The organism is Burkholderia sp. Ac-20353 (assembly GCF_017104785.1).
Lineage (GTDB): Bacteria > Pseudomonadota > Gammaproteobacteria > Burkholderiales > Burkholderiaceae > Burkholderia.
In genome coordinates, this window is the sequence record NZ_JAAGPL010000031.1 from 1 (window position 1) to 55,094 (window position 55,094).

Below are 55,094 nucleotides of genomic sequence, written 5' to 3' on the forward strand. Positions count from 1 at the left end.
GCCGCAGCCGAACTGATCGGCTACAACGGCGGCCTCGCGCGCGTTCGCCTCGTGCTCGAACCGTGGCTCGCGATCCTGCGGCAGCGTATCGACAGCTACCACTACCACGATGCGACCGTCATCGACACGACGAACCACCCCCTTCGGCACGACGCCAATCAATCGCCGAGCGACGATCAATCCCGGTCCTTGCCGAACGAATAAAATCGAAAGGATTGGTTAATTAAACGGAAAGGAATATTCTCTCTATGTAATTTATTAAATTAAATGAAAATATCGGCGCATAATAGATTCCGGATTTTCCGCCGTAAAGTAATAATTTGTTACAGACCCCGTCATCCAGCGAATACCGAAACCGGGACCGATTCGGGAAGGATCAACGCAATAAAAAAACCGGACGCTGGCGTCCGGTTTTTTTGGGGCATGCGCTGGTGCGCGTTCAGTGCGCTCCGGGCATTCAGAGCGGCACGTCGATCGCCCCCGCACCGGCCGTGATCGCGTTGCCGCCCGGCGCGGTCGAGATCGGCGGCAGGTTCGCGCCCGTCAGCGCCGGCGCCGCGCCCGGCGTGCCGCCGCGCGGCACCGTGCGGATCACCTGCGACGGCGGCAGCGGCACGCCGTTCTTCAGGTGCCGCCACATCAGGTTCAGCGCCTGCAGGTCGTAGTAGTGGACGGGCACGAACCGCGTATCGAACCCGGCGACCGGCAGGAACGCATCGAAGTGCTGACCGTTCGTCACCTCGTAGAACGCGAGCTGGCTGCGGCCGCCTTCGCTGATGCTGTTCTGCGCGACGTATGCGCGCGACGCGTGGTTCACGGGCACGAGCGCGTCGCTGCGGCCGTGCACGATGATCGCGGGCTTGCCCTGCAGGTTCGCGTTCACGCGCACCGCGTCGACGTTCGCGGGCAGGTTCAGCATCCCGTTCGTCCACAGCCGGCGCAGGCACAGCGCACCCGCGAAGCTCGCGTCCGGCGTCGCGAGGCGGTGATCGACGCCGGTCGCGGCGCCCGTGTTGAACACGAGGCTGATGCCGTTGGTCGGCGGCACGCCGTTGCCCGCACCGAACACGCCCGGCATCGGCGATGTGGCGGGCGGCGCGACCGCGCCGGTGGCTGGATTCGTCGTCGCGAAGCTGAAGTTGCACAGGTTGTCGACGACGCGCGAGCGCGTGTACGCATTCGCATAGGTCACCGCGATCGCCGGGATTGCCTGCGAATCCCACATCGGCGCCTGCAGCGGGTCCGAATCCGCGAGGTAGCCGGCAGCGTGCAGTTGCGCGAGCGCATCGGCGGCCTCGCTCTGCAGGTCCGCGCCCGCGACGAGCCCGGCCGTGGCAAGCGTTGCGCAGCGCTGTGCACGAATCGACTGCATGACGGCCTGCGGCAGCGCGCTCAGGTACGGCGCGCCCGCGAGCGCGGACGCCGCCGCCGCGCACGGCTGCAGCAGGTTGGCGAGCGTCGCGTAGTCGGCGAGCGGCCGCCCGAACGACGGCACCGGCGCGCCGCCCTGCCGCACGAGCGCGTTCGGCGCCATCCGCACGTTGACCTGCGGCTCGCCGACGACAACCGCGGTGATCCAGTTGCGCGTGTCCTGCTCGGCCGCTGCGAGCGCGGCGCCACCGCCGTTGCTGACCGACGCGGCGATCGTCGTGATGTCGCCGGGCCGGTAGCGCACGCCGTGACGCTTGCCGTCGATCAGCGGTCCGAACTGCTCGTTGAGCGCCCAGTACGCGAACTCGACCGCCTGCAGCGTCACGTGCCCCCAGTCCTGCTCGGGATTTTGCTGCGAATGCGCATGCTTGAACGCATAGCGGTTCGGGAACTGCGTGTTGAATGCGGTCAGCTCGCTGCTCGTCGCGTTCGCGGTGAAGAGGCTCGCGTTGCCGGCGAGCACCGCGTTCGCGAGCGTGCCGTCGATCAGCGTGACGGTGTCCGAGCCGAGCTCGTGCGCGCCGTTGCCGCCACCCTTGTCGTTGTACGCGACCGCGCAGCCGCGCTTCAAGCCCCATTCGCCGGCGGCCGAGATCGCGCCGTACACGCCGCGCGAGCCGGACGACGTCGCGGTGACGATGCACGGCTGCGCGGGATCGAAGCTGGCCGGCACCTGCACGAGCAGCGTGACGTTCTTGCGGCCGCTGCCGTCGTCCGAGTAAGCGAGATATTCGGTGCCGGCGATCCGGCCTTCGCCAAGCGTGTCGTTGCCGTCGAGATCGACGTTCGGCCCCCAGAAGCGGCCGTAGCCGCCGTTGGCGCTCATGTCGACGAGCGCGCGGTAGTTCGACCAGATCGCGAGGCGGCGCAGCTCGGCCGCCGTCGGACGGGCCGGGTTCGCGAAGCCGGGGGGCGTCGCGCTCGCAAGGCCCGTCTTGCCGAGGCCGGCCGTCAGCAGGTCGTCGCTCGCGCCGTCGTAGGCCGTCGTGCGCACGCTGCCCGCGATGAAATCCGGCTGGCGGTTGCTTTCCGCGGTGTCGTTGCCGTTGCACGCGCCAAGCATCGTCACCGCCGTGGCCAGCGCCGCGCCGAACCGGACCCGCCTGCCCCATCTGGATGTCGTCATCGCCGCCCTCTCTCTCGTTATGTGTATCGATGCATCACAGCGAACACGGGCCCCGGCATGCCGAGGCCCGCGGGAATGCGAGCGCGGGCGGCGCACGGGCGCCGCCCGGTGGTCATTGCTGCTGGATGGTCAGCTTGTTGCTGACGGACGTCACGCCCGGCACGCCCTTTGCGGCCGCTTCGGCCTTTTCGATCTGTGCCTGGTCAGGTACGGAGCCCTCGAGCGTGATGGCCCCGCCCTTCGAACGCACGACGATGTTCTTCACATCGACGCCGTTCTCCTTCGAAATCGCCTTGCGCACCGCATAGCCGAGCTTGCGGTTTGCCTTCTTCGCGGTCTTCGCGGCGGCCTTCGATGCGCTCTTCGCGGCGGCGGGCGCTTCGGACGCCGCCGGCTCGCTCGACTGCGCGTACACGCTGCCGGACAGACACACCGCCACCGCGGCCACGCCCAACGCTCTCAACACGATCGACTTCATGCTATCTCCTTGTGATTCGGAACGGCCGCGCACAGTGCGGCCGGGTACCCCCAAAGGCAGCCAGCCCGCGCGCGAGCGCGGCAGGACGGCCGGTGATTTCCACGGCGATGCGAGAGAGGCGAGACGGGCCGGCGGCCGGCGCACGCATGAAGCGGGCCGGCCGGGCCGGGCAGCCGCCGGCCGGACGCGCCCGGTCTGATGGCGGGCCGGGTCGCGCGAGTCGGGCGCGGCTGCGTCGCACAATGTAATCCAGCGCCCGCGGAAGCGCAAAGCTTTTGACGCGGCGCATCGCGCAGCCACCGCAGCGGATTCGCGCACGCGCCGCGAAACCGGTTACCATCGCCGCGAATGCGCATCGTTCGTGACCCGTGTCACCGATGCGTGATGCCTGCGTCACCCGCCGATCGCCGCTTATGAAGCCCATCCTGCGCCCCCGCCGGCCACCCCGCATCCTCGCCCGCTTCGTCGCGGTGTCGTGGCGCGACCTCGCGCTGTCGGTCGGACCGACCGCGCTGCTCGCGATCGCCGCCGTCTGGCTCGCGATCAGGATGATCCAGCCCGCGCCGCCGTCGACGCTCGTGATCTCGGCCGGCCCGCCCGGCAGCACCTACTGGAACGCCGCGGAAAAGTACAAGGCGATCCTCGCGAAGAACGGCGTCACGCTCGACGTCGAGTCGTCCGAGGGTTCCGCGCAGAACCTCGAGCGGCTGTCCAACCCGAACGCGCCGGTCGACGTCGGCTTCGTGCAGAGCGGGATCGGCCCGAAGACGCGCGACGAGCATCTGGTCGCGCTCGGCAGCATCGGCTACGTACCGCTCGCGATCATGTACCGCGGCCCGGTCGTCGCGCGCCTGTCGGACTTCAACGGCAAGCGGCTCGCGCTCGGCGCGGAAGGCAGCGGCGCGCGCGAGCTGAGCCTCGCGCTGCTGAAGATGAACGGCATCGAACCGGGCGGCACGACCGAACTGCTGCCGACGTCCGGCGAGGATGCCGCGGCGGCGCTGCTCGACGGCAAGATCGACGCGGCGTTCCTGTCCGGCGACTCGACGCAGATTCCGGTGATGTCGAAGCTGTTCCGTGCGCCGGGCGTGCACGTGTATTCGTTCACGCAGGCCGAGGCCTACGCGCGCCGCTTCCCTTACCTGACCGCGATCACGCTGCCCGAGGGCGTCTACGATCTCGGCCGGAACCTGCCGCCCGCGGATCTCCATACGGTCGCGCCGACGATCGAGCTGGTCGCGCGAGACACGCTGCATCCGGCGCTGTCGGACCTGCTGATCGAGGCCGCGCGCGAGGTGCACGGCCATGCGACGATCCTGCAGCGCGCGGGCGAATTCCCGTCGCCGATCACGCGCAGCTTCCCGCTGTCCGACGACGCGGCGCGCTACTACAAGTCGGGCAAGACGCTCCTGTACCGGCGGCTGCCGTTCTGGGTCGCGAGCCTCGTCGACCGGCTGCTGGTGATCGTCGTGCCGCTGATCGTCGTGCTGATTCCGGGGCTGCGGCTGGTGCCGGCGCTGTACGGCTGGCGCGTGCGCTCGCGGATCTACCGCTGGTACGGCGCGCTGATCGCGCTCGAGCGCAACGCGCTCGGCGAGCATACGGCCGACGAGCGCGTCGATCTGCTCGACCGGCTCGACAGCATCGAGGAATCGGTGAACCGGATGAAGATGCCGCTCGCGTATGCGGGGCAGTTCTACGTGCTGCGCGAGCACATCGGCTTCGTGCGCGAGCGGCTCACCGCGCACGATCACGACTTCCCGCACGGCACCGCGCACGAGCCGGCGCACGGCGGCGACGGCACCCCACCCCGGGCGACTCCCGGTTCCGCGTGAGCGGACGATCCGCGATCATTGCGGCATCGGCGCGCCGCCACGTAACATGGGAACTGGAGCCGCCGGCTGGCCGCCCCCCATTCTCAGGAGAACCCCATGACCACCGGCCTCGACCCCGCCCAGCCCGCCTGGTTCTTCGATTTCGTGTCGCCGTTCTCCTACCTGCTGCTCGAACAGTACGACCGCTGGCCGGACGTGCCGTTCGAGCCGGTCCCGGTCGCGCTCGCCGAGCTGCAGCGTCACTGGGGCCAGCGCCCGGGCTCGGACGTGCCCGGCAGGCGCATCTTCACGTACCGTCACGCGCTGTTTCGCGCGGAGCAGCTCGCGATCCGCTTCAAGATGCCACCCGCGCACCCGTTCGACTCCGACAAGGCGCTGCGTCTCGCGATCGCGCTGCGCGCCGACATCCCGACGGTGCGCGAGATGTTCCGCTTCATCTGGCGCGACGGCAACGATCCGTCGACGCCGGACGGCTTCGCGGCGCTGTGCGAGCGGCTCGGTGTCGGCCACGGCGACCAGCTGATCGAATTCGAGGAGACGGTCGCACAACTGCGCCGCAATGCGGCCGATGCGATCGCACTCGATGTGTTCGGCGTGCCGACGTTCTGGATGAACAAGCAACTGTTCTGGGGCGAGGACGCGCTGCCGATGGTGCTGTACTGCGCGCGCACGCCGAACTGGCTCGAATCGCGCGAGGTGAAGCGCATCAGCACGCTGCCGAAGGGCCGCGTCTGATACCGGCCATCACGCACGGGCACGCGCGGCTGCGGTAAGGTTACGCTTCGCCCGAATCACCCGCCGCAATGGAAGAAGACGACCGTACCGCCTCGCTCGACATCTGGCTCGTGCGCGTGCTGCGCACGCTGCTGCTCGAGCGCAGCGTCACGCAGGCCGCGCTGCGCCTGAACCAGACCCAGCCCGCGATCAGCACCGCGCTGCGCAAGCTGCGCGAAACGCTGAACGATCCGATCCTGGTACGCGGCAAGTCGGGGATGGTGCCGACCGAATACGGCGCGTCGCTGCTCGACGCCGCGCAGCGCGCGCTGCGCGAGGTCGACTTCATCGCGACGCCGCACGGCGAGTTCGCGCCCGAATCCGCGCGCCGCACGTTCCGCGTCGCCGCGCCCGACTACCTGAACGACTTCTTCATGCCGACGCTGATCGAGCGGTTTCGCGACGCGGCGCCGCAAGCGCACCTCGAGATCGATTCGCTGAATCCCGCGCTCGACCATGCGGACGCGCTCGAATCCGGCGCGCTCGATCTCGTGATCGGCAACTGGCCGAAGCCCGACCCGCGCTTCGCGCGCGACGACCTGTTCTCCGACACGATCGTCTGCCTGATGCGCGATTCACATCCGCTCGCGCACGCGCCGCTCACGCGCGACGCGTATGCGAACGCCGCGCATCTCGCGCCTACTCCATACACGGGCGACAAGCGCAACGCGATCGAGATCGGCCTCGCGCGCGCGGGCCTCACGCGGCGGATCGTGACGACGCTGCCGTATTTCGGAATCGTGCCGCAGGTGCTGCTGCAGTCGGACCTGATCTTCACGACGACGCGGCGCTTCGCGACGCACTATGCGCAGATGCTGCCGCTCGTCGTCGTCGCGCCGCCAGTGCCGTTTCCGCGCATCCAGAGCTACCTGCTCACGCATCCGCAACCCGATCGCCCGACCGACATCGCGTGGCTGCGCGCGCTGATGCAGAGCGTGTCGGGCGAGCTGACCGCAGCGCGCGGCAAGCGCAAGCGCTGACGCCCTGCGCGGCGGCGCGCGCCATGCAGTGGCGTTGATGCAGCGCCGTCGATGCCTCCGACGAATCAGGATTGCGCGCAGGCCACGCCGGCGCATGCGCGTGCTCGTGCGCCGCTCATGTGCATCTCACGCGCTGCAGAACGTTTCCTGAAGATGGATCCAGCGCACCGTGCCTGCCGCGTCGCGCTCGAACACGGCGGTCGAGCGCCGTGCGGGCAATTCGCCCGCCGCCGCATGCTGCGCTTCGCGATACGTGATCACCGCGTGCCGGTCGTTCGCCGCGAGCACGCGAAGCTCCGACAACGTGATGCGCAGCCCCGGCTTCGCGCCCGCGAGCGCCGCGAACAGCGCATGCGTGCCGTCGCGGTCGAACACGCGGCCGTCGGTCATGATCATCGTGAAACCGGGCGCGAACGCTGCGATCAGCGCGTCGAGCGCGGCAGGCGTGGTGTCCGCGCCGGACAGCCAGCGCTCGATCGACGCGAGGCTCGCGTCGAGCGCATCGAGAAAGACTTCGGAATCGGACATGGTCACCGGGCGGAAACGCGCGGCCCGCTGCCGCGCAATTCAGTCAGTGTAGGCAAAAGCGCGCGACGGCGGCGTGACGCGCGCTCACCGCGCGCAGCACAGGTCGTCCGGCAGGCGGCCCGACGCGGCCGCCTTCACGCCCGCCACCGGCACGCCCGCGCGCGCCTGCAGCAGCTCCGCGCAGACCGCGACCGCGATCGACCCGGGCGCCTTGTCGACGATGCCCGCGACGCCGATCGGGCACACCATCTCGCGCATCCGCACCGCGTCGACGCCGCGCGCAACGAGCCGGCGCTCGAACTTCACGCGCTTCGTGCGCGAGCCGATCATCCCGAAGTACGCGAAGTCGCGCCGCCGCATGATGCGCTCGGCGAGCGCGAAATCGAGCGCGTGGTTGTGCGTCATCACGAGGAAGTACGCGCCCGCAGGTGCTTCGTCGACGATCGCCTCCGGCGTGTCGGTCGGCTCGGGCTGCACGTTCGGCGGACATTCGTCCGGGAACAGCTCGTCGCGCGTGTCGACCCATTGCACGACGCACGGCAGCGCGCCGAGCAGCGTGACGAGCGCATGGCCGACGTGACCCGCGCCGAACAGCACGATGTGCATCGGCACGGACACGCCCGTCGCGCGGTTGCGCCGGCCGGTGCCGCGAGGCAGCGTGATGTCGCAACGCGTGCCGTCGGCGGGCAGCGGGCGAGCGGAGCGCGGTGCGCCGTTCATGTCAGGCTGCCTGTGCCGCGCGCACGGCCTGCACCGCGCGCAGGATCGACTCGCCGGTCGCGGGCGCGTCGAGCGGCGGATTCACGCGATAGTCGCCGACGGCCGCCACCGCATCGCGCACCGCGAAGAACACCGAGAACGGCAGCAGCAGCGGCGGTTCGCCGACCGCCTTCGAGCGGTGGATGCTGTCCTCGACGTTGCGGTTCTCAAAGAGGCGCACGTTGAACTCGGGCGGCGTATCGTTGACGGTCGGGATCTTGTAGGTCGACGGCGCATGCGTCATCAGCTTGCCGCCCGGGTTCCACCACAGCTCCTCGGTCGTGAGCCAGCCCATCCCCTGGATGAACGCGCCTTCGACCTGGCCGACGTCGAGCGCCGGGTTCAGCGACGCGCCGACGTCGTGCAGCGCATCGACGCGCAGCGTGCGCATCTCGCCCGTCAGCGTGTCGATCACGACTTCGGATACGGCCGCGCCGTACGCGTAGTAGAAGAACGGCCGGCCCTTCAGCTTCGACTGGTCCCAGTACAGCTTCGGCGTCGCATAGAAGCCATCGGACCACAGCTGCACGCGTGCGAGATACGCGTTCGCGATCACCTCGCCGAACGGCACGCCGTTCTCGCCGACCCACACGGTATCGTTGCCGAACCGCACGTCCGCCGCGTTGACCGTGCCGCCGCCATACTTGCTTGCGGCGAACGCGGCGAGCCGCTCGCGCAGCTGCCGCGCCGCATCCTGCGCGGCCTTGCCGTTCAGGTCCGAGCCGGTCGACGCGGCCGTCGCCGACGTGTTCGCAACCTTGCTCGTATCGGTCGCCGTCACGCGGATCCGCTCGAAGCGGATGCCGAGCTCGTGCGCGACGACCTGCGCGACCTTCGTGTTGAGCCCCTGCCCCATCTCCGTGCCGCCGTGGTTCACGAGCACCGAGCCGTCGGTGTAGATGTGGACGAGCGCGCCGGCCTGGTTGAAGTGCGTGACGTTGAACGCGATGCCGAACTTCACCGGCGTCAGCGCGATGCCCTTCTTCAGCACCGTGTTGCGCGCGTTGAATTCGCGCACGCCCGCGCGGCGCGCGCGATAGCCGCTCGTCGCCTCGAGTTCGGCGAGCAGCTCGGGCAGCACGTTGTCCTCGACCGTCTGGCCGTACGGCGTCACGTTGCGCTCGGTCTTGCCGTACAGGTTCGCGTAGCGGACATCGAGCGGATCGCGACCGAGCGAGCGCGCGATGTCGTCGATGATGTACTCGATCGCGAACGCGCCCTGCGGGCCGCCGAAGCCGCGGAACGCGGTGTTCGACTGCGTGTTGGTCTTGCCGCAGTAGCCGGCGATCGACACGTTCGGCAGCCAGTACGCGTTGTCGAAGTGGCACACCGCGCGCGTCATCACCGGGCCCGACAGGTCGGCCGAGAAGCCGCAGCGCGACGTCATGTCGAGTGACACGCCATCGATGCGGCCGGCGTCGTCGTAGCCGACGTCGAAGCGGTAATCGAAGTCGTGGCGCTTGCCGGTGATCATCATGTCGTCGTCGCGGTCAGGACGCAGCTTCACCGGGCACAGCAGCTTCCACGCGGCAAGCGCCGCGCAGCACGCGAACAGCCCCGACTGCGATTCCTTGCCGCCGAACCCGCCGCCCATCCGGCGGCATTCGACGAGCACGTTGTGCGATGCGACGCCGAGCACGTGCGCGACCAGATGCTGCATCTCGCTCGGGTGCTGCGTCGAGCAGTACACGTGCATCCCGTCGTCATCCTTCGGCACCGCATACGCGATCTGGCCTTCGAGATAGAACTGCTCCTGGCCGCCGAGACTCATCCCGGCGCCATGGCGATGCGGCGCGGCATCGAGATGCGCGGTCGCGTCGCCGCGCGCGAGCTTCAGCGGCGGGATCACATACGATTCGGCCTGGCGCGCGTCCTTCGCGGTCAGGATCGCGGGCAGCTCCTCGTAATCGACTTTCGCGCGGCGCGCGGCGAGGCGCGCGGTTTCGTGCGACGTCGCGACGACCATGAACATCGGCTGGCCGACGAACTGCACGACGCCGTCGGCGAGCACCGGGTCGTCGTGGATGATCGGGCCGCAGTCGTTGACGCCGGGAATGTCGTCGGCCGTGAACACGGCGACGACGCCGGGCGTCGCGCGCACCGCGTCGAAGTTCATCGACACGATTTTCGCGTGCGGCTTCGTCGACAGCCCGAGCGCCGCGTGCAGCGTGCCGGCGACGAGCGGGATGTCGTCGGTGTAGGTCGCGCGCCCGCTCACGTGCAGGTGCGCGGATTCGTGCGGACGCGAGATGTGGACCTGCGCGGCGTCGGCCTGCGCGTCGAGGGTATTCAGGAACGGTTCGGCTTGCTGGTTCATCGTGTGTTCTCCCCTCAGGCGCGTGCAGCTTCAGTTGCCACTTCGGCCGCCACTTCACGCACGCTCAGTGCTTGCGGCGGCAGCGGATCGTGCGCACGCGTCTCCAGCCAGAAACGGTACATCAGGTTCTTCGCGGTCTCGAGCCGATAGGTGCTCGTCGCGCGCATGTCGGTGAGCGGCTGGTAGTCGCGCTCGAGCGCCTGCATCGCGGCCTGCGCGGTCGCCTCGTGCCACGGCGCGCCGTCGAGCAGGCTTTCCGTGTGCGTCGCGCGCTTCGGCGTCGCGGCCATCCCGCCGAACGCGATCCGCGGTTCGCGGATCGTGTCACCGTCCGCGATGAACGCGAACGCCGCGCACACGGCCGAGATGTCCGAATCGAAGCGCTTCGACAGCTTGTACGTGCGGAACTGCAGGTTCGCGCGCGCGCCGCTGCGAGTCGGCACCTTCACGCCGACGACGAATTCGTGCGGCGCCATGTCCTTCTGCTGGTAGCCCGTGTAGAGCGCCTCGAGCGGCAGTTCGCGGACGACGTCGCCGCCGCGCAGCACCACGCGCGCGCCGAGCGCGATCAGGCCCGGCATCGAGTCGCCGATCGGCGAGCCGTTCGCGACGTTGCCGCCGAGCGTGCCCGCGTTGCGGATCGGCAGCGACGCGAAGCGCTTCCACATCTCGGTCAGCTCCGGATAGGTGTCGGCGAGCGCCGCATAGCCGGCCTCGACGGTGACGCCCGCGCCGATCTCGATCCAGTCGTCGCCGTGCACGATGCGCTGCAGTTCGGCGACCTGGCCGACGTAGATCAGGTCGTCGAGCCGACGCATCTGCTTCGTGACCCACAGGCCGATGTCCGTGCTGCCCGCGAGAATCCGCGCATCGGGGCGCTCGACCTTCAGCGCGGCGAGCGCGTCGAGCGTGCGCGGCGCGGCAAAGCGCGCGCCGTTGGCTTCATAGTCGAACGTTTCGTCGCGCTTCAGCGACGCGAGCGTGCGCGCGAGCGCGGCCGTGTCGACGGCGGGTGGCGGCGCGCCGTCGCCGGTCGTACCTTCGCCGGTCGTACCTTCGCCGGTCGCACCTTCGCCGGTCGCATCGAACATCCGCACCGCCGCGTCGACGATCGGCCGATAACCCGTGCAGCGGCACAGGTTGCCGGTCAGCGCGTCGGCGATCTCGGTGCGCGTCGGCACGTCCTTCGCGTTCGCGCACGCGCTGCCGCAGCCTTCATGGCCGTGCTTTTCGTACAGCGCCCACATCGACATCACGAAACCGGGCGTGCAGAAACCGCACTGCGAGCCGTGACAATCGACCATTGCCTGCTGCACGGGGTGCAGCGAGCCGTCCGGCCGGCGCAGGTCCTCGACGGTCAGCAGCGCCTTGCCGTCGAGCGTCGGCAGGAACTGGATGCATGCGTTGACGGCCTTGTACGCGACCGTGCCTGCGTCGGTCAGCTCGCCGACGACGACCGTGCATGCGCCGCAGTCGCCTTCCGCGCAGCCTTCCTTGGTGCCGGTGCAATGCGCGTCCTCGCGCAGGTATTGCAGCACGGTGCGGGTGACGTCCGCGCCGCCGACTTCGCGGATCGCATGACGATGATAGAAACGGATCGGCTCACTCATGTCTCGTAACGCTCTTCAAGTTGGGCAACACGGCCCGCGCCGATGCGGCGGACCGTCGTCTTCTCTGACAGTTTGAACGCTATCACCGTCAAATTCCGCAACCCATAGCCCATCGCGCATGCGGCCCATATAACTGCGGCGATATGTGGCCCGGCGCGGGTTTCCACCTGTCTCGCATGGTCGCCTGATTGCGTGAAATGCGCGCGTGGCGGCCTGAGCAGGCCGTCAGGGGCGGGCTATGAGGCAGGTTATGAGCGAGGATCGGGCCGATCAAGAGCGGAATCAGGTCCCGATTAACTAAATGGTACCTGCGGGAAAACCGGTTCCATGGGAAAATCCCGATTCCGTTTTCGGCCGCCTTCCGGCCCTTTTCGTCATCCCTTCCGACCCCATGTCAACCGACTCCGCCTCGACGCCGCGCAGCGGGTTTGCCGTCACGCTGCAAATCATCTCCGTCGTCTGCTTCACGTTCATCTGCTACCTTACCATCGGCCTGCCGCTCGCGGTGCTGCCGGGCTTCGTCCATGACGACCTCGGTTTTTCGGCGATCGTCGCGGGCGCGGCAATCAGCGTCCAGTATTTCGCGACGCTCGCGTCGCGGCCGCTCGCCGGGCGCCTCGCCGACTCGCTCGGCCCGAAGCAGACGGTGGCGCGCGGGCTGATCGGCTGCGGCGTGTCCGGCGTGCTGCTGCTCGTCGCGTTGCTGCTCGCGCACTGGCCCGCCGCGAGCCTCGTACTGATGGTCGCGAGCCGGCTCGTGCTGGGCGTCGGCGAAAGCCTGTGCGGCACCGGCGCGATTCTGTGGGGGATCGGCCGCGTCGGCATCACGCACAACGCGAAGGTGATCTCGTGGAACGGCATCGCGACCTACGGCGCGCTCGCGCTCGGCGCGCCGGTCGGCGTCGCGATCGCGCATGTGTTGAACCCGGCGCTGATCGGCGTGATCGTGGTCGCGCTCGCGGCGCTCGGCTACTACCTCGCACGCCTGATCGCCGCGGTGCCGGTCGTGCACGGCGAACGGATGTCGTATGCGAGCGTATTCACGCGCGTGCTGCCGCACGGCCTCGGCCTCGCGCTCGGCTCGGCCGGCTTCGGCTCGATCGCGACGTTCGTCACGCTGTACTACGCGGCGCGCCATTGGCCGAACGCCGCGCTGTCGCTGACCGTATTCGGCACGCTGTTCATCGGCGCGCGCCTGCTGTTCGCGAACATGATCAAGACCTACGGCGGCTTCCGCGTCGCGATCGTGTCGTTCGCGTTCGAAGCCTCGGGGCTGCTGCTGCTGTGGCTCGCGCCGGCGCCGCACGTCGCGCTGGCCGGCGCGGCGCTGACCGGCTTCGGCTTCGCGCTGATCTTCCCCGCGCTCGGCGTCGAGGCGGTCGCACTCGTGCCGCCCGCGAGCCGTGGCGCGGCGCTGTCCGCGTACTCGGTGTTCCTCGACCTGTCGCTCGGCATCACGGGGCCGCTCGCGGGCTATGTCGCCGGTGCGTTCGGCTATCCGCAGGTGTTCCTGTTCGCGGCGGTCGCGTCGGTAGGCGGCGTCGCGTTGTCGATGCTGCTGTACCAGCGGCAGGCGCGCGTCGCCGGGCGCGGCGCGGCAGCCTGAGCAGCGCGTGCCGGCCGGCGGATTTCACGCGGCCACAGAAAGGACAAAGGGACAAAAGGACAAGCCGCCCGCAGCGCGCGGGCGGCTCGAATGAACGACGAACCCCACGTTTTCCGGAACGTGGGGTTTTGTCTTTTCAGGCGTGGGTCAGACGAGTGACGGTCGCGGCAGCCGTCAGGCCGTCCGCAGAAACAGGCGCCGCGTCAGGTCGAACGCGACCAGGTTGCCGGCCAGCACCAGCAGCAGCCCCACCACCGCGAGCGGCGACCACTGGTAGCCCTCGAACACCGTCGACACGGCCAGCGCGACGATCGGGAACAGCACCGTGCAATAGGCAGCCCGTTCCGGCCCGATGCGGCCGACGAGGGTCAGGTACGCAGTGAACCCGATGACCGAGCCGGGCACCGCGAGGTACACGAGCGCGCCGAGATAACGCGGGCTCGGGTCGACCGCGAATGACAGCCCCGCCGCGGCGCTGCCGACGGTCAGGATCGTCGCACCGATCAGCATCGCCCAGCCGTTGGTTGCGAACGGATGGAGCCCCATCGACTGCATCCGGCTCGACAGCAGGTTGCCGACCGAGAAACACATCGTGCCGGCGAACGCGATCGCGAGGCCGATCCAGGTCGCGTGGTCGTCGAGGTGGCCCGCCATCTGCTGCCAGAACAGGCATGCGATGCCGGTCAGGCCAAGCAGCGCGCCCCCGACGGCCGACGGCCGCAGCGGACGGCCCATGAACAGCCGGCCGTTGATCGAGTTCAGCAGCGGTGCGGTCGAGAAGATCACCGCGACGAGCCCGCTCGGCACGACCCGTTCCGCGTAGTAGAAGCACAGGAAGTTCAGGCAGAACAGCGCGAAGCCCTGCGCGGCGAGGTAGCGCCACGCGGCGCGCGGCGGCAGGATCGGCCGGCGCATCGCGCGCAGCAGCATGAACATGACGGCCGCCGCGAGCCAGAAGCGCCACGCGATCGACACGGGTGGCGGCACGCTGCCGAGCTGCCATTTGATGGCGATCCAGGTGGTGCCCCAGATCAGGACGGTGACGAGGTAAAGCGACAGGTTCATGAGGTGAAAGCGGAACAAAGGCAGTTATCGGGCTATGCGGACTATGCCGCCGCCCGGCACGCGCCGATTGTCCGGAATTGCTGTCTTTTGAGGGTGGGCGAAGCGGGCCACGACCGGCGCGCGTATACTCGGTCACCATGCGCAACCTGCCTTCCGTCCTGCCCGCCGGCTCGTCAGCGGCCGCCGCTGCCGCCGTTGCTGCCGACGCGATCGCTGTCGCTGGCGGCGAGATGCCGTTCGGCCTGCAGTCCGTGTGCCGCACGCTCGCCGAGGCGAATGCGACGCTCGAGCGCTTCGCGTGGCTCGGCGACCATCTCGCGATCGCCGAATGGACGCGGATCACCGAAGAGGCCGAGACGATCTACGACCAGCCCGGCCATCACACGCTGTCGTGCTATCTCGACGGCGGCTACCGGACCGAGCGGCAGAAGGTGCCGGGCTACGGCGCGCCGAGCCTGCTGTGCGCGCTGCCGGGCGACCATGAATCGCGCTGGTGGGTGCGCGGCGAGATGCATTTCGTCCACCTGTACTTTCTGCCCGAGCACTTCACCGAGCGCGCGATCCGCGAGCTCGACCGCGAGCCTCGCGAGCTGAAGCTCGCCGACCGTACCTATTTCGAGGATGCGCAGGTCGCGTCGCTGGTCCGTTCGCTCGCGCTGGAACACTGGGACGACGTCGACGGCCGGCTGCGCACGAACGAAACCGCGCACGACGTGCTGAGCCTGCTGCTGCGCGGGCAGAGCACGATGCGCACCGATGCGTCGTTCAAGGGCGGCCTCGCGCCCGCGGTGCGCCGCCGCGTGCGCGACTACATCGACGCCCACCTGACGCAGCCGTTGACGCTCGGCGAACTGGCCGACGTCGCCGCGCTGTCCGAATACCACTTCTCGCGGATGTTTCGCCTGTCGTTCGGCCGCGCGCCGCATGCATGGATCGCCGAGCAGCGGCTTGCCCGCTCGCGCATGCTGCTGCGCACGACGTCGCTGCCGCTCGCGCAGGTAGCCGCCGCATGCGGCTACGCGAACGCCGGCCATTTCAGCCATCGCTTCCGCGATGCGCACGGCACGACGCCGAACACGTACCGGCAGGCGATGCGGGGCGGCCAGGGCCCCTTCAAGACGACAGCGGGCTGACGCCCGCCCCCGTTACTCGCCGCGCCGCGACAATTCCTGCTCGAGCGCCGCGACGCCGGCCGGCAGATCGACCGGCACCTTCAGGTCGACCATCGTGCGGCCGAACGCGTGCAGCGTGCGGAACAGGTTGTGCTCGCGGCACTGCTCGCCCATCTGGCCGATCCGCACGATCGGCAGGCCGAACGAGCCGGCGATCTCGACCTGGTACTGCTTCGAGATGTGTCCGCAGATCATGCCCGGCGTGAGGCCTTCGGGCGTCTCGATCCCGACCACCGAATTGAGCCGGCACGGCTTCGGCGCATAGAGCGAGAGCCCCAACGCCTCGACGCCCGCCTGCAGCGCGAGCGAACAGCGCAGGTGGCGCGCGAAGCGGCTTTCGAGCGTCTCCGTGCAGACGAGCCGCAGCGCCTCGTGCAGCGCGAGCACGCCCGACACGGGCGCCGTGTAGTGATAGCCGGCGTTGTGCCAGAAGTTCTCGGCGAGCGCCATGTCGAGGCACCAGTGCGTGTTCGGCTCGGGGCGGCTCTTCATCCGCTCCCACGCGGCATCGGAAAACGCGATCAACGACACGCCGGGGATCGACGACAAGCCCTTCTGCCCGCCGGTGATCACCGCGTCGATGCCCCACGCGTCCATCTCGAGCGGCATCGTCGACAGCGTGCACACCGCATCGACGACGACGAGCGCGCCCGCCGCCTTCGCGAGCGCCGCGATGTCGCGCAGGTCGCGGTTCCATACGGTATTGGACGTCTCGCCGTGCACGATCGTGACGATCTCGGGACGCTCGCGTGCGAGCGCGTCGGCGATCTCGTCGAGGCTCGCGACCGAGCGGTCGGGCACCTCGAGCACCGAGACGTCGGCGCCGACGCGCGTCGCCATCTCGGCCATCCGCGCGCTGAAGAAGCCGTTCCGGATCGACAGCACGCGGGTGCCGCGCCACGCCAGGTTCGACATCGCCATTTCCATCGCGGCCGAGCCGGGGCCCGCGACGCCGAGCACCCATTTCGTGCGGGTCTGGAACACGTAGCGCGCCATCTCCTTCACCTGCTCGATGATCTTCGCCATCGTCGCGCCGAGGTGGTTGATCACGATCGTGTTCGCCTTCGCGACCGCGGCCGGGATCGGAACCGGGCCGGCCCCCATCATCAGCAGCGGTTCTTCGGGCAGGATCGCGTCGAGCGGCACGACGACGGGACAGGGAATCGGCGAGTAATCGATGGACATGGCTGAAAACGGGTGATGGAAGAAAAACGCACGCTCGCCGCAACATTGCGGCGAATCCATTGATCATTCCGCGTTCCGCTGCAATGCGCAAGAGGGACGCGCGATTAAACTGGCATGCGGCGCGGCGCCACCGCCGGATATGCGCGGCTACCGGGCGGCCGCCGTCCGATTCGCCAGCACATTTGCGCGCCGCATCCGAATCCGTCGCGAAACGGTTCCATACGCGCGATTTTCTCCGTCGCTCAGTCACGATTTCCGCACTGCTCCCATTGAACGCCGGTTCCACGCCCGCAAAGAAAAGCAGGCGCAACACAAAATCGCACCGCACTATTTGACATCCAAATCCGCCAACCGCCTGTAAAAACCCGCTAAAGCAGCCAGCATTGCACCGGCATTCCGAATTGCACCGGCAATATCCGCCATCGAAATCATCAATTCCTTGATACATAAGCGTATTTTATTCATTCATCAGGCATTCCTCGAAAAATCACATGCGCTTTGAGCTGTCACCGCCGCCCCAACCGGCCGTCGTTTCGATACGCCGACGCCCGATTTTTCGCAACCCGCCCCTTTTCGCAGGTTGACGGATATCGCTGCCGTAATGAACAATCGTCAACGCAATCAAAAAACCCGTTTTCGACGCGAGGGCGAAATGGGTGTCGCGCATCGCTTAATGCGGCTTGCACGACGGGAAATCACAACCATAATCAATCAACCGGGCCAACAAAAAATACGAGAGCCATGAACCAGATTCAGACCATGCGTGTATTCGTCTGCGTCGCCGAGCAACAGAGCTTTCGGCGTGCAGCGCATCAACTCGGCGTGTCGAATGCGCTCGTCACGCGCTCGATCGCGATGCTCGAGGGGCATCTGAATACCCGACTGATCCACCGCACGACGCGCAACCTGTCGCTCACCGAGGCAGGCGTGCGCTATCTCGACGGATGCCGCGCGCTGCTCGAGGAATTCGACCACCTCGAAGCGTCGGTCACGCATGCGGTACGCGAACCGGTCGGCACGCTGCGCGTCGTCGCGTCCGGCCTGTTGTCGCCGCTTGCGCTGACGCCGCTCGTTACCGGCTTCCAGCGCCGCTTTCCGCAGGTGCGCGTGCAGCTCACGATCGCCGAAGGCCCGCTCGACGTGCTCGATACGGGCTACGACGTCGGCATCGTCACCGGCAACCGGCTCGACGGCAACCCCGCGCTGATCGGTCATGCGCTCGCGCCGAACACGCTCGTCGCGTGCGCGGCGCCCGCCTATCTCGAACGTCGCGGCGAACCCCGCGTGCCCGACGACCTGCCGCGCCACGACTGGATCGCGCTCGCGCCGCACCAGCATGCGAGCGCGTGGCGGCTGCTCGGGCCGGGCGACGCGATGCACGCGGTGACGGTGCGCCCCGTCTGCACGGTCAACCAGCTGTCGCTCGTGCAGGCGGCCGCAGTCGCGGGCTCGGGCATCGCGGTACTGCCGGAAGACCTCGCCGCCGACGCGCTCGACAGCGGCGCGCTCGTGCGGCTGCTGCCCGGCTACCGGATCGACGACCCGGACGCGCAGCTGTCGCTCGTCTACCCGAATCGCCAGTTCGTGCCCGCGCGCACCCGCAGCTTCGTCGAGCATGCGCTCGACCATTTCGGCACGCAGGCGGCTCGCGCGCAGGCCGGCTATGCATTCCTGCACGATGCGCGCGCGCCCGATTGCACCGACATCGTCACGGGGCTGCAGTAAACTGCGCACGTCAGCCTCCGGAGGTCCAGCGTGCGCGTGATCCTGTTCAGCAGCCGCCAGTACGACGACGATTCGTTCGTCGCCGCGAACCGGCAGTTCGGCTACCGGCTGCACTTCCAGCGGTCGCATCTCGACGCCGAGACCGCGATCCTCGCGCATGGCTATGACGTCGTCTGTCCGTTCGTCAACGACACCGTCGACGCGGCGGTGCTCGAACGGCTCGCGGACGGCGGCACGCGGCTCATCGCGCTGCGCTCGGCGGGCTTCAACCACGTCGACCTCGCCGCCGCCGAGCGGCTCGGCATCACGGTCGTGCGCGTCCCCGCGTATTCGCCGCACGCGGTCGCCGAACACGCGGTCGCGCTGATTCTCGCGCTCAACCGCCGGCTGCCGCGCGCCGTCGCGCGCACCCGCGAAGGTGACTTCTCGCTGAACGGCCTGCTCGGCTTCGACCTGCACGGCAAGACCGTCGGCGTGATCGGCACCGGCATCATCGGCAGCGTGTTCGCGAAGATCATGATGGGCTTCGGGATGCATGTGCTCGCGCACTCGGTGCCGCCGCACAACGAAGAGCTGATCGCGTACGGCGCCCGCTACGTCGGGCTCGACGAGCTGCTGCGCCACGCCGACATTGTCAGCCTGCATTGCCCGCTGCTGCCGTCGACGCATCACCTGATCAACGCGCAGACGCTCGCGCAGATGAAGCACGGCGCGATGCTGATCAACACCGGCCGCGGCGGGCTCGTCGACGCGCAGGCGCTGATCGATGCGCTGAAGAGCGGCCAGCTCGGCCACCTCGGGCTCGACGTGTACGAGGAGGAAAGCGGCCTGTTCTTCGAGGATCACTCGGACCAGCCGCTGCAGGACGACGTGCTCGCGCGGCTCCTGACGTTCCCGAACGTGATCGTCACGTCGCACCAGGCGTTCTTCACGCGCGAGGCGCTCGCCGAGATCGCGCACACGACCCTGCTGAACATCGAGGCCTGGCATGCGGGAGCGCCGCAGAACGTCGTGACGGCGAACCGCTGACGATCGGCGCGTTTCAATCAACGATCCCGCATTTTGTTTCGACTGAAGTAACGTCGCCTGCCTGTCGTCTGCTATCGTTGCGCCGACGTCCCCCCTGCCCCATCCCGCTCATGCGTTTCGACGATCCCGCCATCGCCGCCGTCTACCGCGCCATTTTCGAACGGCGCGACATGCGCCACTTCACGCCGGCGCCCGTCGATCCGGCCGTGCTGGCGCGGTTGTTGCGCGCGGCGCACCACGCACCGAGCGTCGGCTTCATGCAGCCGTGGCGTTTCATCCGCATCACCGATCCCGCGCTGCGCACGCGCATCCATGCGCTCGTCGAGGCCGAACGCCGCGCGACCGCCGACGCGCTCGGCGAGCGCCAGGACGAATTCATGCGGCTGAAGGTCGAGGGCGTGCGCGAATGTGGCGAACTGCTGGTCGTCGCGCTGACCGACGGCCGCGAGCGTCACGTGTTCGGCCGGCGCACGCTACCGGAGATGGATCTCGCGTCCGCCGCATGCGCGATCCAGAACATGTGGCTCGCGGCGCGCGCAGAGGGGCTCGGAATGGGCTGGGTGTCGCTGTTCGACGTCGACGCGCTGCGCACGCTGCTCGGGATGCCCGACGGCGCGAAGCCGATCGCGGTGCTCTGTCTCGGGCACGTCGACGCGTTCTATGCGAAGCCGATGCTCGAGGAAGAGCGCTGGGCCGCGCGAATGCCGGTCGAAGCGTGCCTGTTCGAGAACGGGTGGGATGGTGCGGTGGGCAAATCGGCGGAATCCGGCGCGTCAGGAGCGCCCGGCGAAACCGGCGAATCCAGCGAATCCAGCGAATCCGCCGCGCCGGCCGGCGGCGTCGCCTGAGCCGGCACCCGCCCGTCGCTTGCCGGCAACAACCGTTCAGGCCCCCAGCATAAGGGTTTTCACTGAAGTAGAATCGCGGCTGACACCGTCTCTTCCGCCTGCATTGCGCATCCCGCGCCCGGCGGCTTTTTCCGGGCTCACCGCGATGCCACTCCCTCTCCTTGCCCTTGCCGTCGCCGCATTTGGAATCGGTACCACCGAATTCGTGATCATGGGGCTCTTGCCCAACGTCGCGCGCGATCTCGGTGTGTCGATCCCGGCCGCGGGGATGCTCGTGTCCGGCTATGCGCTCGGCGTGACGATCGGCGCGCCGATCCTCGCCGTCGTCACCGCGAAGATGCCGCGCAAGCGCGCGCTGATGGGGCTGATCGGGCTGTTCATCGCCGGCAACCTGTTCTGCGCGATCGCACCCGACTATACGGTGCTGATGGCCGCGCGCGTCGTCACCGCGTTCTGCCACGGCGCGTTCTTCGGCATCGGCTCGGTCGTCGCGAGCAACCTCGTCGCGCCGAACCGCCGCGCGCAGGCGATCGCGCTGATGTTCACGGGCCTCACGCTCGCGAACGTGCTCGGCGTGCCGCTCGGCACCGCGCTCGGCCAGGCGTACGGCTGGCGCGCGACATTCTGGGCTGTAACGGGCATCGGCATCGCCGCGGCCGCCGCGCTCGCGGTCTGCCTGCCGAAGAACCTCGCGATGCCCGATACCAGCATCACGCGCGAATTCAGCGTGCTGAAGCACCCGCAGGTGCTGATGGTGCTCGGCATCAGCGTGCTCGCGTCCGCGAGCCTGTTCAGCGTGTTCACGTACATCACGCCGATCCTCGAGGACGTGACCGGCTTCTCGCCGCGTCAGGTCACCTATGTGCTGCTGCTGTTCGGCCTCGGCCTGACGGTCGGCGGCACGCTCGGCGGCAAGCTCGCCGACTGGCGCCGGATGCCGTCGCTGATCGCGTCGCTCGCGCTGATCGGCGTCGTGCTCGCACTGTTCGCGGCCACGATGCACATGCCGTTCGCTGCGCTCGCAACGATCTTCGTGTGGGGGATGCTCGCGTTCGCGATCGTGCCGCCGCTGCAGATCCTGATCGTCGATCGCGCGAGCGACGCGCCGAATCTCGCGTCGACGCTCAATCAGGGGGCGTTCAACCTCGGCAACGCGACCGGCGCATGGCTCGGCGGAATGGCGATCGGCGCGGGCATCCCGCTCGTGAACCTGCCGTGGGTCGGCGTCGCGATGGCCGTCGCGGCGCTTGCGCTGACGCTGTGGTCGGCGTCGCTCGAACGCCGCCCGGTCGCCGCGCCGACCGAATACGTGTGACGGCGGTGGCGCACCGCGCTGTCGCCAGCCCGCGCGGTGCGCCACCGACACTCGCGCCCCCCCTGCGCGCTTGATGGCCTTCATGGACCGCTTCTGGTCACCGGTGTAGCATCACGGCCGATGAAAGCCATTCTTAATCGAGATTTCCTCGCGCTGATCCTGAGCGTTGCGGTCGTCGGCCTCGGCACCGGCGCGACCCTTCCCCTCACCGCACTCGCACTGACCGAAGCCGGGCACGGCACCAACGTCGTCGGCATGCTGACGGCCGCGCAGGCCCTCGGCGGCCTCGCGGTCGTCCCGTTCGTCACCGCGCTCGCGCGCCGCATCGGTGCGCGCCGCGCGATCGTTGTGTCGGTCGTGTTGCTCGCCGCGGCCACGGCCCTGATGCAGTTCACGTCGAGCCTCGTCGTGTGGGGCGTGCTGCGCGTGCTGTGCGGCGCGGCGCTGATGCTGTTGTTTACGATCGGCGAGGCATGGGTCAACCAGCTCGCCGACGATTCGACGCGCGGCCGTGTCGTCGCAATTTACGCGACCAACTTCACACTGTTCCAGATGGCGGGCCCGGTGCTCGTCAGCCAGATCGCGGGCTTCACCGGCATCCGCTTCGCGCTGTGCGGTGCGCTGTTCCTGCTCGCGCTGCCGTCGCTCGCGTCGATCCGCCGCGCGCCGCTCGCCGGCGACGACGCGCATCACGAAGCGCACGATCACTGGCTCGCGGTGCTGCCACGCATGCCCGCGCTCATCATCGGCACGGGGTTCTTCGCGCTGTTCGATACGCTTGCGCTGTCGCTGCTGCCGCTCTATGCGATGGATCACGGCGTCGCGAGCGCAACCGCGGTGCTGCTCGCATCGATCATGCTGTTCGGCGACACCGCGATGCAATTCCCGATCGGCTGGCTCGCGGACAAGCTCGGCCGCGAACGCGTGCACCTCGGCGCCGGCTGGATCGTGCTCGCGGGCCTGCCGCTGCTGCCGTTCGTCATCGCGAATCCATGGCTGTGCTGGCCACTGCTGTTCGTGCTCGGCGCGGCGGCCGGCAGCATCTACACGCTGTCGCTCGTCGCGTGCGGCGAGCGCTTCCGCGGCGCCGCGCTCGTCACCGCGAGCTCGCTCGTGTCGGCGTCGTGGAGCGCCGCGAGCTTCGGTGGCCCGCTGGTCGCGGGTGCGTTGATGGAGCAGATCGGCAGCAACGCGCTGGTCGGCGTGCTGATCGTCTGTGTCGCGGCGTTCGTCGCGGCCGCGCTGTGGGAGCGCCGGGCCGCGTTGCAGCGCGCGGTCTGACGCCCAAACGACGACGGCCCGCACGATGCGGGCCGTCCGATGCATGTGCATCACGCGTTGCGCGTAACGCGCCAGGCGTTACGCCTTCAACGCCGGCAGGATCTTCCCGACGCAGGTGCCGAAGCCGACGCGATAGCCGTCGCCCTGGCACCAGCCGGCGAGCGTCAGCTCGTCGCCGTCCTCGATGAACGCACGGCTGCCGCCGCCGTTCAGCGCGACGGGCTCCTTGCCGTTCCACGTCAGTTCGAGCAGGCTGCCGAACGAATCCTTCGTCGGCCCGCTGATCGTGCCCGAACCCATCAGGTCGCCGACGCGCGTATTGCAGCCCGCGACCGTGTGATGCGCGAGCTGCTGCGCCATCGTCCAGTACATGTACTTGAAGTTGGTGCGGCAGATCGACGTCGCATCGGCCGCGCCTTCCTCGCGCAGCGTCACTTCGAGCGCGATATCGAACGCGTGGCGGCCCGCGTGCTGCAGATACGGCAGCGGCTGCGGCGACTGCTCGGGCTGCGCGGTGCGAAACGGCTCGAGCGCATCGAGCGTGACGATCCACGGCGAGATCGTCGTCGCGAACGTCTTCGCGTTGAACGGCCCGAGCGGCACGTATTCCCACTGCTGGATATCGCGCGCGCTCCAGTCGTTCAGCAGCACCATGCCGAAGATGTGCGCTTCGGCATCCTCGCAGGCGATCGGCTCGCCGAGCGCGTTGCCCTTGCCGACGATGAAGCCCGTCTCCAGCTCGATGTCGAGCTTGCGGCACGTGCCGAACACCGGACGCTCCTGGTCGGGCAGCTTCAGCTGGCCGTTCGGGCGCCGCACCGGCGTGCCGCTGACGATCACCGACGACGCGCGGCCGTTGTAGCCGATCGGCATCTCCGACCAGTTCGGCAGCAGCGCATTCTTCGGATCGCGGAACATCGAGCCGACGTTGGTCGCGTGCTCCTTCGACGAATAGAAGTCGGTGTAACCGGGCACGTCGACCGGCAGATGCAGCGTCGCGTCGCGCTGCGGCACGAGCGCCTGCGCACGCAGCGCCGCGTCGTCGCGCAGCAGCGCTGCATCGCGCGCGAACAGCTCGCTCAGTTGCACGCGCACGCTGCGCCACGCATCTCGGCCAAGCGCGATGAATACGTTCAGCGTCGGCTGCGCGAACACGTCGCCGACGCCGGCCGGCAGCGTCACGAGGCCCGCACGCGCGAGCGCGGCTAGATCGACGATCTGGTCGCCGAGCGCGACGCCTGCGCGCTGCGCCGTTTGCTTCGCATCGCTGAAGATGCCGAACGGCAGGTTCTGGATCGGGAAGTCGCACGCGGGATCGTTCGCCGCGTCGACCCAGCTCTTGCGCGCCGGGTCGAGCGTCGCGCGCAGTTCAGGGGACATGCTCATCGTTGCTCCGGATTGAAGTGTTTCTGGATGCCTTGCCAGCATTCGAAGTAGTTCGCCTGCAGCTGCGCGGTGTCGAGCGCGAAGCGCGTCGGCCGGATCAGCGTGCGGGTCTCGAACATGAACGCCATCGTGTCGTCGACCTTGTGCGGCTTCGTCGTGTCGCTCGCGGACGCCTTCTCGAACGTGTCCGCGTCCGGGCCGTGACCCGACATGCAGTTGTGCAGGCTCGCGCCGCCCGGCACGAAGCCTTCGGCCTTCGCGTCGTACGCGCCGTGCACGAGGCCCATGAATTCGCTCGCGACGTTGCGGTGGAACCAGGGCGGACGGAACGTATCCTCGGCCGCGAGCCAGCGCGGCGGGAAGATCACGAAGTCGATCGTGTCGACGCCCGGCGTGTCGCTCGGCGACTGCAGCACGAGGAAGATCGACGGATCGGGATGGTCGTAGCTGATCGAGCCGATCGTGTTGAACAGGCGCAGGTCGTATTTGACCGGCGCATAGTTGCCGTGCCACGCGACGACGTCGAGCGGCGAATGGCCGATGTCCGCGCGCCACAGGCGCCCGTTCAGCTTCGTGACCAGTTCGAATGCGCCTTCGCGATCCTCGTAGGCGGCTTGCGGCGTCAGGAAGTCCCGCGGGTTCGCGAGGCCGTTCGAGCCGATCGGGCCGAGGTCCGGCAGCCGCAGCTGCGCGCCGAAGTTCTCACAGATATAGCCGCGCGCGTCGCCGTCCGGCAACGCGACCGTGAAGCGCACGCCACGCGGAATCACCGCGATCTCGAACGGCTCGACGTCGAGCCGGCCGAATTCCGTCGCGATGAAGAGGCGCCCCTGCTGCGGGACGATCAGCAGTTCGCCGTCGGTGTTGTAGAAGAAGCGGTCCTGCATCGAGCGGTTCGCCGCATACAGGTGGATCGCGCAGCCGTTCATCGCGGCGGCCGAGCCGTTGCCGGCCATCGTCACCCAGCCTTCGACGAAATCCGTCGGTTCGACCGGCATCGGCAGCGGGTCCCAGCGCAGCTGGTTCGGCGGCGTCGGCGGCACGTCGGGCGAATCGCCGAACTCGGACACGAGCCGCTGCGGGCCCGCGAACGGCTCGAACGGCCGGTGCACGGCCGCCGGCCGGATCCGGTACAGCCACGAGCGGCGGTTGTGGCTGCGCGGCGCGGTGAACGCGGTGCCGGACAGCTGCTCCGCGTACAGCCCGTAGGGTGCGCGCTGCGGCGAGTTGCGGCCGTGCGGCAATGCGCCGGGCAATGCCTCGGTTGCGAATTCGTTCGCGAATCCGCTCAGGTAGCCGGCAGTCGCCGGTTTCGACAGGTCAAGCGTCATCGTTTCAGTTCTCCCTCATTCATTCAAACGGCGCGCGGCGCTTGCGCCCCGCGCTGCCGCGTCACACTTGCAAGACCGAGCACGAACAGCGCCGAGCACAGCACCGGCACTGCCGCAGCATGAAACAGCGCGCCGTTCGACCAGTTGAGCGCAATCAGGTGTCCGCCGACGAGCGGCCCGAGCACCGAGCCGATCCGGCCGATGCCGAGGCGCCAGCCGATGCCGGTCGAGCGCAGCGACGTCGGGTAATACTGGCCCGCGAGCGCGTTGACGGCCGGCTGCCCGCCGACCACGCAGAAGCCGCCCGCGAACACCACGACCAGCAGCCACGGCAGCGCATGCGCGACCGAGCCGATCAGCCCGACCGACACCGCCGCGCACGCGAAGCATGCGAACAGCACGCGCACGAAGCCGTAGCGCTCGATGAACCAGCCGAGCGACAGCGTGCCGACCACGCCGCCCGTCTGCAGCACGGTGCCGACGATCACCGCGGTGCCGGGCGTGTAGCCGGCGTCGCGCATCACGGTCGGCAACCAGTTCGACAGGAAATACAGGTCGATCAGGTTCATGAAGCTGATCGACCACAACAGCAGCGTGACCGGCCGCCGGCCGTCGCGGAACAGTTCGGCGACAGGCGCGCCGCTCGCCGCCTGCTCGCGCACGACGATGCGCGTGCCGGCGTCGATGCCGGCTTCGGGCGCGAAGCGCGCGAGCCAGTCGCGCGCCTGGGGTTCGCGCCCGTTCAGCACGAGGAACTGCAGCGACTCCGGCAACCGCGCGGCCATCGCGAACGCGAGCACGAACGGCACCGCGCCGCCGACGAAGAACACCGCGCGCCAGCCGAACGCCGGGATCAGCGCGGCGCTGACGAAGCCGCCGAGCGCGGCGCCCAGCGTGAAGCCACACGACACGATCATCATCCGCTTCACGCGATGCGCGGTCGGGCTGAACTCGCCGACGAGCGCCATCGCGTTCGGCATGATGCAGCCGAGGCCGAGACCCGTGACGAAGCGCAGCGCCATCAGCACCGGGATCGAACCCGCGAACGGCGTCGCGAGCATCGTCAGCGCGAAGAACAGCGTCGCGCCGATCAGCACCGGGCGCCGCCCGATCCGGTCGGCGAGCACCGACAGGCCGAGCGCGCCGAGCAGCATCCCGAACAGGCTCGCGCTGAACACGGGGCCGAGCGCCTGTTTCGGCACGCCCCACTCGGCAATCACGCTCGGCGCGACGTAGCCCATCGCCTGCGCATCGAAGCCGTCGATCACGAGACACAGCCCGCACAGCGCAAGCAGCAGCCAGTGAAACGCGGGGCGATGGGTATCGTCGATCACGCGCTCGACTTCTAGCGCACGGCCGGCGGACGGTGCGGCGCTCATTGCGCGGCCTCCGCGGCCGGATGCACGGGCGGCGTCACGCCCTGGCGCGCGAGCGCCATCGCTTCGCGCAGTACGCCGATGTCGCCGATCTGGTTCGCGAGCAGCAGGATCAGCTTCGCGTTGACGAGTTGGCTGTCGCTGTCGGTCAGGTCGCGATGCATGTCGATCAGCGCCTCGTAGAACGCGTCGGGATCGGGCAGGCGCAAGCGGGTGTCGAGGTGGTGCATGACGGGTGTCTCCGATGTCTGGTTGGCATTCAGGCCGCGCAGGTCGCGCGCGCCAGTGCGTCGCCGATGGCCTGCCGATCGAGCGCGCGCATCCGTGCGCACACGTGCTGGTCGGGCCGCAGCAGATAGAACGTGCCGGGCTTCGCGTCGTAGCGCGCGGCGGCGAGCCCGTCGACGTCCTCCACGACGTCGACGCCCGGCACCGCCTTCGCGTGCCCGCGCGGCACGACGAGCACCGGCTTCACCGGCAGCGCAAGGCCGGCCACCGCCTGCGCGAGCGCCGCCGCGTCGCCGGGCAGGCCGAACAGCACGCCCGCGAAACCGTCGCGCAGATGCTGGAGCAGCCAGCCGGCCGCGCCGTGCGTGTGCACCGGCGCGCTCACCGGTGCGTCGGCGGCCGCCGCGCCCGGACACATCGCGCCCGCGAACGCATCGCCTTTGCGGTCCGGCGTGTTCAGCGGCGAATCGGCGAGCACGGCCGGCACCGACAGTCGCCCGCTGTTGACGAGCTTGCGCGCGAATTCGCAGTCGCGCGCAAGCTTCAGCGTCGCATCGCGGAACACGCGCGACACGGGGCTCTTCGGCGTGATGAAGTCGGTCGAGCGCGTCGAGTTGCGGATGTTCTCGTCGGCCGCGAACTCGCGCTCGCTCGCATACGTATCGAGCAGGCGGTCGGGCGCGTGGCCGTCGAGCACGAGCTTCAGCTTCCATCCGAGGTTGTCGGCATCCTGCACGCCGCTATTCGCGCCACGCGCACCGAACGGCGACACGCCGTGTGCGGAATCGCCCGCGAACAGCACGCGGCCGTGACGGAACGTATCCATCCGCTGGCAGCGGAACGTGTAGACGCTCACCCATTCCAGCTCGAACTCGACGTCCTGGCCGAGCAGCGCGCGTACGCGCGGGATCACGCGTTCGGGCTGTTTCTCGGCAACCGGGTCGGCGTCCCAGCCGAGCTGGAAGTCGATGCGCCACACGTTGTCCGGCTGGCGGTGCAGCAGCACCGACTGGTTGCGGTGGAACGGCGGATCGAACCAGAACCAGCGCTCGGTCGGAAACTCCGCCTTCATCTTCACGTCGGCGATCAGGAAGCGGTCCTTGAACGTGCGGCCGTGGCTCTCGAGACCCATCATCGTACGCATCGGGCTGCGCGACCCGTCAGCCGCGATCACGAATTGCGCGCGCAGCGTCTCGATGCCTTCCGGTGTCTCGACCGTCACCGTCGCGTGCTCGGCCGATTGCGCGACGCCCGTCACCTTGTGCTTCCAGCGGATGTCGATGTTCGGCAGTTCGAACGCGCGCTCGGCCAGATAGCCTTCCACGTAGTACTGCTGCAGATTGATGAACGCCGGACGCGCGTGGCCGGCCTCGGGCAGCAGGTCGAACGCGTACAGCTGCTCGTCCTGCAGGAACACCTTGCCGACGTGCCAGCTCACGCCCTTGTCGACGAAGCGCTCGCCGCAGCCGAGCCGGTCGAAGATCTCGAGCGTGCGCTTTGCAAAGCAGATCGCGCGCGAGCCGGTGGACAGCGTGTCGTCGTCGTCGAGCAGCACGACGGGCACGCCCTGCTGCGCGAGATCGATCGCGGCGGCGAGGCCGACCGGCCCCGCGCCGACGACGATCACCGGATGGATCGCCGTGTCGCTGTCCGCGCCGCGCTCCGCGCGCGGGAGGTATGCAAATTTCAGGGTCTGGTAATCGATGCTCATGGTCGCCCCCGTCCGCTCAACCCTGCCGCGTGCGCAACATTGCGCCCGCGAGGCCGGACCGCTGCCCGCCGGCGGCCTGCCGATCTGCCGGAACCGCCTGCGATGCCCATTTCGTTTCACCCGCCACGTCTCGCTCCTTGCTTCCTGTTGAATCGGGGACAGGGCATCGCCCGGCGACGCCCGAATGCTGCTCGTTCTTGATCGACGACAAACTCAGGATTTACGAATAGTAAAACCAATTACGAATAGTGAAATCAACGTAAACCCTAGGCATCGATCGCGGGGCGGGATAACGATATGAGCGAATCGCCAAGCCGAGCGCGGCGCGCGCTGCTACTATCCAGTCATGAGGCGGCCCGTTCGGCCGCCGTTTTTCCCTGTCCGATCCCCGATGATTCCGCCCAACATTCCCGAGCTCGTCGCCCGCGCCGGGCAACTGCCGTATCTGCGGGATCACCTCGCGCTCGCCGAAAGCGGCGCCGCGTTCGCGCGCCTGCCCGAGCGGACGCTCAATAGCGCGTATGACCCGATCTACGACGTGACAATGCCGGGTGCGCCGCAATCGACGTCGTTTGCCGACACGATCGAGCGCTACGGGGACGAGTTGGGTTTCCAGGCCGTCACGCTGGTGACCGGCGCCGCGCACGACCTGTTCGATCCGGCCGCCGACGACCAGGTGCTCGTCGCGGTCGACCGCCTCGCGCGCGCGCTGCATGCGATCAACTTCTTCGGTGCGCAGCGCCACGGGCTGCTGTTCCTGCGCGTGCACGAGCGGCTGCTGAAGAGCGTGAAATACGATCACGGCAAGCACTTTTCATCGGTGCTGCAACGCTTCGGGCTGCCGACCGAGCGGATCGTGATCGAGCTGCCGGCCGCCGCGGTCGCGCACAAGACCTTCCTCGGCTACCTGACGCGCAGCTACCAGCATCACGGCTTCAAGGTCGCGGACAAGCTGCCCGATCCCGGCCGGATCCTCGCGGTGGAATCGGAGATGGCGCGGCCGGACTACATCAAGATGGATGCGGCGATCGCGTTGCGCGACGGGATGGTGAAGGCGCTCGTCGCGTATGCGCAGCGCGTGCGGATCCCGCTGATCTTCGACGGCGTCGCCGACGAGACGCAGTGCGAGCTGCTGCGGCAGCACGACGTGCGGTTCATGCAGGGGCCCGTGTTTGCGAAGGTCGTGCCGGTTTGATGGGGTTGAAGGCTGAGGGCTCCGTCGAGCACGCGGCGCCTGTCAGTCGTCGCCGCCGTCGTCGTGCTTCGGCAGATCGTCGCCGATCTCGATGCCGGGAAACCGGTTCGCGTACCAGATGTGCCACGCCGGGCGAATCCTGGACGGATCGTCGAGCGTCGCGTAATTGATCTCCACCTTCGTCGGCGCATCGATCAGACGGTATTCGAGCTGCGTGCCGCAATGGCCGCAGAAGCGCCGCTCGCCCCACGCGCTCGACGCATAGACGACGGGCTCGCCGCGCAGATAGTCGAACGCGTCGATCGGCAGCGACGCCGATGCGAGCACCGCGGCACCGGTCGTCTTCTGGCAGAGCCGGCAGTGACAGAAACCGGCGTCGGTCGGGATTTGCGTGATCCGGTAGCGGATCGCGCCGCAGGCGCAGCCGCCTTCCAGTGTTTCCGGGTGTGGCATCGCGAACCTCGTCGTCTTCGGGAGTCAGGCTGACGATGATGAGCGCCGTTTGCCGCGCGTGCAACCGGAGGCAGTCAGATGCGGCGATGTATCAGGCCAACTTCAGGCCAACCTCAGGCCAACTGCCCGAGCCGCTGCGCGAGCGCCTTCAGCCGCGGCCCCACCTGCGACCGGAACACCTCCTCCCCCATCGACGACGCGGGGCCGCTGCAGCTCAGGATCAGCCAGCGCCCTTCGCGCGGCTCGCGAAACGGCACGGCGGCCGCGTTGACGTCCGCGTGCCACGCGCGGAACGAATAGCAGCAGCCGCCCGACGCGAACTCGGCCACCGCGTGCTGCGCGGCGGCGACGAGCGCATCGGCGTCCGGCCCCGCGCCGGCCGCGCGGTGCAGCTCCGCGTACAGCGCGCGCCGCACGTCCTCGGGCTGCACCGCCAGATACGCGCGCCCCATCGAGCTCGTCAGCATCGACAGCCGGGAGCCGGGCGCGAGCCCGAGCGTCAGCGCGGTTTCGCTGCGGATCGTCTCCAGATAGATCATGTCGAGCCCGTCGCGGCAGCCGAGCGACACCGCCGCGCCGATCTCGCGCGCAAGCGCCTGCATGTGCGGCCGCGCGAGATCGAGCGTACCCGCACCGGACAGCAGCGCAAAGCCGAGCGACAGCACGCCCGCGTCGAGCGCATATTTGCCGAGTGTATCGTCGTAGCGCAGGTAGCCGAGCACCGTCAGCGTATAGGCCAGCCGGTTCACGGTCGCCTTCGGCAGGCCCGTGCGCTCCGCGAAATCGCGGTTGCCGAGCATCGTCTCGCCGGGACGGAACGCGCGCAGCAGGTCGAGACCGCGCGCGAGCGCGACGACGAACTTGCGTTCGTCGATCGGTTGATCGTCGATGGTTGAAAGCGTCATGTGGTGCTACACTGGGATCGATTTGCAAAACATTGTTCCGCACAGCGGAACTTCCGTCAAGTGGGTTCATAGACATGGGGCCCGAGCAAGCGCTAAAACGCCAACTCTGGTCGACCGCGAAGCATGGGACCAGAGGTAAGCGCTAAAGCGCCAACTCTGGTCGACAGGAGATGACACGATGAGCGATGCAACTTTTCATTGGGACGATCCGCTGCTGCTCGACCAGCAGCTCACCGAAGAAGAGCGGATGGTGCGCGACGCCGCGCACGCGTATGCGCAGGACAAGCTCGCGCCGCGCGTGACCGAGGCTTTCCGCCACGAACGCACGGACGCCGGGATCTTCCGCGAAATGGGCGAGCTCGGCCTGCTCGGCCCGACGATTCCCGAGCAGTACGGCGGCCCGGGCCTCAACTACGTGAGCTACGGGCTGATCGCGCGCGAAGTCGAACGCGTCGACTCGGGCTACCGGTCGATGATGTCAGTGCAGTCGTCGCTCGTGATGGTGCCGATCTACGAGTTCGGCTCCGACGCGCAGAGGGAGAAGTACCTGCCGAAGCTCGCGACCGGCGAATGGATCGGCTGTTTCGGCCTCACCGAGCCGAACCACGGCTCGGATCCGGGCAGCATGGTCACGCGCGCGAAGAAAGTGCCCGGCGGCTATTCGCTGTCCGGCTCGAAGATGTGGATCACGAACTCGCCGATCGCCGACGTGTTCGTCGTCTGGGCGAAGCTCGAGGAAGACGGCAAGGACACGATCCGCGGCTTCATTCTCGAGAAGGGCTGGAAGGGCCTGTCCGCGCCGACGATTCACGGCAAGGTCGGCCTGCGTGCATCGATCACCGGCGAAATCGTGCTCGACGAGGTGTTCGTGCCCGAGGAGAACCGGCTGCCGCACGTCGGCGGCCTGCGCGGCCCGTTCACGTGCCTGAACTCGGCGCGCTACGGCATCGCATGGGGCGCGCTCGGCGCCGCCGAGGCCTGCTGGCATACCGCGCGCCAGTACGTGCTCGATCGCAAGCAGTTCGGCCGGCCGCTCGCCGCGAACCAGCTGATCCAGAAGAAGCTCGCAGACATGCAGACCGAAATCACGCTCGGCCTGCAAGGCGTGTTGCGCCTTGGCCGGATGAAGGACGAAGGCACGGCGGCCGTCGAGATCACGTCGATCATGAAGCGCAATTCGTGCGGCAAGTCGCTCGACATCGCGCGGCTCGCGCGCGACATGCTCGGCGGCAACGGCATCTCCGACGAGTTCTGCGTCGCGCGCCACCTCGTGAACCTCGAAGTGGTCAACACGTACGAAGGCACGCACGACATCCACGCGCTGATTCTCGGCCGCGCGCAAACCGGCATCCAGGCGTTCTTCTGATCGCGCCCGCCTGACCCGCGCAGCGTCGCGCGCTGACGGCTCGCGACGAAAACGACACGGCCCGCCCGGCATCGATTTGCCGGGCGGGCCGTTTTCGATGCACGCCACTGCTTGCCGTCGCGAACACGCGCCGCATGAAGCGGCGCGCCGTGCTTACTTGTTCGGCTGCGGCGTCAGGCGCAGGTACGGACGCACCGCGTTGAAGCCCTTCGGGAAGCGCTGCTTCAGTTCTTCCGGATCCTGCAGCGACGGCACGATCACCACGTCGTCGCCGTCCTTCCAGTTGCCCGGCGTCGCGACCTTGTAGTTGTCGGTCAATTGCAGCGAGTCGATCACGCGCAGCACTTCGTCGAAGTTGCGCCCGGTGCTGGCCGGGTACGTGATGATGAGCCGCACCTTCTTGTTCGGGTCGATCACGAACAGCGAGCGCACGGTGAGCGTCTCGTTCGCGTTCGGGTGGATCATGTCGTACAGTTGCGACACCTTGCGATCCGCATCGGCGATGATCGGGAAGCCGACGACCGTCGCCTGCGTGTCGTTGATGTCGTTGATCCAGCCCTCGTGCGACTCGACGCTGTCGACCGACAGCGCGATCACCTTCACGTTGCGCTTCTCGAATTCGCCCTTCAGCTTCGCGGTCAGCCCGAGTTCGGTCGTGCACACCGGCGTGTAGTCGGCCGGATGGGAAAACAGCACGCCCCAGCCGTCGCCGAGCCATTCGTGAAACTTGATGTGGCCGAGGCTCGAATCCTGTTCGAAATCCGGCGCGATGTCGCCAAGACGCAGACTCATGTCGTTCCCTCCTTGTACGGTGCGTGATGAAGCCCCGCGCGAGCCGCGCAGGACAGTCGCGTAGCTTACGGGAAGCAGATGAACATGCGAACGATTATTCCGTTCGATATTCATACATTTTTGTCATTTTTGCGCCGTGCCCGACCGCGCGAGGAAACTTTTCCGGCCGTTTGCTGCTCTCTAATTACATTACAAGCCGTTTACCATGCAGTCCTGCATGGCCGTCAAGCGTGATCCCGGCTCGCCAGCAGGCAGGCGTTTCGCTACGATGTGAACCTGCAGCAGACAGCATGAAGGGAGTTGCAATGTCGGAAATCAACAAGGAGAAACTGATGTCGGATATCAAAACCGTTCTCGCGGACGCCGAAGACCTGCTCAAGCAAGCCGCGAGCAGCACGGGCGACCGTGCGGTCGAGCTGCGCGAGAAAGCATTGTCGCGCCTGAAGCAGGCCAAGGAAAAGGCAACCGACGTCCAGGTCGTGGTGGTCGAGAAAGGCAAGAAGGCCGCACGTGCGACCGACGACTACGTGCACGAGCATCCGTGGACGTCGATCGGCATCGCCGCCGGTGTCGGCGTGCTGATCGGTCTGCTGGTCAACCGCAAGTAACGCGCGAGCGCCGTTCCGCCTGGCGGGCCGCCCCGGATGCGGTTCGCCGGCACCGAAGCTGACTGGTGGCCGCCCGCCGGTCGGCTTTGCCTTAGCCGTTTTCTGCACGCGCAAGCACATACTCATGACGACAGACACCACCTCGCAGTCATCCGGCCACGGGCCGCTGCGCCGGCTTGCCGGCTCCGCGCTCGGACTGCTGCAAACGCGCCTCGAACTGGTGGGCATCGAGCTCGCCGAGGAGAAGGAGCGCCTGATGGGCGTGCTGTTCCTCGGGCTCGCCGCAATGATGCTCGCGACGATGGCGCTGATCAGCCTGACCGTGCTCGTCGCGATCGCATTCTGGGATACCTATCGCTGGCAGTCGCTCGCGGCCATCACGCTGCTGTACGCGAGCACCGGCGCCGTGTGCGCACTGAAGGCGCGCGCCGGGCTGCGCGACGCGCCGATCGTGTTCGAAGCCTCGCTGGCCGAACTCGAGAAAGACCGCGAACTGTTCCGCAGCAAGTCGTGAACACCGTCGCCGTGAACGCACACGCGTTCGTCCCATTCATTCATCTCGCCGACGCGCCATGAGCCAGAACGCCACGGGCAACCGTTACCGCCCTTCGTCAACGTATTCGCGTTTGAGCGCCGCGCAGAACCGGGCAATCCGCAAGGAACTGCTGATCCTGCGCTCCGAAGTCGAGCGGCTGGAGTTCGCCCAGGCCAGCGCGGAAATGCGGCAGGCCGTCACCCGCTTCCGCTGGCTCAAGGTGCTCGTCCCCGGGCTCACCGGCGGGGCGTTCAGCCAATCCGCGAAGAACCTCAACGCGACCGTCGGCAATCTCGTCAACCAGTATCCGATGCTGAGTTCGCTCGCATCGATCGTGCTTGCGAAACCCGTGCGGTCGCTGCTGCGCGCTGGCGCCGGACCGGCACTGAAGTGGGGATCGCTCGGCTTCGCCGTGTGGGAAATCTACCGGTTCATGAAGCAATCCCGCGACGAGCGCGAACAAGCGGCGGCAAGCGACGACTGACACGCGGCTCGACAAGTCGCTTGGCGGCTGGCGGCGAGCAGCGAGCACGTGGAAGTTATGTCATCGCACGCCCCAACACGCCGGATCGTACTCGCTCACACCACCCGGCCTGACATTCCCTTTCGTGCCGTCCGAGCGCAACGTGAACGTGCCGCACGCGTCGTCATGCATCGGCCCTGCGTCGAGCGGGCTCGCTTCCAGCTCATAGGCGACGGGCGCCCCGTCGTCCGGACGCCGAATCGTCAACCGATAGATCGCGCGTCCATCGGCCGGTGCGTTTGCAAGCGCATCCGGCAATACGGGCGGCGGTATGCCGTCGAGCGACTCGAAATACTGCGCGGCACAGTAAAGCGCAGCCACTGCCGATGCGCGATGCGTCTGCGCGACATGCTGACGGTATGACGGCACCGCAAAGCCCGCCAGCACCGCGATGATCGCCAGCGCGATCATCAGTTCGAGCAGCGTGAATCCGGCCGAGCGTCGCACACCGGGCCTCTCGCTCATCGATGCGCCGCCGCGACGCGGCGCCAGCGCTGCGTAACGATCCGCCCGTCGCGAATCGCGACCTGCATTTGCAGCCACACCGCGCTCGATGCATGCGCGCCGACACCGCGCGCGGTGACGAGGTATCCACGCTCGCCGTCGGCAAGCCCCTCGATGCGCCATGCCTCGATCAGGCAGCGCGGCGGCCGCGCAGCCATCGGCCAGACGGCAAACGGCGAGATCGCTTCTGGTATCGTCAGCGTGGACAGACGCCGCCACGCGTCCGGTTCCGCGCGCGAATCGCCAGCACGCAGAAACGGCGCGGTGCCCTGTCGCAAACGCGTGACGCATGCATCGAGCGCCGCGTCGGCCGCATGAAATGCGATCAGCCGCTCCGACAGCGCACGCGTGCGCCGCGCCTCCGTCAACGCGGCTTCGAACCACGTGCCCGTCAGTGCGGCGATGGCCGCGCCGACCGCGACGACGGCCGGCAATGCCATGCCCGCATCACGCCGCTGCCGCGTACCGGGCGCTCGCCACTTCATCCAGCGCTCGCGTCGATTCATCACGACGCTCCGAATGCTTGCCGCCTTTCAGGCCAACCGCCAGGCCGACCGTCGCCGAGACCGGTTGCCGCGTTCCTCAGCGCGACGACGCGATGCAAGGTCAGGCGCGCGCGGCCATCCTGCGCGACTGCATGGTTGCCGTCGCAATCGACGTGGCGAACGCGCTCGCGCATCGGTTCGCCCCGTGCCCGCACGCAGACGTGCACGGCCGTCACGTCGTGCCAGTCGTCCGCACGCATCGCATCGGCGCCGACGAATCGCGTGGCGCCGCGGCGCAGATAGCGAAAGCGCAGCTGGTCGATGCCCGCGACGACCGGTTGCGCGGTGCCGATGCGGCCACTCCCTTCGCAATACAGTTCGGGCTCGCCCGTCGACGGGCTGACGTGCGCGTCGAAGCGGTTCGACACCAGCGGGCGCTCGCCCGGTGCGCCCACCCCTTGGCCGAGGCAATCCGACACCTGACCGTTCGCGGTCGGCCAGGTCGATACCGCATCGCCGACATATCGGATCAGCAATGCGTCGGACGATACACGCGCGGGTTCGCAGTGCACACGTGCGTCGTCGCCGCGCACGCGCGCCGACGCGCAACCGAACACCGGCGGCAATGACGGCGACGTCAGCACGTCGAGCGGACGGAATCCCGCCATCTGGATCTGCTGACCGATCAACACCAGCGCGGTACCGGCGGCATCGCGCATGCGGAACCCGTCGTCGGCGTGGCGCTGCGCGATGCGCTGGGCGTGATACAGCGCGCCGACCGCCGCGAGCACGAGCAGGCCGACGGACATCGCGACCAGCACTTCGAGCAGCGTGTGCGCGCGCGCATGACGTTCACCGGTCATCGGCCGTCACCTCGCCGAACGGGATCTGCACGCAGGATGGCGGATGCGTCGATACTTCCGGGGCACCGCATCGCGCGGAGGCCGTCGCGTCGCCGGCGCGCCATCCGACCGTCATCCGCCACACACCACCTGCCCCGCCGCCTGCCCCGCCGTCGATCGTCATCGTGCCGTCCGGCAATGACGCGGCAACCAGTGCCGCCAGGCCCGCATCCGCGTGCGGCGCCACGCGCATGCGCTCGATGCGCGCATCGGCCAGCCACAGCGCGCGTTCTCGCCAGATCGTCGCGCGTTGTGCGCGCGCCATCGCGAGCTGGCTGCCGGCCACGGTCAACATCATCAGAGCGAGCAGCGCGACGGCAATCGTTGCCTCGATCAGCGACGTGCCCCGCATCATGCGCCGCGCGTTCACGATTCGGCGTCGCAACGGCCGGCGTTCACGCGCGCGCGGCCGCCCGCCGCGATCCGCACGCACCGCGATGCGCGCGCGTCGTCCACCGCGCGCCCATCGCGCCGGGAACGCAATTCGAAGCGCCGGATCCCGCCGATCACCTGCCCGGCCGGCGGCGCAAACGCCAGATCGTGCGCGACGCCCGCGACAGCCACTTCCGCGTCGCGCGGGTATCGCCTCAACACACGCGCCTGCTCGTCGAAGTGTCCGCTCACGATCCAGCCGCACGACCATTCGGCCGCGTCACATCGCTCGCCCGCACGCAGGCATGCGTCGTCGTTTCCGGCCCGGCACAGCGTGACGCGCACGCCGAGACGCACGGCCTCGTTCCGCGCGAACGACAACGCGCCGAGCAATGCGCGCGAACGGGCGTCGATGCGCTCGCGCATCCGCCATTGATCGAACGACGGCGCCGCATACAGACCGAGCCCGGCGATCAGCGCGACCACGACCATCAACTCGACGAGCGTGTACCCGCACGCGCGCCGGCCTGCCTTCCGTTCTGTCTGATTGCGCCGCATCGTGAACCTCCGCCAACGTGATGCGACGACTGTAGCGACATGCACGCACGCGCACCATCCGCCGAACGGCCAGCTGGCGCGACACGATCGCGCCGACCACAATCGACGCGAGATGAACAACCGGAGGGATCGGAATGAATCAGCGCAGCGCGTCAGCGCTTACGCGGGGGCTTGGCGGGGGAAGCGCGACGGAACTCTTCGATCACGTCGGCAAATTCGGAAACGTCCTCGAACCGGCGATAGACCGACGCGAAACGGACATAGGCAATCGTATCGAGACCGCGCAACTCGTTCATCACGAGTTCGCCGAGCTTCTCGCTACGGACTTCGCGCTCGCCTGTCGCGAGCAGCTGATATTCGATGCGGGCGACCGCCGCATCGATCGCGTCAGCCGCAACCGGCCGCTTGCGCAGCGCGAGTTGCATGCTGGCGACGATCTTGCGACGGTCGAACTCGGTGCGGCTGCCGTCCTTCTTCACGACGGCCGGCAACGCCAGCTCGACCCGCTCGTACGTCGTGAAACGCTTGTCGCAGGCCGAGCAGCGACGACGCCGGCGAATCGCGGCGCCGTCTTCGGACACGCGCGAATCCACCACCTGCGTGTCGTCGCTCCGGCAGAACGGGCAGCGCATGAGCGATCAGCGATAGACCGGGAAACGCTTGGTCAGCTCGGACACTTGCGCGCGCACGCGCTCGATCGTCGCCGCATCTTCCGGCGCCTCGAGCACATCGGCGATCAGGTTGCCGACCAGCTCGGCTTCGGCCGTGCCGAAACCGCGCGTCGTCATCGCCGGCGAGCCGAGACGCACGCCGCTCGTCACGAACGGCTTTTCCGGATCGTTCGGGATCGCGTTCTTGTTGACCGTGATGTGTGCGGCGCCGAGCGCGGCTTCCGCTGCCTTGCCGGTGATGTTCTTCGCACGCAGGTCGACCAGCATCACGTGGCTTTCGGTGCGGCCCGACACGATGCGCAGGCCACGCTTGACCAGCGTTTCCGCCAGCACGCGCGCGTTGTCGACCACCTTCTGCTGGTATGCCTTGAATTCCGGCGACAGCGCTTCCTTGAACGCGACGGCCTTCGCGGCGATCACGTGCATCAGCGGACCGCCCTGGATGCCCGGGAAGATCGCCGAGTTGATCTGCTTCTCGTACTCGGCCTTCATCAGGATCACGCCGCCGCGCGGGCCGCGCAGGCTCTTGTGCGTGGTGGTCGTGACGAAATCGGCGTGCGGCACCGGGTTCGGGTAGACGCCCGCGGCGATCAGGCCCGCGTAGTGCGCCATGTCGACCATCAGGTACGCACCGACCGACTTCGCGATCTTCGCGAGACGCTCGAAATCGATCTTCAGCGCGAACGCCGATGCGCCTGCGACGATCAGCTTCGGCTTGTGTTCCTGCGCGAGTTGCTCGGCGGCTTCGTAGTCGATGTCTTCGTTCGCGTCGAGGCCGTAGCTGACGACGTTGAACCACTTGCCCGACATGTTCACGGGCGAGCCGTGCGTCAGGTGGCCGCCGTGCGCGAGGCTCATGCCCATGATCGTGTCGCCCGGCTTCAGCATCGCGAAGAACACGCCCTGGTTCGCTTGCGAACCCGAGTTCGGCTGGACGTTCGCGGCTTCGGCGCCGAACAGTTCCTTCACGCGGTCGATCGCGAGCTGCTCGACGATGTCGACGTATTCGCAGCCGCCGTAGTAGCGCTTGCCCGGATACCCTTCGGCGTACTTGTTCGTGAGCTGCGAACCCTGCGCGGCCATGACAGCCGGGCTCGTGTAGTTTTCCGAGGCGATCAGCTCGATGTGATCTTCCTGGCGGCGGTTTTCCTGCTCGATCGCTGCAAAGACTTCGGGATCGACGTTCGCGATGGTGCTTTGGGCTCTGTCAAACATACGGTTTCCGTTAAGTGTGTACAGGTTGACCGGGGTGGCCGAGTACACTGCGCTGCTGGCGGCACCAGCTCGACGTGGCGGAAGAATCCGTATGACGCGAGACAGGGACAGCCACCGGCGATGTACGCGACGGCACACAACGGCTGCCCAGGCGAACGGCAAAAACGGCGCCCTGCGCTTCACGGTGGGATGCTCCACCTTGAACCCGAGGGTTCTATCGCCAGTCACGCAGGGGTGATGAGCGCGTTAGTTTATTGGATGCGTCATGAATAGGCAACCGCGCGGCCGCCGGCCAAACAATCAGGGACAGGCTCCTTGCGCCCGTGGCGGATACGTTTCGCCGCCTTGCCGCGGTGCGGCAATCTCAGTACGCTTGCAGGTTCCCCATCCGCTATTTTTCCGACCAGGAGCAGCAATGATCGTGTTCGTCACAGGCGCGTCCGCCGGCTTCGGCGCCGCCATCGCCCGTGCCTTCGTCAAGGGCGGCCACCGCGTCGTCGCGACCGCACGCCGCAAGGATCGTCTCGATGCGCTCGCAGCCGAACTCGGCGACGCGCTGCTGCCGCTCGAGCTCGACGTGCGCGACCGCGCCGCGGTGGCCGCGGTGCCGGCGGCGCTTCCCGCCGAGTTCGCGGCGCTCGACGTGCTCGTCAACAACGCGGGCCTCGCGCTCGGCGTCGAGCCGGCCCACAAGGCCAGCCTCGACGAATGGCAGACGATGATCGACACGAACTGCTCGGGTCTCGTGACGGTCACGCACACTTTGCTGCCCGGCATGATCGAACGCGGCCGCGGCCACATCTTCAATCTCGGCTCGGTCGCGGGTTCCTATCCGTATGCGGGCGGCAATGTCTACGGCGCGACGAAGGCTTTTGTCCGACAATTCAGCCTGAACCTGCGCGCCGACCTGCTCGGCACGCCACTGCGCGTCACCGACATCGAGCCGGGTCTCTGCGGCGGCACCGAATTCTCGAATGTCCGCTACCGCGGCGACGACGCCAAGGCGGCCAGCGTCTACACGAACGTCCAGCCACTGCTGCCCGAGGACATCGCCGACACGATCTACTGGATCGCGACTCGCCCCGCGCACGTCAACATCAACACGATCGAGATGATGCCGATCGCGCAGGCGCCCGGCGGCCCCACGGTTTACCGCGGCTGAACCCGCGCGGGCCGGCCGCGGGACGACCGCCGGCTGGCCCGCCACTACTACATTCCGTTACGAATCGGTAACAAATCCCGTTACCCGCTTCCGGTAAAATGCGCGCCATGACTCAGCCTACCCGCCCTCCGGAAGCGCCTTCCGGCTTTACCTGGCCGGTGCGCGTGTATTACGAGGATACCGACGCAGGCGGCATCGTCTTCTATGCCAACTACCTGAAGTTCTTCGAGCGCGCCCGCACCGAATGGCTGCGCGCCTGCGGCATCGACCAGAGGCAGCTCGCCGACGAAACGGGAGCGCTCTTCATCGTCCGCAGCACCGCGCTCGACTATCGCGCGCCGGCGCGGCTCGACGATGCGCTGGCGATCACGAGCCGGCCCGGGCGAATCGGCCGCGCGTCGGTGGAATTCACACAGGAGGCATGGCGCGGCGATACGCTGCTCGTCGCCGGGCACATCCGCATCGGCTGCGTCGACCGCACCGGCATCCGGCCCGCGGCGATCCCGCCGGCCGTGCTCGACGCGCTGCAACGCGGGCCCGTCAACGACGCCGGGCAGACGATGTTGTCAACGAGGCTCGCGTGAGCCCCGTTTAGACGATGCCTATGAACTCGCCTTCCTGAATCGATACTAAGCAAGGTTCGGCGTCAGGTACGGCATCCCGGCCTGTCAGCCGGCGCGCCACGCTGCACCCCGCCGGGCGCCCCTGGCCGGGCGCCCCCGAAGGGACGTTACTCAAACCTATATGAATACTTCTCAAGACCTGTCGATCATTTCCCTCGTCCTCAATGCGAGCGTCCTGGCCCAGGCGGTGATGGGGCTGCTGCTGTTGCTGTCGCTGATGTCGTGGACCTTCATCTTCCGGAAGTGGTTCGCGATCCGCCGCGCACGCGCGCAGACCGAGCGCTTCGAACGGGATTTCTGGTCGGGTGGCGACCTGCAGGCCTTGTATCAGAGCGCGGCGAACAACCGCCACACGATCGGCGCGCTCGAACGGATCTTCGAATCGGGGATGCGCGAGTTCCTGAAGGCGAAGGAAAAGCGCATCAGCGACCCGGGCCTCGTGCTCGACGGCGCGCGGCGCGCGATGCGCGCATCGTTCCAGCGTGAGATGGACGTGCTCGAGGCGAACCTCGCGTTCCTCGCGTCGGTCGGCTCGGTCAGCCCGTATATCGGCCTGTTCGGCACGGTCTGGGGGATCATGAACTCGTTCCGCGGTCTCGCGAACGTCCAGCAGGCAACGCTCGCGAACGTCGCGCCGGGCATCGCCGAAGCGCTCGTCGCGACCGCGATCGGCCTGTTCGCCGCGATTCCCGCGGTGGTCGCGTACAACCGCTACGCGCACGACATCGACCGCCTCGCGATCCGCTTCGAGACCTTCATCGAAGAGTTCTCGAACATCCTGCAGCGTCAGGCCCAGTAAGGAGCGCGCCATGGCCGGAACTCCCATCCGATCCAGCATGCGCGGCGGCCGCTCGCGCCGCGCGATGGCCGACATCAACGTCGTGCCGTACATCGACGTGATGCTCGTGCTGCTCGTGATCTTCATGGTCACCGCACCGCTCGTCGCGCCGTCGATCATCAACCTGCCGACGGTCGGCAACGCCGCGCCGCAGGAACAGACGCCGCCCGTCGTCGTCAACATCAAGGCCGACCGGACGATGAGCGTCAAGTACAAGGGCGCGTCGGGTGCGACCCAGGAAGACACGATGACGAAGGCCGAGCTCGACAGCTTCATCGTCGCCCGTCAGGCCGATCATCCTGACCAGCCGGTCGTGATCGCAGCCGACAAGACCGTGCAGTACGATGCCGTCATGACCGTGATGTCGGATCTCAAGGCGCGTGGCGTCAAGCGCGTCGGCCTCCTCGTCAAATCGCAATGAAACGGCAACTCCCGCGCAGCGCCGCCTACCCGCCTCAGCCTCCACGCGAACGTGGCACGTGGCGCGCGTTCGCGCTCGCCGCGCTGATGCACGTGCTGCTCGCGCTGTTCCTGTACCACGGCGTCCAATGGCAGAACAGCACGCCGGCGGGCTCCGAGGCCGAGCTGTGGTCGACGGTGCCGGACATGGCCACGCCGCAGCCGGTCCCGGCGCCGGCGCCGCCCGCGAAGGTCGCGCCGCCCCCTCCTCCGGTGAAGAACGAGGAAGCGGACATCGCGCTGCAGCAGAAGAAGCGCCAGCAGGAAGCCGCCGCACGCGAAGCGCTGCTCGAACAGCAGCGCCGCGCGCAGCAGCTGAAGGCCCAACAGGAAGAGCAGGCGAAACGCGCGCAGCTCGCGGCCCAGCAGGCGGCCGCGCTCGCCGCGCAGAAGGCAGCCGAGCTCGAAAAGCAGAAGCAGGTTGAACGGCTCAAGCAGCATAAGCAGCAGCTCGCGGAGCAGCAGAAACTCGAACAGCAAAAGCTTGAACAGCAGAAGCTCGAGCAACAGAAGCAGGCGAAGCTCGAGGCTCAGCAGCAAGCCGCGAAGGCGAAAGCCGAGGCCACAGCCAAGGCAAAGGCCGAAGCAAAGGCCGCAGCGAAGGCCGAGGCGGCAGCCCGCGCGAAGGCGGACGCGGCGGCGAACGCGAAGCTCGACCAGGAGCGGCGTACGCGCCTCGCGCAGATGCAGGGTCTCGCCGGCGGTGGCGAAGGCGGCGGCGAAGGCCTCGCGAAGAGCGGCACGGGCACGGGCTCGGGCGGCACGGCGGCCACGCCGGGTTACCCGGACAAGGTGCGGCGCCGCGTGAAGCCGAACATCGTCTGGGGCGGCGAGCGCGCGGGGCTGACGACGGTCGTCGCGATCCGCTGCACGCCGTCGGGCGACGTATTGAGCGTATCGATCCGCCGTTCGAGCGGAAATTCGGGGTGGGATCAAGCCGTGGTCAGTGCGATCCAGGCATCGGTCCCGTTACCTCCCGATTCTAACGGTCGTACCCCGCCAAGCATTACGATTACCTTCCAGGCGGCGGAGTGAGCGGAAATGCGCATACACTCCGGGCGTCGCTGCAAGACGGAACGAATCGCGGGAACGAATCGGGTATTTTTACTGTCTCTGCGGTTGCGCAGCGATACTAGTCATACGGGAAGCAAGAAGCATGAGTTTGATGACGAAGCTAGGTTTCAGGGCACTCGTTGCGTCGTGTCTGATCGCGGCGGGCAGCGCCGCTAACGCGCAGGTCAATGTGCTGATCACCGGCGTCGGTTCGACCCAGTTCCCCATTGCCACCGCGAATTTCGCGAACGAGGCAGGTCTGCCCCAGCAGGTCACGTCGATCGTCCGCTCCGACCTTGCCCGCAGCGGCAAATTCACGAACATCGACGCGGGCAGCACGCCCGTGCCCGAGACCGCGTCGGTCGATCTCGGTGCATGGAAGGCCAAGGGCGCGAACGCGTTCGTCGCGGGCAGCGTGAACCGCGACGCAAGCGGCCAGTACAAGGTCAACTTCATCCTGTACGACACCGTGAAGCAGCAAAGCCTCGGCGGCCTGTCGCTGACGGCGACCGACACGACGCTGCGCACGGCCGGCCACAAGATCGCCGACTACATCTACCAGAAGCTGCTCGGCGTGCGCGGCGTGTTCGCGACGCGGCTGTCGTACGTGATCAAGTCGGGCAACCGCTACCAGCTACAGATTTCCGATTCGGACGGCCAGAACTCGCGCATCGCGCTGTCGAGCACCGAGCCGATCATTTCGCCGGCGTGGTCGCCGACCGGCACGAAGGTCGCGTACGTATCGTTCGAGCGCAAGAAGCCGATCGTCTACATCCATGACCTGCCGACCGGCCGCCGCTACATCGTGTCCGACCAGAAGGGTAACAACAGCGCGCCAGCATGGTCGCCGGACGGCCAGACGCTGTCGGTCGCACTGTCGCTGACGGGCAACACGCAGATCTACTCGGTGAACTCGACCGGCGGCGGCCTGCGTCGCCTGACGCAGAGCAGCTCGATCGATACCGAGCCGTACTACTCGCCGGACGGCCGCTGGATCTACTTCACGAGCGACCGCGGCGGCGCGCCGCAGGTCTACCGGATGCCGGCCCAGGGCGAAAGCGGCGGCTCGGCGCAGCGCGTGACCTTCACCGGCAGCTACAACACGAGTCCGCGCGTGAGCCCGGACGGCAAGATGCTCGCTTACATCTCCCGCACGGGCGGGGGCTTCAAGCTGTATGTTCAGGATCTGCAGACGGGCGCGGCGAACGCGATCACGAATACCAGTCATGACGAGTCGCCGAGCTTTGCGGCGAATGGCCAGTACATCCTGTATGCGACGCAGTCGGGTGGTCGCAACGTGCTGGCTGCCGTTCCTTCCGACGGCAGCGCGCCGCCGCAGATCCTGTCCGTCCAGGGCGGCTCCGTACGCGAGCCGTCGTGGGGACCCTTCATGCAATGACCAATAGGAGAGTAACCATGATGTCGAAAAAAGTTCGTCTGGCCCTGGCCGTGATGATGGTCGGCGCGCTGGCAGCATGCAAGTCGGGCGTGAAGCTCGATGAAAAGGCCAACGCCGGTGCGATGAGCACGCAGCCGAACCCGGAAAACGTCGCGCAAGTGAACGTCGATCCGCTGAACGATCCGAACGGCCCGCTCGCCAAGCGCAGCATCTACTTCGATTTCGACAGCTATTCGGTGAAGGATGAGTACCAGCCGCTGCTGCAGCAACACTCGCAGTACCTGAAGAGCCATCCGCAGCGCCACGTGCTGATCCAGGGCAACACCGACGACCGCGGCACGAGCGAGTACAACCTCGCGCTGGGCCAGAAGCGTGCGGAAGCCGTGCGCCGTGCGATGGCACTGCTCGGCGTGGCCGACTCGCAAATGGAAGCCGTGAGCCTCGGCAAGGAAAAGCCGCAGGCAGCGGGTCACGACGAGGCTTCGTGGGCGCAGAACCGCCGCTCGGATCTCGTCTATCAACAGTAACGGAAGGTTCGCTGTATGACGCACCGTGAAACCTGGCTGCGCGTAGCCGCAGCCGTCTGCGTCGTCGGCGCGGCGTGGTCGGCCGCGCCGGCGCACGCCGGCATGTTCGACGACAACGAAGCGCGTCGCGCCGTGCTCGACCTGCGCAGCAAGAACGACAGCCTGACGAATCAGCTGCAGGCTGCGCAGCGCACGATCCTCGATCAATCCGGCCGCCTCGACCAGCTGAACCAGCAGGTCGCGACGCTGCGCGGCGAGAACGAGGACCTGACGAACCGGCTCACGACGCTCGAACGCCAGCAGAAGGAGTACTACACCGATCTCGACACGCGGCTCAAGAAGTTCGAGCCGCAGCAGAAGACGGTGGACGGTGTCGAAGGCACCGTGCAGCCGGGCGAAACGGATGCGTTCAATACAGCGCAGCAGCAGTTCCGCGACGGCAACTTCAAGGCTGCCGCTGCGTCGTTCCGCAGCTTCATCGCGAAGTATCCCGAGAGCCCCTATCAGCCGACCGCGCAATACTGGCTCGGCAACGCACAGTACGCACTGCGCGACTACCGGGGTTCGACGGCGACCTGGCAGGGCATCGTGAGCAAGTTTCCGCAGCATCCGCGGGCGGCCGATGCCCTCCTCGCGATCGGCACGAACCAGCTCGAGCAAGGCCAGAAGGCGGTCGCGAAGAAGACCTTCGAACAGGTCGTTTCGCAGTACGGCGGGTCGAGCGCGGCGCAGACGGCACAAGGCAAGCTGCAGACGATCAAATAATTGTGACGCAGGTTGTTGACAGACCTGCGGTTCACCTTTATAGTCTTGCTTCTTCGGGTCGTTAGCTCAGTTGGTAGAGCAGCGGACTTTTAATCCGTTGGTCGCAGGTTCGAGTCCCGCACGGCCTACCAGATGTAAGAAAGAAGGGCTTCCAGGAAACTGGAAGCCCTTCTTTCGTTGCTTCGCGCTTTTGCTCTTCACACTCGCCAGCAATCGCGCGATCCGCTGGAAACGCATACCGCCCTCACCGCTTGATGCCTCGCAACGCAAATGCGCCCGCCATGCACGCGAGCATCACAACGCCAGCGATCAGAAACGTATCGCTGTAAGCCATCAGCAGCGCTTCGCGCACCACGCGCTGATTGATCAGCGCAAGTGCAGTTTCGCGTGCACCGTCGAAGCGACCGACGGGCAGCACGTCGGCACGCGGAAGATGCGCGCGTGCGATCACGCGCGCGAGCAGCGTCATGCGCTCCTGGAACGCTTGCGCATAGGGCGTCACCGCTTCACCGATGCGCGCCATGTGCAGCTTCTGACGTTCGACGACAATCTGGCTCACGACCGCGATGCCGATCGCCCCGCCTACATTGCGAACCATGTTGAACACGCCCGACGCAGAACCGAGCTGCGTCTTGTCGACTCCGTTCACGGCCATCACCGACAGCGCGATGACGACAAACGACTGCCCCACGCCGCGCACGATGAGCGACGGCACAATCACGTTCGCGGCCGAATCGGCGTCGAGGTGAATGTTCATCAGGCAACCGGCCGCGACCAGCAGGAAGCCCACCGCAATCACGACGCGCGGACTCGTACGCCGCATCAGCGGTGGCGTCAGGAACGACATCGCGAACTGGACGAGGCCATAGGGAATCATCGTCATGCCGATGTCGCGCGCGTTGTATCCCTGTGCTTCGGCCAGATAGTTCGGCACCAGGAACACGACGCCGAACGCGACCGCGCCAAACAGGAACTGCATGAGGCTCGCAATCCCGAAGTTGTATCCTGCAAGCAGGCGCAGATTGATGAATGGCTGTGCACGACGCACCTCGATGGCGACGAACGCGACGAGCCCCACCGCCGCGATGCAAGTCAGAAGCACGATACCGCCGGACGCGAACCAGTCCTTACGCTCGCCTTCCTCGAGGACAATCTGCAGCGCACTGAGGCCCACCGCCATCGTCAGGATGCCTGGCCAGTCTGCGTTGCGCAGTTTGCCGATATCGACGGCGACCGGCCTGATTGCCCACGCAATCGCAGCAATGAGCGCAATCGCGGGCGGAATCTGCAGGTAGAAGATCCAGCGCCACGAATACGTATCCGTGAGCCAGCCCCCGAGCGACGGCCCGGCCGCCTGGGCAACGTTGTTCGCGACGGCGAACAGTGCCATGCCGAGCGGATGGCGTGACTTCGGCAGTTCGGTGGCAATGAGCTGAAACGACAGCGGAATCAGCACGCCACCGAACGCGCCCTGCAACGTGCGGGCGACGATCATCGTGCCGATCGTCGGCGCGAGCGAGCACGCCAGTGAGAACGCCAGAAAGCCCGATGTGCCGACAAGCAGCACGCGCCGCGCGGAGAAAACCTGTACGAGCCAGCCCGTGAGCGGAATGACGACAATCTCGGCAACGAGATACGCCGTCGTGATCCACGAGCCTTCCTCGAAGCTCGCACCGAGCGAGCCACGTATGTCCGGCAATGACGCGTTTGTCACGTGCACGTTCATGCCCGCCATGAAGCAGCCAAACACGCCTCCGAGCACGGCGACCCACGAACGCAGCGAGACGCGGTCCTCGTCCATCTTCTCGTCGATCTGCTCTGCAACCGCGCTCATCGTGGCACCTCGCGTGTATCGACGCGCGCAATCACCGACATGCCAGGCCGCAGCACCACATCGCGCGGCAACGCATCGAGCACGATCTTGACGGGCACACGTTGCACGATCTTTGTAAAGTTGCCGGTTGCGTTGTCCGGCGGCAGCAGCGCGAACTCCGCGCCCGAGCCCGGCGCGATGCCACTCACGCGGCCGCGCAGCGCATGCCCCGAAAAGGTGTCGACGTCGAGTTCGACCGGCTCTCCCGCGCGCATCGACGCGAGTTGCGTTTCCTTGAAATTCGCGATCACGTAGGCCTCATGCATCGGCACCACTGCAAGCAGCGGAGCGCCCGCCTCCACGTATTGCCCCGCGCGCACGCTGCGCTGGCCGACCGTCCCGTCGCGCGTCGCGACGATACGCGTGTGCTCGACGTCCAGCGCGGCAAGCTGAAGTTTCGCCTGTGCCGCGTCGACGCGCGCGTGCGCCGCGTCGATCGCGGCACTATTCTGCGCGCGGTGCCTGCGCAGCACGTCACTCTGTTCGCGCTGCGCCTGCGCCGCAGCCAGCGCATGTGCGAGCGTTGCGCGGGCTTTCAGCGCGTCCGCGTGCGCTGCCTCCCAGCGCTGGCCGCTCGCCGCTTGATCCGCAAGGAGTGCACGGTAACGGTTCGCGTCTGCGTCGCGTCGCACGGCTTCGGCGCGCGCAGCGTCCACGTCGGCCTGTGCCTGCGCAATCGTACTGGCCTGTTGCGTGAGCTGTGCATCGAGCGTCTGCGATGCCGCCTGCGCCTCCTGCAACGCCGCTTGCGCCTCGAGCACCGCTGCCTGCGCAGCACCCGCTCTTGCACGGTAGTCACGGTCATCGAGCGTAACGAGCACATCGCCGCGGCGCACCGCCTGATTGTCGCCGACCGCCACGTCCGTCACGTAACCTGAAACGCGCGGGCTCACGGTGACGATGTCGGCACGCACATATGCGTCATCGGTCGATTCGATGAAGCGTGCGACGCGCCACCAGTGCGCCCCCCACGCGATCAGCACGATCGCCGCCAGTGACGCGCCTGCGATGATCCACGGCCGCTTCGCGCGGCTCGCGCGTGCGGCTTGAACTTCGGTGTCAACAGTCGTACTCATGCGAGCAGTATTCGTTTGAATGGTGAAAAAAAGTTCGCGCTCACGGCTGCCAGCCGCCGCCGAGCGCCTTGAACACGGTGATCTGGTCCAGCGCAACCTGTTGTGCGGACCGGGCGAGCGCGGCATCGACGGCGACGAGGCTGCGCTCCGCATCGAGGACGCCTAATGAATCGATCGTACCCGCCCGGAACGCTCGCTCGGCGAGCCTGAACGCACGCGCATGCTCGGCGCGCGCCGTCTCGAGTGCGTCGCGCTCACGCCACGCTGCGTCGTATCGCGCGAGTGCCTGCTCGGTCTCCTGCAGCGCACGCAACACCTGCGCGTCGAACTCGGCGCGCGCGCCCTTGTCGTCCGCACGCGCTGCACCCAACTGAGCGCGGCCTGCGGCGAGATTCGGAAAGTTCCAGCTGATAAGCGGCCCCAAGCCCCACGCGACTGCGTACCGGTCACCGAGCGTCGCCGGGTTCCCCGTCGTGGAGAGCCAGTTCACCGCCCCCCCGAGCGTGATGGATGGATAAAGCGCAGCCTCTGCAACACCCACCCGGGCGTGCGCCGCCGCCAGCTTGCGTTCGGCCTCTCGCAGATCGGGCCGCCGCCGCATCAACGCTGCACCGTCGCCGACCGGAAATGGCCGGGCGAGCGCAGGCGGTTTGCGGCACGCCTTCGCGGCGGCCGGAACGTCGGCAGGCGGACGGCCGACGAGCACCGCCAGCTCGTAGAGGGCGGCGCGGTGTTCCCCACTGAGCGCGGGCAGGCTGGCACGGGTGTCGTCGGCAAAGGCGCGAGCACGCGCGAGTTCCATCGACGATACGAGGCCGAGCGTCTGCTGGCGCTCCGTCAGCGCGGCAATGCGCTCGGCGATGCCGAGTGAGCGCTGCACGACGTCGACACGTTCGGCGTAAGCGCAGGCACGCGCATAGGCGCTCGCAGTCTCGGCGGCAACGGTCACGCGCATCGCATCTGCGGCGGCCTGTCGAGCGTCGGCGTCCGCGTGCGCGGCATCCACGAGGTTGCGCACACGCCCCCAGAAATCGATTTCCCACGACAGCGCGAAGCCAGGCGCCCAACCGAAGCGCGCCGCAGCACTTCCGCTGTTGCGTGCGGCGGCAACGATCTGGTCGTTGGGGTGCTTGCCGTAATCGACGCCGAATGACGCTTGCGTTGACGGCAGACGCGCGGCTTCCGCCTGGTTGACGACGGCGCGGGCGCGCTCCACGCGTGCCACGGCGACAGCAAGGTCGCGATTTTGCACAAGCGCCTCGCGAATCAGTGCGTCGAGCGCAGCATCGTCGTAGAGGCGCCACCAGTGGTCCGGTGGCGCTGCGAATGTCACGCCAGGCGCCGACGCCGCTGCGTCAAACGGTGCGGCATGGATCGCATCGGCAACCGGCGGACGATACGGTTCGGCAATGGAACACGCCGCGAGGGTCGCGACAGCAGCCAGCGCAACCGCGTGAGCGCGCAGAGCGAAACAACGCCGAATGGCGAAAGGAAAAGTCGGAGCGGCGAGCATTGGACGTGATGGAACGAATCGGTCGTGCCATGTTATGGTCAAGCGCATCGGTCAATCTCGCGCGCGATGCGCATTCATCGTCGAGAAATGGACAAGTGAACGATTTTTTCGAGGTACTGGACGCTTCCGACAGGGCACACCAGATTGGCGTGCTTGCCACCGACCTGGCCGCCGGAGACGAGTTCGCCGCACACACGCACGCGCAAGCACAACTGATGCTGGCAATCGACGGGGTGATGATCGTGCGAGCCGACGATGGCAACTGGGTTGTGCCGCCCGGCCGCGCGGTCTGGGTGCCTGCCGGCACACGGCATGGAATCGAGACGGCCGGCGATGTGCGGATGCGCTCGCTATTCGTTGCGCACGAGGTTCGTCCGAGCCTGCCGTGCGATTGCCGCGTCATCGACGTAAGCGCGCTATTGCGCGAACTGATCCTGGTCGCCGACGGCCTGCCCGTCGATTACGACCTCAGCCATCGCACGGGGCGCGTACTTGCGCTGATTCTCGACGAAATCGAAATCGCGCCGTCACTCGCGCTTCACGTGCCGATGCCCCGACACCCCGAGTTGGCGGCGCTGTGTGCAAAGTTGATTCGAGATCCTTCAGAACCGGTCACGCTCGAGTCATGGGCGCGCGCGGCACACATGAACGCGCGCACGCTCGCGCGCACCTTCAGGCGCGAGACCGGGATGACGCCCGGCGCGTGGTGGCGGCACGCGCGATTGCTGCTGAGTCTGCCGCGGCTCGCGGCCGGTGTGTCGATCCTCGAGCTCGCGCTCGAGCACGGCTACGACAGCCCGAGTGCATTTACCGCGATGTTCCGAAAGGTGTTGGGGATGCCGCCGAGCGAGTACTTGCGGCAGAGATAGCGGTAGTCTTCGCAACAAGCAGGTATCGCATTGTCCATTTCGCGACGACAAGTCGCCGAAGCGCGCGCGCAAGACGACGCGTCGTCAGATAGCGTATGGGCATGTTCATGCCCCTGCGGGACTTCCCGCAACGCCGATGGATCTGATTCAAGGGATGCAGGTTTTCGTAACGCTCGCCGACGCGGGGTCATTCACCGAGACGGCGAAGCGGCTCAACGTCACGACCGCGCAGGTGAGCCGCATGGTTTCCGCGCTCGAAGGTCACCTGGGCGTCAGGCTGCTGAACCGAACGACGCGCTGCATGGGGCTGACCGAAGCCGGCGCACGCTATCTCGCGCGCGCCCGCGACATCATCGGAGCAGTCGATGTGAGCATACGTGAAGCGCGCGGCGCTCGCTCGCATCCGCACGGCCGCTTGCGCGTGCACTGCAGCACCAGCATCGCGAACCACTTCGTCATTCCGCTCAACGTTCGCTTCCAGGCGCGATATCCGGAAGTCAGCGTCGACCTGACACTCGCACCGCATCTGCCAAATATTGTCCGTGACAGTTTCGATGTCGCGTTGGTCGCAATGCCGGCCCTCCCGCCTTCCGACCAGATCGCAGTCGACATCGGACGAATCGAGAGCGTATTGTGCGCATCGGTCGACTACGTCCAGTGCCACGGCGCACCGGAGTCACCACGTGATCTTGTGCGCCATCGCTGCGTTCAACTCACGGCACCTGCTTATCACGAGCGCACATGGACGCTGACACATGGCGCAGTGACGGAAACCGTCGAGCTCAATCCCGCGCTAACGGCAGATGTCGCCGCATCGCTCGCCATTGCGGTCCGCGAGGGTGCGGGAATCGGCTTGCTACCGAACTTCGTCGCGGCGAACGACCTTCGCTCAGGGGCACTCGTGCGCGTCCTGCCGGACTTTCGCTCGATTGATATCCACCTGTTTCTCATGTACGCGTCGCGTCAGTATCTGGATGCCAAGACGCGTGCATGGGTGGATTTCATGACAGCCGAGCTGCGCGAAGCGTTCGAGCATACGTATTTGCCCGGCCGAACCGAATTCGAATCCGCGTGATCGTACGACGCGCGACTCGGCCATCCATCACCGTGCGCTGACGTCGTGCAGCACGTGGCCGTACCCCGAGTCAGGAGTTTCCACGTGCAGCAACTGCCGCTGCATCACTCCTGCGGCGGTTGTGCGGGATCGATGTCGGCGAACCGCGGCTTCGCGTTCTGCAGGTCGCGCGTGTTCTTCTGCACGGTGACCGCGCCGAACAGCGCGAGCACGAACGACATCGCGTAAAAGCCCTTCTCGCTGAGCTGCAGCGTCGCGTTGAACAGGCCGACGATCAGCAGCGCGATCGAGAGCAACAACGCGATCCAGCTGAGCCCGTAGTAGATGCCCGTCACCGGAATGCCTTCGGCGCGATCGCGCACGCTCTTTTGCAGCGATATCGCCGCATACAGGCCGAACACCAGCACGGTGAAGTAGTAGCCCTTCTCGTTCAGCTGCATGCCCGCGTTCCAGAGCCCGATCAGAAACGCCGCGAAACCGGCGAGCAGTGCGGCCCACGATGCGGCGACGAACGCAAACGACGGTTGCTGGATGCTTGTCTGGTTCATTGTTTTGCCCTCTTTCTTGTTGTCCGGAATTGTTGTCAGGAATCCGTTTCGCGCATGTTAGCAGCTTTGACAGCAGCCGGCCGCGCTACTCGCGGCTGGCCGCGCCGACGCAGTCGAGGAAGTGATCGACGATCAGGTTCTGGTGCTGGCCCTTGCGCGTCGCGAGTGCGAGCGTCACGTCGTGATGGAACAGGTCCGGGCGGATCGCCCGCAACATGCCCTTGCCGACCCATTCCGCGGCGAAGTGATCCGGCAGGAATCCGATGTATTCGCCGGTCATGATCAGGAATGCGATGCCTTCGCGATCGGACGCCGTCGCTGCACACGCGAGCTGCTTGTGCAAATCGATCGCTTTCGTCGCTTGCCGGTAGTTCGGCGCGACGGCCGCCCAGTTCCGGATCTCGTCCGCCGACGCGCGATCGTGCCGCGCGAACAGCGGATGCCCGTTGCAGCAATACAGCAGCGAACGCTCGTCGTACAGCGACGTGTACGCAAGACCCGACAACGTCGTGATCAGCGGCAGCACGCCGACGTGCAACTGGCCGTCGAGCAGCCCGCGCTCGATCTCGCCTGGCGTCGACATGCTGATGTTGACCTTCACGCCGTCGCTCTTCTTCCTGAGCATCCGCAGCGCGGACGTGATCCACATCTTCGGCTGCGTCACGAGGCTGTTCATGATCCCGATGTTCAGGTCGCCGCGCAGGTGCTGGTGAAACTGGTTGATTTCCCGCCGGAAATTCTCGATCGCCGCGAGCACCGATTCGCTGGCCCGCAGCACTTCGCGACCGCCATCCGTCAGCGAGAACCCTCCGCGGCCGCGCCGGCACAGCCGCATGCCGAGACGTTTCTCGAGATCGCTCATGTGAAGGCTGATCGCGGATCGCGTGATGCCGAGCGCGCTTTCCGCGGCGACGAAGCTGCCGTGCTCCGCGACCGTCTTGAACAGGCGCAGCAGCCTGAGATCGAAATCGGTGACTTGCGCGAGGTTGACCTTCTTCATGATTGATAGCCTGCTTGCACGACGTCGGGCGCGAGCGGATCGGCAGGCTTCGTGTGCCTGCGCGATGCGTCGGACGACGGCGCGAACCCGAAGCCCGGACGTGCGGTTTTGCCGGCCGTGATTCTGCCACGAAG

Annotated in this window: 56 protein-coding genes, 1 tRNA gene, 1 pseudogene and 1 riboswitch; of the genes and pseudogenes, 28 read left to right on the forward strand and 30 right to left on the reverse strand. The window is 67.3% G+C overall.

Annotation, left to right across the window (positions count from 1 at the left end; genetic code table 11):
- Nucleotides 1–204: hypothetical protein (locus G3N94_RS12575; RefSeq protein WP_205792713.1), on the forward strand; the 204-nt coding region annotated here is incomplete at its 5' end.
- 253 nt (nt 205–457) lie between these two features.
- On the opposite strand, the gene G3N94_RS12580 is transcribed toward G3N94_RS12575, so the two are convergent.
- Nucleotides 458–2,557, reverse strand: coding sequence for a D-(-)-3-hydroxybutyrate oligomer hydrolase (locus G3N94_RS12580; protein ID WP_205792714.1), 2,100 nt, complete (start codon nt 2,555–2,557; stop codon nt 458–460).
- Nucleotides 2,558–2,669: 112 nt separating this feature from the next.
- Complete coding sequence (locus tag G3N94_RS12585; RefSeq protein WP_205792715.1) at nt 2,670–3,035, reverse strand: BON domain-containing protein; 366 nt, start codon at nt 3,033–3,035, stop codon at nt 2,670–2,672.
- A gap of 413 nt (nt 3,036–3,448) precedes the next feature.
- Here G3N94_RS12585 and G3N94_RS12590 point away from each other — a divergent pair, with 413 nt between their 5' ends.
- The 3 genes from G3N94_RS12590 to G3N94_RS12600 all read left to right on the forward strand — a co-directional run bounded on the left by G3N94_RS12590 (nt 3,449) and on the right by G3N94_RS12600 (nt 6,624).
- Entirely contained in the window at nt 3,449–4,870 is a 1,422-nt protein-coding gene (locus G3N94_RS12590) for a TAXI family TRAP transporter solute-binding subunit (RefSeq protein ID WP_205792716.1), read from the forward strand.
- A 96-nt stretch (nt 4,871–4,966) separates the two neighbouring features.
- The gene (locus G3N94_RS12595; RefSeq protein ID WP_205792717.1) at nt 4,967–5,605 is read left to right on the forward strand and encodes a DsbA family protein; all 639 of its coding nucleotides are present in this window, start codon (nt 4,967–4,969) and stop codon (nt 5,603–5,605) included.
- A gap of 68 nt (nt 5,606–5,673) precedes the next feature.
- Nucleotides 5,674–6,624 carry a LysR family transcriptional regulator gene (locus tag G3N94_RS12600; RefSeq protein ID WP_205792718.1) on the forward strand — a complete coding sequence of 317 codons (951 nt, stop codon included), beginning with the start codon at nt 5,674–5,676 and terminating at the stop codon, nt 6,622–6,624.
- Nucleotides 6,625–6,750: 126 nt separating this feature from the next.
- On the opposite strand, the gene G3N94_RS12605 is transcribed toward G3N94_RS12600, so the two are convergent.
- From G3N94_RS12605 to xdhA, 4 genes are all read right to left on the reverse strand, one after another.
- Nucleotides 6,751–7,152 (reverse strand): DUF4440 domain-containing protein, encoded by a 402-nt coding sequence (locus G3N94_RS12605; protein ID WP_205792719.1) that lies wholly within the window; start codon nt 7,150–7,152, stop codon nt 6,751–6,753.
- A gap of 84 nt (nt 7,153–7,236) precedes the next feature.
- Entirely contained in the window at nt 7,237–7,872 is a 636-nt protein-coding gene (xdhC, locus tag G3N94_RS12610) for a xanthine dehydrogenase accessory protein XdhC (RefSeq protein ID WP_205792720.1), read from the reverse strand.
- A 1-nt stretch (nt 7,873) separates the two neighbouring features.
- Nucleotides 7,874–10,228, reverse strand: coding sequence for a xanthine dehydrogenase molybdopterin binding subunit (gene xdhB, locus G3N94_RS12615; RefSeq protein WP_205792721.1), 2,355 nt, complete (start codon nt 10,226–10,228; stop codon nt 7,874–7,876).
- 14 nt (nt 10,229–10,242) lie between these two features.
- Nucleotides 10,243–11,838, reverse strand: coding sequence for a xanthine dehydrogenase small subunit (gene xdhA / locus G3N94_RS12620; protein WP_205792722.1), 1,596 nt, complete (start codon nt 11,836–11,838; stop codon nt 10,243–10,245).
- Here xdhA and G3N94_RS43190 point away from each other — a divergent pair.
- Nucleotides 11,812–12,026, forward strand: a pseudogene (locus G3N94_RS43190) (hypothetical protein). The gene xdhA and the pseudogene G3N94_RS43190 overlap by 27 nt on opposite strands.
- A gap of 203 nt (nt 12,027–12,229) precedes the next feature.
- Nucleotides 12,230–13,444, forward strand: a complete 1,215-nt coding sequence (locus G3N94_RS12625; RefSeq protein WP_205792723.1) for an MFS transporter — start codon at nt 12,230–12,232, stop codon at nt 13,442–13,444.
- 174 nt (nt 13,445–13,618) lie between these two features.
- On the opposite strand, the gene G3N94_RS12630 is transcribed toward G3N94_RS12625, so the two are convergent.
- Nucleotides 13,619–14,509, reverse strand: coding sequence for an EamA family transporter (locus G3N94_RS12630; RefSeq protein ID WP_205792724.1), 891 nt, complete (start codon nt 14,507–14,509; stop codon nt 13,619–13,621).
- Nucleotides 14,510–14,739: 230 nt separating this feature from the next.
- Here G3N94_RS12630 and G3N94_RS12635 point away from each other — a divergent pair, with 230 nt between their 5' ends.
- A complete protein-coding gene (locus G3N94_RS12635) occupies nt 14,740–15,642 on the forward strand; it encodes an AraC family transcriptional regulator (RefSeq protein WP_205792767.1) in 903 nt (300 codons plus the stop codon).
- Between the two features lie 12 nt (nt 15,643–15,654).
- Here the strand turns inward: G3N94_RS12635 and G3N94_RS12640 are convergent, their stop codons facing one another.
- From G3N94_RS12640 to G3N94_RS12650, 3 genes are all read right to left on the reverse strand, one after another.
- Nucleotides 15,655–16,866 (reverse strand): alanine--glyoxylate aminotransferase family protein, encoded by a 1,212-nt coding sequence (locus tag G3N94_RS12640; protein WP_205792725.1) that lies wholly within the window; start codon nt 16,864–16,866, stop codon nt 15,655–15,657.
- A 327-nt stretch (nt 16,867–17,193) separates the two neighbouring features.
- Nucleotides 17,194–17,331 (reverse strand): hypothetical protein, encoded by a 138-nt coding sequence (locus G3N94_RS12645; protein WP_205792726.1) that lies wholly within the window; start codon nt 17,329–17,331, stop codon nt 17,194–17,196.
- A gap of 22 nt (nt 17,332–17,353) precedes the next feature.
- Nucleotides 17,354–17,533 (reverse strand): hypothetical protein, encoded by a 180-nt coding sequence (locus tag G3N94_RS12650; RefSeq protein ID WP_205792727.1) that lies wholly within the window; start codon nt 17,531–17,533, stop codon nt 17,354–17,356.
- A 74-nt stretch (nt 17,534–17,607) separates the two neighbouring features.
- Between G3N94_RS12650 and G3N94_RS12655 the strand changes: the two genes are divergently transcribed.
- The 5 genes from G3N94_RS12655 (at nt 17,608) to G3N94_RS12675 (ending at nt 23,064) form a co-directional block, all read left to right on the forward strand.
- Nucleotides 17,608–18,591, forward strand: a complete 984-nt coding sequence (locus G3N94_RS12655; RefSeq protein WP_205792728.1) for a LysR family transcriptional regulator — start codon at nt 17,608–17,610, stop codon at nt 18,589–18,591.
- A gap of 30 nt (nt 18,592–18,621) precedes the next feature.
- Entirely contained in the window at nt 18,622–19,620 is a 999-nt protein-coding gene (locus tag G3N94_RS12660) for a 2-hydroxyacid dehydrogenase (RefSeq protein ID WP_205792729.1), read from the forward strand.
- 110 nt (nt 19,621–19,730) lie between these two features.
- Nucleotides 19,731–20,468, forward strand: a complete 738-nt coding sequence (gene bluB, locus G3N94_RS12665; RefSeq protein ID WP_205792730.1) for a 5,6-dimethylbenzimidazole synthase — start codon at nt 19,731–19,733, stop codon at nt 20,466–20,468.
- A gap of 145 nt (nt 20,469–20,613) precedes the next feature.
- Nucleotides 20,614–21,783 (forward strand): MFS transporter, encoded by a 1,170-nt coding sequence (locus G3N94_RS12670; protein WP_205792731.1) that lies wholly within the window; start codon nt 20,614–20,616, stop codon nt 21,781–21,783.
- Between the two features lie 120 nt (nt 21,784–21,903).
- Entirely contained in the window at nt 21,904–23,064 is a 1,161-nt protein-coding gene (locus G3N94_RS12675) for an MFS transporter (protein ID WP_205792732.1), read from the forward strand.
- Nucleotides 23,065–23,142: 78 nt separating this feature from the next.
- Here the strand turns inward: G3N94_RS12675 and fahA are convergent, their stop codons facing one another.
- The 5 genes from fahA to G3N94_RS12700 are packed head-to-tail and all read right to left on the reverse strand — an operon-like array spanning nt 23,143 to nt 29,096.
- Nucleotides 23,143–24,450 carry a fumarylacetoacetase gene (gene fahA / locus G3N94_RS12680; RefSeq protein WP_205792733.1) on the reverse strand — a complete coding sequence of 436 codons (1,308 nt, stop codon included), beginning with the start codon at nt 24,448–24,450 and terminating at the stop codon, nt 23,143–23,145.
- Complete coding sequence (hmgA, locus tag G3N94_RS12685; protein ID WP_205792734.1) at nt 24,447–25,781, reverse strand: homogentisate 1,2-dioxygenase; 1,335 nt, start codon at nt 25,779–25,781, stop codon at nt 24,447–24,449. The genes fahA and hmgA overlap by 4 nt, the downstream gene beginning before the upstream one ends.
- Nucleotides 25,782–25,804: 23 nt before the next feature.
- Complete coding sequence (locus G3N94_RS12690) at nt 25,805–27,160, reverse strand: MFS transporter (protein ID WP_205792735.1); 1,356 nt, start codon at nt 27,158–27,160, stop codon at nt 25,805–25,807.
- The gene (locus G3N94_RS12695; protein ID WP_205792736.1) at nt 27,157–27,387 is read right to left on the reverse strand and encodes a DUF2783 domain-containing protein; all 231 of its coding nucleotides are present in this window, start codon (nt 27,385–27,387) and stop codon (nt 27,157–27,159) included. The genes G3N94_RS12690 and G3N94_RS12695 overlap by 4 nt, the downstream gene beginning before the upstream one ends.
- 29 nt (nt 27,388–27,416) lie before the next feature.
- Nucleotides 27,417–29,096 (reverse strand): FAD-dependent oxidoreductase, encoded by a 1,680-nt coding sequence (locus tag G3N94_RS12700; RefSeq protein WP_205792737.1) that lies wholly within the window; start codon nt 29,094–29,096, stop codon nt 27,417–27,419.
- 391 nt (nt 29,097–29,487) lie between these two features.
- Here G3N94_RS12700 and G3N94_RS12705 point away from each other — a divergent pair, with 391 nt between their 5' ends.
- Nucleotides 29,488–30,291 (forward strand): EAL domain-containing protein, encoded by an 804-nt coding sequence (locus G3N94_RS12705; RefSeq protein ID WP_205792738.1) that lies wholly within the window; start codon nt 29,488–29,490, stop codon nt 30,289–30,291.
- Nucleotides 30,292–30,333: 42 nt separating this feature from the next.
- On the opposite strand, the gene G3N94_RS12710 is transcribed toward G3N94_RS12705, so the two are convergent.
- Together G3N94_RS12710 and G3N94_RS12715 are read right to left on the reverse strand one after the other, a co-directional pair.
- Nucleotides 30,334–30,744, reverse strand: a complete 411-nt coding sequence (locus G3N94_RS12710) for a GFA family protein (protein ID WP_205792739.1) — start codon at nt 30,742–30,744, stop codon at nt 30,334–30,336.
- 113 nt (nt 30,745–30,857) lie between these two features.
- Nucleotides 30,858–31,649, reverse strand: a complete 792-nt coding sequence (locus tag G3N94_RS12715; protein ID WP_205792740.1) for an IclR family transcriptional regulator — start codon at nt 31,647–31,649, stop codon at nt 30,858–30,860.
- A gap of 178 nt (nt 31,650–31,827) precedes the next feature.
- On the opposite strand from G3N94_RS12715, the gene G3N94_RS12720 reads away from it, so the two are divergent.
- The gene (locus tag G3N94_RS12720) at nt 31,828–33,015 is read left to right on the forward strand and encodes an acyl-CoA dehydrogenase (protein ID WP_205792741.1); all 1,188 of its coding nucleotides are present in this window, start codon (nt 31,828–31,830) and stop codon (nt 33,013–33,015) included.
- A gap of 153 nt (nt 33,016–33,168) precedes the next feature.
- On the opposite strand, the gene G3N94_RS12725 is transcribed toward G3N94_RS12720, so the two are convergent.
- Nucleotides 33,169–33,807 carry a peroxiredoxin gene (locus G3N94_RS12725; RefSeq protein ID WP_124600180.1) on the reverse strand — a complete coding sequence of 213 codons (639 nt, stop codon included), beginning with the start codon at nt 33,805–33,807 and terminating at the stop codon, nt 33,169–33,171.
- 305 nt (nt 33,808–34,112) lie between these two features.
- Between G3N94_RS12725 and G3N94_RS12730 the strand changes: the two genes are divergently transcribed.
- The 3 genes from G3N94_RS12730 to G3N94_RS12740 all read left to right on the forward strand — a co-directional run bounded on the left by G3N94_RS12730 (nt 34,113) and on the right by G3N94_RS12740 (nt 35,434).
- Entirely contained in the window at nt 34,113–34,415 is a 303-nt protein-coding gene (locus G3N94_RS12730) for a YqjD family protein (protein ID WP_205792768.1), read from the forward strand.
- Nucleotides 34,416–34,539: 124 nt separating this feature from the next.
- Nucleotides 34,540–34,929, forward strand: a complete 390-nt coding sequence (locus tag G3N94_RS12735; RefSeq protein ID WP_205792742.1) for a phage holin family protein — start codon at nt 34,540–34,542, stop codon at nt 34,927–34,929.
- Between the two features lie 58 nt (nt 34,930–34,987).
- A complete protein-coding gene (locus tag G3N94_RS12740; protein ID WP_205792743.1) occupies nt 34,988–35,434 on the forward strand; it encodes a DUF3318 domain-containing protein in 447 nt (148 codons plus the stop codon).
- 60 nt (nt 35,435–35,494) lie between these two features.
- On the opposite strand, the gene G3N94_RS12745 is transcribed toward G3N94_RS12740, so the two are convergent.
- From G3N94_RS12745 to glyA, 7 genes are all read right to left on the reverse strand, one after another.
- Entirely contained in the window at nt 35,495–35,938 is a 444-nt protein-coding gene (locus tag G3N94_RS12745; protein WP_205792744.1) for a type IV pilin protein, read from the reverse strand.
- Complete coding sequence (locus G3N94_RS12750) at nt 35,935–36,417, reverse strand: hypothetical protein (RefSeq protein ID WP_241021797.1); 483 nt, start codon at nt 36,415–36,417, stop codon at nt 35,935–35,937. Before G3N94_RS12750 ends, G3N94_RS12745 begins: the two co-directional genes overlap by 4 nt.
- Before the next feature lie 65 nt (nt 36,418–36,482).
- A complete protein-coding gene (locus tag G3N94_RS12755; protein WP_205792745.1) occupies nt 36,483–37,325 on the reverse strand; it encodes a PilW family protein in 843 nt (280 codons plus the stop codon).
- Nucleotides 37,315–37,716: a hypothetical protein gene (locus G3N94_RS12760; protein WP_241021798.1), complete on the reverse strand. Its 402-nt coding sequence runs from the start codon at nt 37,714–37,716 to the stop codon at nt 37,315–37,317. Before G3N94_RS12760 ends, G3N94_RS12755 begins: the two co-directional genes overlap by 11 nt.
- A 14-nt stretch (nt 37,717–37,730) precedes the next feature.
- Nucleotides 37,731–38,294: a GspH/FimT family pseudopilin gene (locus G3N94_RS12765; protein WP_205792746.1), complete on the reverse strand. Its 564-nt coding sequence runs from the start codon at nt 38,292–38,294 to the stop codon at nt 37,731–37,733.
- A gap of 152 nt (nt 38,295–38,446) precedes the next feature.
- Entirely contained in the window at nt 38,447–38,926 is a 480-nt protein-coding gene (nrdR, locus tag G3N94_RS12770; RefSeq protein WP_205792747.1) for a transcriptional regulator NrdR, read from the reverse strand.
- A gap of 6 nt (nt 38,927–38,932) precedes the next feature.
- Entirely contained in the window at nt 38,933–40,180 is a 1,248-nt protein-coding gene (glyA, locus tag G3N94_RS12775; RefSeq protein WP_205792748.1) for a serine hydroxymethyltransferase, read from the reverse strand.
- 138 nt (nt 40,181–40,318) lie between these two features.
- Nucleotides 40,319–40,418, reverse strand: a riboswitch (ZMP/ZTP riboswitch).
- A gap of 177 nt (nt 40,419–40,595) precedes the next feature.
- Here glyA and G3N94_RS12780 point away from each other — a divergent pair.
- The 9 genes from G3N94_RS12780 to G3N94_RS12820 all read left to right on the forward strand — a co-directional run bounded on the left by G3N94_RS12780 (nt 40,596) and on the right by G3N94_RS12820 (nt 47,137).
- Entirely contained in the window at nt 40,596–41,342 is a 747-nt protein-coding gene (locus G3N94_RS12780) for an SDR family NAD(P)-dependent oxidoreductase (protein WP_205792749.1), read from the forward strand.
- A 98-nt stretch (nt 41,343–41,440) separates the two neighbouring features.
- The gene (gene ybgC, locus G3N94_RS12785) at nt 41,441–41,926 is read left to right on the forward strand and encodes a tol-pal system-associated acyl-CoA thioesterase (RefSeq protein ID WP_205792750.1); all 486 of its coding nucleotides are present in this window, start codon (nt 41,441–41,443) and stop codon (nt 41,924–41,926) included.
- A gap of 160 nt (nt 41,927–42,086) precedes the next feature.
- The gene (gene tolQ / locus G3N94_RS12790) at nt 42,087–42,764 is read left to right on the forward strand and encodes a protein TolQ (RefSeq protein WP_010091489.1); all 678 of its coding nucleotides are present in this window, start codon (nt 42,087–42,089) and stop codon (nt 42,762–42,764) included.
- Between the two features lie 10 nt (nt 42,765–42,774).
- Nucleotides 42,775–43,224, forward strand: coding sequence for a protein TolR (gene tolR, locus G3N94_RS12795; RefSeq protein ID WP_026044964.1), 450 nt, complete (start codon nt 42,775–42,777; stop codon nt 43,222–43,224).
- Nucleotides 43,221–44,297: a cell envelope integrity protein TolA gene (tolA, locus tag G3N94_RS12800; RefSeq protein ID WP_205792751.1), complete on the forward strand. Its 1,077-nt coding sequence runs from the start codon at nt 43,221–43,223 to the stop codon at nt 44,295–44,297. The genes tolR and tolA overlap by 4 nt, the downstream gene beginning before the upstream one ends.
- A 121-nt stretch (nt 44,298–44,418) precedes the next feature.
- Entirely contained in the window at nt 44,419–45,714 is a 1,296-nt protein-coding gene (gene tolB / locus G3N94_RS12805; protein WP_205792752.1) for a Tol-Pal system beta propeller repeat protein TolB, read from the forward strand.
- Nucleotides 45,715–45,731: 17 nt separating this feature from the next.
- The gene (gene pal, locus G3N94_RS12810; protein ID WP_205792753.1) at nt 45,732–46,241 is read left to right on the forward strand and encodes a peptidoglycan-associated lipoprotein Pal; all 510 of its coding nucleotides are present in this window, start codon (nt 45,732–45,734) and stop codon (nt 46,239–46,241) included.
- Nucleotides 46,242–46,256: 15 nt separating this feature from the next.
- Complete coding sequence (gene ybgF / locus G3N94_RS12815) at nt 46,257–47,006, forward strand: tol-pal system protein YbgF (protein WP_205792754.1); 750 nt, start codon at nt 46,257–46,259, stop codon at nt 47,004–47,006.
- 55 nt (nt 47,007–47,061) lie between these two features.
- A tRNA-Lys gene (locus G3N94_RS12820) sits at nt 47,062–47,137 on the forward strand.
- Between the two features lie 113 nt (nt 47,138–47,250).
- Here the strand turns inward: G3N94_RS12820 and G3N94_RS12825 are convergent.
- From G3N94_RS12825 to G3N94_RS12835, 3 genes are read right to left on the reverse strand one after another with little or no spacing between them, the layout of a single operon-like run.
- Nucleotides 47,251–48,840 (reverse strand): MDR family MFS transporter, encoded by a 1,590-nt coding sequence (locus tag G3N94_RS12825; protein WP_241021795.1) that lies wholly within the window; start codon nt 48,838–48,840, stop codon nt 47,251–47,253.
- A complete protein-coding gene (locus tag G3N94_RS12830; RefSeq protein ID WP_205792755.1) occupies nt 48,837–49,955 on the reverse strand; it encodes an HlyD family secretion protein in 1,119 nt (372 codons plus the stop codon). The genes G3N94_RS12825 and G3N94_RS12830 overlap by 4 nt, the downstream gene beginning before the upstream one ends.
- A gap of 40 nt (nt 49,956–49,995) precedes the next feature.
- Complete coding sequence (locus G3N94_RS12835; protein WP_205792756.1) at nt 49,996–51,468, reverse strand: TolC family protein; 1,473 nt, start codon at nt 51,466–51,468, stop codon at nt 49,996–49,998.
- Between the two features lie 95 nt (nt 51,469–51,563).
- Between G3N94_RS12835 and G3N94_RS12840 the strand changes: the two genes are divergently transcribed.
- Both G3N94_RS12840 and G3N94_RS12845 read left to right on the forward strand, forming a co-directional pair.
- Nucleotides 51,564–52,337: a helix-turn-helix transcriptional regulator gene (locus G3N94_RS12840; RefSeq protein ID WP_346778689.1), complete on the forward strand. Its 774-nt coding sequence runs from the start codon at nt 51,564–51,566 to the stop codon at nt 52,335–52,337.
- Between the two features lie 136 nt (nt 52,338–52,473).
- Nucleotides 52,474–53,412 (forward strand): LysR family transcriptional regulator, encoded by a 939-nt coding sequence (locus G3N94_RS12845; RefSeq protein WP_205792758.1) that lies wholly within the window; start codon nt 52,474–52,476, stop codon nt 53,410–53,412.
- Between the two features lie 104 nt (nt 53,413–53,516).
- Here G3N94_RS12845 and yiaA read toward each other — a convergent pair whose 3' ends face one another.
- On the reverse strand, nt 53,517–53,960 hold the full coding sequence (gene yiaA, locus G3N94_RS12850) for an inner membrane protein YiaA (protein ID WP_205792759.1): 444 nt from the start codon (nt 53,958–53,960) through the stop codon (nt 53,517–53,519).
- Nucleotides 53,961–54,045: 85 nt separating this feature from the next.
- Nucleotides 54,046–54,960 carry a LysR family transcriptional regulator gene (locus G3N94_RS12855; protein ID WP_205792760.1) on the reverse strand — a complete coding sequence of 305 codons (915 nt, stop codon included), beginning with the start codon at nt 54,958–54,960 and terminating at the stop codon, nt 54,046–54,048.
- Nucleotides 54,961–55,094: the final 134 nt, after the last annotated feature.

Bases quoted from the DNA above. Each gene is read 5' to 3' on its own strand.
- bluB (WP_205792730.1), top strand. From the start codon at position 19,731: ATGCGTTTCGACGATCCCGCCATCGCCGCCGTCTACCGCGCCATTTTC.
- xdhC (WP_205792720.1), bottom strand. From the start codon at position 7,872: ATGAACGGCGCACCGCGCTCCGCTCGCCCGCTGCCCGCCGACGGCACG.
- G3N94_RS12845 (WP_205792758.1), top strand. From the start codon at position 52,474: ATGGATCTGATTCAAGGGATGCAGGTTTTCGTAACGCTCGCCGACGCG.
- G3N94_RS12745 (WP_205792744.1), bottom strand. From the start codon at position 35,938: ATGAGCGAGAGGCCCGGTGTGCGACGCTCGGCCGGATTCACGCTGCTC.
- glyA (WP_205792748.1), bottom strand. From the start codon at position 40,180: ATGTTTGACAGAGCCCAAAGCACCATCGCGAACGTCGATCCCGAAGTC.
- G3N94_RS12725 (WP_124600180.1), bottom strand. From the start codon at position 33,807: ATGAGTCTGCGTCTTGGCGACATCGCGCCGGATTTCGAACAGGATTCG.
- yiaA (WP_205792759.1), bottom strand. From the start codon at position 53,960: ATGAACCAGACAAGCATCCAGCAACCGTCGTTTGCGTTCGTCGCCGCA.
- G3N94_RS12650 (WP_205792727.1), bottom strand. From the start codon at position 17,533: ATGCGCGACACCCATTTCGCCCTCGCGTCGAAAACGGGTTTTTTGATT.
- hmgA (WP_205792734.1), bottom strand. From the start codon at position 25,781: ATGACGCTTGACCTGTCGAAACCGGCGACTGCCGGCTACCTGAGCGGA.
- G3N94_RS12835 (WP_205792756.1), bottom strand. From the start codon at position 51,468: ATGCTCGCCGCTCCGACTTTTCCTTTCGCCATTCGGCGTTGTTTCGCT.
- G3N94_RS12710 (WP_205792739.1), bottom strand. From the start codon at position 30,744: ATGCCACACCCGGAAACACTGGAAGGCGGCTGCGCCTGCGGCGCGATC.
- G3N94_RS12720 (WP_205792741.1), top strand. From the start codon at position 31,828: ATGAGCGATGCAACTTTTCATTGGGACGATCCGCTGCTGCTCGACCAG.
- G3N94_RS12625 (WP_205792723.1), top strand. From the start codon at position 12,230: ATGTCAACCGACTCCGCCTCGACGCCGCGCAGCGGGTTTGCCGTCACG.
- nrdR (WP_205792747.1), bottom strand. From the start codon at position 38,926: ATGCGCTGCCCGTTCTGCCGGAGCGACGACACGCAGGTGGTGGATTCG.
- G3N94_RS12755 (WP_205792745.1), bottom strand. From the start codon at position 37,325: ATGACCGGTGAACGTCATGCGCGCGCGCACACGCTGCTCGAAGTGCTG.
- G3N94_RS12595 (WP_205792717.1), top strand. From the start codon at position 4,967: ATGACCACCGGCCTCGACCCCGCCCAGCCCGCCTGGTTCTTCGATTTC.
- G3N94_RS12690 (WP_205792735.1), bottom strand. From the start codon at position 27,160: ATGAGCGCCGCACCGTCCGCCGGCCGTGCGCTAGAAGTCGAGCGCGTG.
- G3N94_RS12825 (WP_241021795.1), bottom strand. From the start codon at position 48,840: ATGAGCGCGGTTGCAGAGCAGATCGACGAGAAGATGGACGAGGACCGC.
- G3N94_RS12630 (WP_205792724.1), bottom strand. From the start codon at position 14,509: ATGAACCTGTCGCTTTACCTCGTCACCGTCCTGATCTGGGGCACCACC.
- xdhB (WP_205792721.1), bottom strand. From the start codon at position 10,228: ATGAACCAGCAAGCCGAACCGTTCCTGAATACCCTCGACGCGCAGGCC.
- G3N94_RS12780 (WP_205792749.1), top strand. From the start codon at position 40,596: ATGATCGTGTTCGTCACAGGCGCGTCCGCCGGCTTCGGCGCCGCCATC.
- G3N94_RS12750 (WP_241021797.1), bottom strand. From the start codon at position 36,417: ATGGCATTGCCGGCCGTCGTCGCGGTCGGCGCGGCCATCGCCGCACTG.
- pal (WP_205792753.1), top strand. From the start codon at position 45,732: ATGATGTCGAAAAAAGTTCGTCTGGCCCTGGCCGTGATGATGGTCGGC.
- G3N94_RS12740 (WP_205792743.1), top strand. From the start codon at position 34,988: ATGAGCCAGAACGCCACGGGCAACCGTTACCGCCCTTCGTCAACGTAT.
- G3N94_RS12700 (WP_205792737.1), bottom strand. From the start codon at position 29,096: ATGAGCATCGATTACCAGACCCTGAAATTTGCATACCTCCCGCGCGCG.
- G3N94_RS12695 (WP_205792736.1), bottom strand. From the start codon at position 27,387: ATGCACCACCTCGACACCCGCTTGCGCCTGCCCGATCCCGACGCGTTC.
- G3N94_RS12830 (WP_205792755.1), bottom strand. From the start codon at position 49,955: ATGAGTACGACTGTTGACACCGAAGTTCAAGCCGCACGCGCGAGCCGC.
- ybgC (WP_205792750.1), top strand. From the start codon at position 41,441: ATGCGCGCCATGACTCAGCCTACCCGCCCTCCGGAAGCGCCTTCCGGC.
- G3N94_RS12735 (WP_205792742.1), top strand. From the start codon at position 34,540: ATGACGACAGACACCACCTCGCAGTCATCCGGCCACGGGCCGCTGCGC.
- tolR (WP_026044964.1), top strand. From the start codon at position 42,775: ATGGCCGGAACTCCCATCCGATCCAGCATGCGCGGCGGCCGCTCGCGC.
- G3N94_RS12760 (WP_241021798.1), bottom strand. From the start codon at position 37,716: ATGCGGGGCACGTCGCTGATCGAGGCAACGATTGCCGTCGCGCTGCTC.
- G3N94_RS12670 (WP_205792731.1), top strand. From the start codon at position 20,614: ATGCCACTCCCTCTCCTTGCCCTTGCCGTCGCCGCATTTGGAATCGGT.
- G3N94_RS12855 (WP_205792760.1), bottom strand. From the start codon at position 54,960: ATGAAGAAGGTCAACCTCGCGCAAGTCACCGATTTCGATCTCAGGCTG.
- G3N94_RS12585 (WP_205792715.1), bottom strand. From the start codon at position 3,035: ATGAAGTCGATCGTGTTGAGAGCGTTGGGCGTGGCCGCGGTGGCGGTG.
- G3N94_RS12605 (WP_205792719.1), bottom strand. From the start codon at position 7,152: ATGTCCGATTCCGAAGTCTTTCTCGATGCGCTCGACGCGAGCCTCGCG.
- tolQ (WP_010091489.1), top strand. From the start codon at position 42,087: ATGAATACTTCTCAAGACCTGTCGATCATTTCCCTCGTCCTCAATGCG.
- xdhA (WP_205792722.1), bottom strand. From the start codon at position 11,838: ATGAGTGAGCCGATCCGTTTCTATCATCGTCATGCGATCCGCGAAGTC.
- G3N94_RS12645 (WP_205792726.1), bottom strand. From the start codon at position 17,331: ATGAATAAAATACGCTTATGTATCAAGGAATTGATGATTTCGATGGCG.
- G3N94_RS12705 (WP_205792738.1), top strand. From the start codon at position 29,488: ATGATTCCGCCCAACATTCCCGAGCTCGTCGCCCGCGCCGGGCAACTG.
- tolA (WP_205792751.1), top strand. From the start codon at position 43,221: ATGAAACGGCAACTCCCGCGCAGCGCCGCCTACCCGCCTCAGCCTCCA.
- G3N94_RS12675 (WP_205792732.1), top strand. From the start codon at position 21,904: ATGAAAGCCATTCTTAATCGAGATTTCCTCGCGCTGATCCTGAGCGTT.
- ybgF (WP_205792754.1), top strand. From the start codon at position 46,257: ATGACGCACCGTGAAACCTGGCTGCGCGTAGCCGCAGCCGTCTGCGTC.
- G3N94_RS12655 (WP_205792728.1), top strand. From the start codon at position 17,608: ATGAACCAGATTCAGACCATGCGTGTATTCGTCTGCGTCGCCGAGCAA.
- fahA (WP_205792733.1), bottom strand. From the start codon at position 24,450: ATGAGCATGTCCCCTGAACTGCGCGCGACGCTCGACCCGGCGCGCAAG.
- G3N94_RS12580 (WP_205792714.1), bottom strand. From the start codon at position 2,557: ATGACGACATCCAGATGGGGCAGGCGGGTCCGGTTCGGCGCGGCGCTG.
- G3N94_RS12640 (WP_205792725.1), bottom strand. From the start codon at position 16,866: ATGTCCATCGATTACTCGCCGATTCCCTGTCCCGTCGTCGTGCCGCTC.
- G3N94_RS12765 (WP_205792746.1), bottom strand. From the start codon at position 38,294: ATGCGGCGCAATCAGACAGAACGGAAGGCAGGCCGGCGCGCGTGCGGG.
- G3N94_RS12730 (WP_205792768.1), top strand. From the start codon at position 34,113: ATGTCGGAAATCAACAAGGAGAAACTGATGTCGGATATCAAAACCGTT.
- G3N94_RS12590 (WP_205792716.1), top strand. From the start codon at position 3,449: ATGAAGCCCATCCTGCGCCCCCGCCGGCCACCCCGCATCCTCGCCCGC.
- tolB (WP_205792752.1), top strand. From the start codon at position 44,419: ATGAGTTTGATGACGAAGCTAGGTTTCAGGGCACTCGTTGCGTCGTGT.
- G3N94_RS12600 (WP_205792718.1), top strand. From the start codon at position 5,674: ATGGAAGAAGACGACCGTACCGCCTCGCTCGACATCTGGCTCGTGCGC.
- G3N94_RS12715 (WP_205792740.1), bottom strand. From the start codon at position 31,649: ATGACGCTTTCAACCATCGACGATCAACCGATCGACGAACGCAAGTTC.
- G3N94_RS12635 (WP_205792767.1), top strand. From the start codon at position 14,740: ATGCCGTTCGGCCTGCAGTCCGTGTGCCGCACGCTCGCCGAGGCGAAT.